The following is a 53,226-nucleotide window of genomic DNA, read 5'->3' as shown; positions in this document are numbered from 1 at the left end:
CGGGGTATAGCCGCGCGCGCCGCCGCCGCCGGGGATGTGGTAGCGCCGCTTTTCATCCTCCGGCAGGGCAAAGAACGCCTCCGTCGCGGCCCAGGCGCGGGCGACCAGCGCGGCATCGACGCCGTGATCGCTGACCATCGCAAAGCCGAACCGGGCGAACGATCCGCCAAGCGCCGCGGCAAATTCGTCGGGATCGGCGTCGGCGCTGGCCAGCGACAGCAGGGGGATTTCGGCAAGGGGGGTATCGAGCATCGTCATTCGTTCCGACCGGGTGATGGCTGTTGATGGGGCCAAGATAGGATGAACCATCCGCCCCGAACAGGGTTGAAACGCGGGCCCGGCGGGTGCAGAGGCATCGCGACCGGCGGTTGCACCATGCGACCGGTCCGTGTTCAGTTATCCGGCCGCGTTCGCGGTCTCCCGTCATGGAGCCAGCACAGTGGACAGCCCAGCGCGAGCATCGCTCGACCGGTCGCCCTTGCCCTTTGCCGAATTCGTCGCGCTGATCGCGGCGATCATGGCGCTGACGGCGCTGGGCATCGATTCGATGCTGCCCGCACTGCCTGCCATCGGCGAGGCGCTGGGCGTGACGGAGGATAATCGGCGGCAGTTCGTCATCACCGCCTTTCTGCTCGGCTTTTCGCTGGCGCAGCTGGTCCATGGCCCGCTGGCCGACCGGTTCGGGCGCAAGCCGGTGCTGGTCATCGCCATCGCGCTGTATGTCGTGACCAACATCGTCGCGGCCTTTTCCGCCAGTTTCACGCTGTTGCTGATCGCGCGGTTCGTGTCCGGCATGGCGGTGGCGGCGGGGCGGGTGGTGACCATCGCGCTGGTCCGCGACTGCTTTTCTGGACGGGCCATGGCGCGGGTAATGAGCATGGCGTTCATCGTGTTCATGGCCGCGCCGGTCATCGCGCCGGCATTTGGCCAGTTCGTGCTGCTGTTCGCGCCGTGGCGCTGGATTTTCGGCGGCATTGCGATCGTCGCATCGCTGGTCCTGACCTGGTTCGTGGTGCGGATGCCGGAGACGCTGGCACCGGCCGACCGGATCCCGCTGTCCATCGGCCGGCTGGCGGGCAGCGCGCGCATCGTCCTGTCGGATCGCTGTTCCGTCGGATACACGCTGACCGCGGCGTGCGTGTCGGGTGCGCTGTTCGGGTTTGTCGGATCGGTGCAGCAGATCGTGTTCGACACGTTCGGCCGGCCGGAATTGCTGGTGATCGTGTTCGCCAGCGTCGCCGGGCTGATGGCGGCTTCATCGTTTCTGAACAGCCGTATCGTCATGCGGTTCGGAATGCGCGTGATCAGCCATGGCGCGTTGCTGGCCATGATCGGCTTTGCCCTGATCCATCTGGGCATCGAGGCGATGGGATGGGAAACCCTGGGCAGCTTTATCGTGATGCAGGCGCTGACCATGGGCTGTTTCGGGCTGGCCAACACCAATTTCTCGGCCATGGCGATGGACCGTATGGGGCAGGTTGCGGGCGTGGCGTCCAGCATGCAGGGCTTTGTGTCCAGCCTGGGCGGCGCGGTGCTGGGCGCGGTGATCGGCCAGTCGTTCGACGGCACCACCGTGCCGCTGACGCTGGGCTTTGTCCTGTGCGGCGGGGTTGGCCTGGGCATCGTGCTGGTGACCGAGCGCGGACGATTGTTTCGTCCCCAACAGGCTTAATTTTCACCGCCCCGGAACGCGCCACACACGCCTTCGTTCGCAGTTCATGCAAGACCGCCACACCGACGGTCGGCATAAACGGAGGGTGATGCAATGATGTTCGACCTTGGACCGAATGACGACGGTTATGACGAGGACGGCTATGATGAAAGCCAGCGCGCCGAAATCCTGGAAGTGGAAGGCGGCGGCCCCGGCGACGGCGTGATCCAGAACGACATGAATCCCGATCTGGGTCAGGACCCGGACGCGGTTCAGGACGAGGAGGAGGATGACCTCACGATCCTTGGCGAGGACGAGGATGAGGACGAGGACGAAGACGAGGACGAGCTGGACGGGATCGTGCCGTTGGATGGCGAGCGCGATGATCTGGACCTGGACGACGAGGACGACGACCAGCTGTAAGCGTGTTCAGTCACGCGGGGCGGTCAGCCGCTCCGCGTGCCACGCCACATGATCGGCCATGAAGGTCGAGATGAAATAGTAGCTGTGGTCATAGCCCGGTTGCAGCCGTAGGGTCAGATCGATCCCGGCGCGTGAACAGGCCTGTTCCAGCAATTCGGGTTTCAGCTGTTCGGCCAGGAACGGATCGGCCGCCCCCTGATCCACCAGCAGATCGGGCAGAACCGCGCCGTCATCGATCAGTGCGCAGGCGTCATAGGCCCGCCAGGCGGCGCGATCCGCACCCAGATAGCCGGTCAGCGCCTTTTCCCCCCAGGGACAGGCAAGCGGCGAACTGATCGGGGCAAAGGCGGATACCGAACGGAACCGGTCCGCATGGCGCAGCGCGATGGTCAGCGCGCCATGCCCGCCCATCGAATGGCCGGTAATGCCCTGCCGCGTCAGATCGGCCATCGGAAATTCGCGCGCGATCAGCGCCGGCAACTCATCCTCGATATAACTGCGCATCCGGAAATGCGTGGCCCAGGGCGCTTCGGTCGCATCGACGTAAAAGCCCGCGCCCTTGCCAAAATCATAGGCATCGTCATCGGGCACTTCGTCGCCGCGCGGGCTGGTATCCGGCGCGACAAAGATGACGCCATGATCGGCGCAGGCGCGGCGATACTCGCCCTTTTCCGTGACATTGGCGTGGGTGCAGGTCAGGCCGGACAGATACCACAGTACGGGCATCCGGTCGCCGGACCGGTGCGGCGGCAGATAGACCGAAAAGGTCATCGGCGTGCCTGTCGCCGAGGACGCATGGCGATACACACCCTGCGTCCCCCCGAATGCCCGCGCGGTCGAAACCGTTTCCATGGTCAGGGCCGCCAGATCGCGCACAGCTTGTGGCCATCGGGATCGCGCACATAGGACAGGTGCATCGGCCCCAGGCTGCCGTCACGCAGGCCCGGCGGATCTTCGCACGACGTGCCCCCGGCCGCGACGGCGACATCGTGGAACGTCTTGACCTGTTCCGCCGAGTGGCACTTGAACGCGATCGTCCCGCCATTGGCGACCGTCGCCGGTTCGCTGTTGATTGGCTGTGTCACGATGAACATTGTGCCGTCGTGCATGTAGATGAGGCGGGTGTGCCCGCTTGGCGCAATATTGCTCAGCGGCTCGCCCGCACCCAGCACTGCCAGCACCTTGTCATAAAATGCCTTTGACCGGTCCAGGTCGCTTGATCCGACCATCACGTGATTCAACATTGCCGTTACTCCGTCACTCGGGGGGAGGGCGCGAATTGTGCGCCCAGTGCTGTCTTTCGCTTAATAGACCACGACGCTGCGGATGCTCTTGCCCGCGTGCATCAGGTCGAACGCGGTGTTGATCTCCTCAAGCCCCATGACATGGGTGATCATCGGATCGATCTCGATCTTGCCCTGCATGTACATGTCCACGATCTTGGGAACGTCGGTCCGCCCCTTTGCCCCGCCGAACGCGGTGCCGCGCCAGTTGCGGCCCGTCACCAGCTGGAACGGGCGGGTGGCGATTTCCTTGCCCGCCTCTGCCACGCCGATGATGATGCTGGTACCCCAGCCGCGATGGCACGCCTCAAGCGCGGTACGCATCACATCGGTGTTGCCGGTGGCGTCAAAGGTATAGTCCGCGCCGCCGTCCGTCATCTCGACGATCCGGGCCACCACGTCCTCGCGGCTCATCCCCTTGCTGTTCAGGAACGCGGTCATGCCGAAGCGGCGGCCCCATTCCTCGCGTTCCGGGTTGATGTCGACGCCGATGATCCGGTCCGCACCCGCCAGCCGGGCGCCCTGAATGACGTTGAGGCCAATGCCGCCCAGACCGAAGACGACGACATTGTCGCCCACCTGCACCTTGGCGGTGTTGATGACCGCGCCCACACCGGTCGTCACGCCGCAACCGATATAGCAGCTCGACTGGAACGGCGCGTCCTCGCGGATTTTCGCCACCGCGATTTCGGGCAGGACGGTGAAGTTCGAAAAGGTCGAACAGCCCATGTAATGAAAGACCGGCTGCCCCTTGTAGCTGAACCGGGTCGTCCCGTCGGGCATCAGTCCCTTGCCCTGGGTCGCGCGGATCGCGGTGCACAGGTTGGTCTTGCCGCTGAGGCACGACTTACACTGGCGACATTCGGGGGTATAGAGCGGGATGACGTGATCGCCGGGCTTTACCGAAGTGACGCCGGGGCCGACCTCGCGCACGATGCCCGCGCCTTCATGCCCCAGCACGCTGGGAAAAATCCCCTCGCTGTCGAACCCGTCCAGCGTATAGGCATCGGTGTGGCAGATGCCAGTCGCCATGATTTCGACCAGCACCTCGCCGGCCTTTGGCCCTTCCAGATCAAGCTCGACGATTTCGAGCGGCTGTTTCGCGGCAAAGGCGACGGCGGCACGGGTTTTCATTGGGGTGCTCCACGATGGTATTTCACGGTAGCGGTTAGCGGGCGAATAGCTATGCGCAAAGAGGCGATACCGATAACAATGCGTTGCGCAAAATGCGGTTGCGGTGCAGCATAATTGCATGGCCACGCTTCCCACCATCGCAAATCACCCCGATCTGAAACTGCTTGGCGGCATGCTGGGCGACGTCATCCGCGCCTATGGCGGAGAAGCGCTGTTCAACCGGATCGAGGCGATTCGCTCTGCATCGGTGCGGCGCCATATCGAAACGCCCGGCGGCGAGGCGAGCGATGCCGAATTGTCCGGCCTTGACCTGGACGAGGCACTGGAGTTTGCGCGCGGGTTCATGCTGTTTTCGATGCTGGCCAATCTGGCGGAGGACCGGCAGGGCGTCTCCGTCGATCCCGGCACCGGCGTCGACGATGCGCTGGCGAAGCTGAAGGAGCATGGCATCGATGCCGCCGCGGTCCGCGACCTGCTGGCCGACGGGCTGATCGCGCCGGTGCTGACCGCGCACCCCACGGAGGTGCGGCGCAAGAGCCTGATCGACCATCGCAATCGCATCGCCGAATTGATGGCGATGCGCGACCGGGGTGAGGGGACGACGCCCGATGGCGATGCGGTGGACGAGGCGCTGCTGCGCCAGATCGCGCTCCTTTGGCAGACGCGGGTGCTGCGCCCCGACAAGCTGAAGGTGGCGGACGAGGTGGAAACCGCCCTGTCCTATCTGCGTGAGGTGTTCCTGCCCGCGCTGCCGCTGCTCTATGCCCGCTGGGACCGGCTGCTGGGCGAACGGGTGCCCGCATTTCTGCGGCCGGGCAGCTGGATCGGCGGCGACCGCGACGGCAATCCGTTCGTCACCGCCGATGCGATGGCCCATGCGTTCCGCCGGGCGGCAGAGGCGGTCATCGGCCATTATCTGGATGCGATCCACAAGCTGGGCGCAGAGCTGTCCATTTCCACCCGCCATGTCGCTGTGACCGATGCCGTGCTGGCACTGGCCGAGGCGAGCGGCGATGGCGCGACCAGCCGGGCGGACGAGCCGTATCGCCGGGCGCTGTCGGGCATTTATGCCCGGCTGGCCGAAACCCATCGCCAGCTGGCGGGCAGCGAACCGCCCCGGCCGGGGTTCCTGAGCGGGGATGCCTATGCCGGGCCGGGCGAGTTTCGCCGCGACCTGGTGGCGATCGCGCACGGCCTTGCCTCCAGCGGGGGCGGCACGCTGGCCACGGGCGGCGCGCTGGGCCGGCTGATCCGGGCAGTCGAGGTGTTCGGATTTCACCTGGCCACGCTCGACATGCGCCAGAACAGTGCCGTGCATGAGCGGGTGGTGGCCGAACTGCTCAAGGTTGCGGGCGTCGAGGCGGACTATGCCGCGCTGGATGAGGAGGCGCGGATCGCGCTGCTGTCGCGCGAATTGGCCAGCCCGCGTCCGCTGTCGGTGCCGCATGGCGATTATTCCGAGGAAACGGCGGGCGAGCTGGCCATCCTGCGAACCGCAGCCAGCGTGCATGAACGGTTCGGTGCAGCCGCGATCCGGCAATATATCGTGTCGATGACCCAGTCGGTTTCCGACCTGATGGAGGTCAATCTGCTGTTGCGCGAGGTGGGCCTGTATCGCCCCGGCGAGCCGCCCGAGGCAGCGATCATGGCCGTGCCGCTGTTCGAGACGGTCGCCGATCTGGAGGCGGGCGCGGCGATCATGGAGCGGTTCCTGGCCCAGCCCGCAGTGGCCAGCATCGCCCGTGCGCGCGGGTACCAGGAGGTGATGATCGGATATTCGGACAGCAACAAGGATGGCGGCTATCTGACCTCCACCTGGCAACTGTCCAAGGGATCGACGGCGCTGAAACCGGTGTTCGATGCAGCGGGCGTGCGGTTGCAGCTGTTCCATGGCCGCGGCGGGGCGGTCGGCCGGGGCGGGGGTTCCGCCTTTGCCGCGATCCGCGCCCAGCCCGCCGGGACGGTGGGCGGCCGCATCCGCATTACCGAACAGGGCGAGGTGATCGCCGCCAAATATGGCTCGGTCGAACAGGCGGCGGCCAATCTGGAAACCATGGTGTCCGCCACCCTGCTGGCCAGCATGGAGCCGGCGCGGCTGCCCCATGCCGATCAGGCGCGGTTCGAGGCGGCGATGGACGCCCTGTCGGCGACCGCCTTTTCCACCTATCGCGGGCTGGTGTACGAAACGCCGGGGTTCCGGCAGTTTTTCCGGCAGATGACGCCGATCAACGAGATTGCCGGCCTGAAGATCGGATCGCGCCCGGCCAGCCGCAAGAAATCCGACGCGATCGAGGATCTGCGCGCGATCCCCTGGGTGTTCAGCTGGGCACAGGCGCGGGTGATGCTGCCCGGATGGTTCGGCGTGGGTCAGGCGATCGCCGCATTCCCCGACAAGGGGCTGCTGAGCGCGATGCATCAGCAATGGCCGCTGTTCGCCGCCACCCTGTCCAACATGGAAATGGTGCTGGCGAAATCGGACATGGGCCTGGCGGCGCGATATGCCGCGCTGGTCGAGGACCGGGACGCCGCCGATGCGATTTTCGGGCAGATCCGCGATGGCTGGTCGCTGACGTGCGAGGGGCTGCTGACGGTGACGGGTCAGTCGCGCCTGCTGGAACATCAGCCGGTGACCGAAACGTCCGTGCGCCTGCGACTGCCCTATATCGAGCCGCTGAACCTGTTGCAGGTCGAACTGCTGAAGCGGCACCGGGCGGGCGAGGCTGATCCGCGGATCGAGGAGGGCATCCTGCTGACGATCAACGCCATCGCCACGGCGCTGCGCAACAGCGGTTAGCGGCGGACCGGTCAGTCCTGGCCCGTGCCGTCGTCGACCAGAAACGGCGCTGCGATTTCCGGGGTCAGGCGGCTGATCCGGCCGGTGGCGATATCGACCAGCGCCCAGGTGGTCTTTGCCTCCACCTTCACCCGGCCATCGGGGCCGGTGAAGCGGACGAAGCGGTCGAACCGGGCGCCGCCATGATCGCCGACCCAGGTGTCGGCGCGCACCGTCTGACCGACGGTCACATTGCCGCGATAATCGATTTCGTGCCGGACCACGACCCAGACATAGGTTTCCTGATGCTCAGGCCGGGCGACGGCGTGCCAGTGCGCGGCGGCTACATCCTGAATCCAGCGCACCCAGACGGCATTGTTGACATGACCCAGCTGGTCGATGTCGTCCGGCATGGCGGTGATCGAGATGGAATGGCGGCTGCTCATGCCGCCATGCGCTAGCGCGTTTGCGGGAATGCGCCAACCACCGGATCAATCCGCGGGCTGCGCGTCCTGGTCCTGATCGGCCAGTGCCAGATGCACCTCGCCATGGCCGCGCGCGACCAGGCCGATTTCATTGGCGGCGGCGCGGGACAGGTCGATCACGCGGCCACGGGCAAAGGGGCCGCGATCGTTGATGCGGACGATGACCGATTTGCCGGTGTCGGGATTGGTCACCCGGACGCGGGTGCCGAAGGGCAGGGTGCGGTGCGCCGCGGTCAGGCTGCCCGGATCGCAGCGTTCGCCGCTGGCGGTACGACGACCGGCCATTTCAGCGGCGAAAAAGCTGGCCATGCCGGTCTGAAACACCACCGGAGCGGCGATGACATCCGCCTCGCCGCCATGGGATGCACAGGCTGGTGCTGCCACCGCCAGCAATGCCGCAAGATATCGAAGCCCCCTTCGCATGGGATTGCCATGCGGAGACTCCGCTCACCTGACCAGCAGGTTGCGGCGAACAGTGGGAGTCCGGCGACGGATGACCCCAATTCGATGGAACCGGCCGCCCGCCGCCGGTTGCCGCGCGGGCGACCGGCAGGAGCGACTCGGAATTGATCAGACGTCGAGATTGGCGACGTTCAGGGCGTTTTCCTGAATAAACTCGCGGCGCGGCTCGACGACATCGCCCATCAGCTTGGTGAACACCTCATCCGCCACGTCCGCCTGTTCGATGGTGACGCGCAGCATCGAACGGTGGGTGGGATCGAGCGTGGTTTCCCACAGCTGTTCGGCGTTCATTTCGCCCAGCCCCTTGTACCGCTGGATCGACAGCCCCTTGCGCCCGGCGGCAAGCACCGCGTCGAGCAGCTGGCTGGGCCGTGCGATCAGCGTTTCGCCCTTGGCCGCCATGGCCGGGGCGACGGCTTCCTCGGCGCCCTCTTCTGCCGGGGCGTCGTCGGTCGCCTGTGCCGCGCTGCGGGCGGAGGTCAGCCGCGACAGCCCGGCATAGGCTTCGGCCTGTTCGTTCGCCAGGCCGTGCAGCTTGCGCGCCTCGGCCGATCCAAGGAACGCGGCCTCGACAATGTGGTGATCGGTGACGCCGCGCCACGCGCGCTGGAAATGATAGCCGCCTTCGCCGGTGAGCGAGACGCTCCACCGCGCCTCGTCATCGGTGCGCTGCAGCCGGTCGGCCACCGCCGACAGCCGCGATTCGCGATCCTCGCGGCTGGCACCCGGATCAAGCGCCCCGCCCAGCGCCAGCGCCTCGATCAGCGAGGGGTCGTAGCGGCGCGGCACATAGCGCATCAGCACCCGCATCCGCCGGGCATGATCGACCAGCAGCGCCAGATCGGCCCCGGTCCGTGCGCCGCCCGGCCCCTCCAGCACCGCCTGTCCGACGCCATGTTCGATCAGATACTGATCTAGCGCGGCATCGTCCTTCAGATACACTTCGGACCGGTTGCGCGCTGCCTTGTACAGTGGCGGCTGAGCGATGAAGAGGTGCCCCTTTTCAATGATTTCGGGCATCTGGCGATAGAAGAAGGTGAGCAGCAGCGTGCGGATATGCGCGCCGTCGACATCGGCGTCGGTCATGATCACGATCTTGTGATAACGCAGCTTCTCGATGTTGAAATCGTCGCGGCCGATGCCGGTGCCCATCGCCTGGATCAGCGTGCCGATTTCGCGGCTGGACAGCATCCGGTCGAACCGGGCGCGTTCGACGTTCAGGATCTTTCCGCGCAGGGGCAGGATCGCCTGGAAATGCCGGTCGCGGCCCTGCTTGGCCGATCCGCCTGCCGAATCGCCCTCGACCAGGAACAGTTCGGACTTGGCTGGATCGCGTTCCTGACAATCGGCGAGTTTGCCGGGCAGGCTGGCGATATCCATCACACCCTTGCGCCGGGTCAGTTCGCGGGCGCGCTTGGCCGCCTCGCGCGCGGCGGCGGCGTCGATCACCTTCTGGATCACCTGCCGTGCGGACTGGGGATTTTCCTCCAACCATTCGGCCAGCTTGTCGGCCATCAGGCTTTCCAGCGGCTGGCGCACCTCGGATGAAACCAGCTTGTCCTTGGTCTGCGACGAAAATTTGGGATCGGGCAGCTTGACCGACACGATGGCGGTCAGCCCTTCGCGCATATCGTCGCCGGTCAGCGTCACCTTTTCCTTTTTCAGCATCCCCGACTTGTCGGCATAGCTGTTGATGGTGCGCGTCAGCGCGGCGCGGAACGCCGCCAGGTGGGTGCCGCCATCCCGTTGCGGGATGTTGTTGGTGAAACACAGCACATTTTCATAATAGCTGTCGTTCCATTCCAGCGCGACGTCGATGCCGACATCGTCGCGGTTGCCGACAATCGCGATCGGTTCGGGGATCAGCGCCTGCTTGTTGCGATCGAGCCATTTGACGAACGCGGCAATGCCGCCTTCGTAGAACAATTCCACTTCCTTCGGCTCTTCGTGCCGATGGTCGCGCAGCTTCAGCCGGACGCCGGAATTGAGGAAGGCCAGCTCGCGATAGCGATGTTCCAGCTTGTCGAAATCATATTCGGTGATCTTGAACGTCGCGGGGCTGGCCAGGAAGGTGACGCGCGTCCCCTTCTTGCCGTCGGACGGGCCGACCACCTTGAGCGGCGCTTCTGCATCGCCGTGGCGAAAGCGCATGTAATGTTCCTGGCCATCGCGCCAGATGTTGAGGTCGAGCCATTCGGACAGTGCGTTGACCACCGAAACGCCCACGCCGTGCAGGCCGCCGGACACCTTGTAGGCGTTGCCTTCCGACGTGTTCTCGAACTTTCCGCCGGCGTGCAGCTGGGTCATGATGACTTCGGCAGCCGACACGCCTTCTTCGGCATGGATGCCAGTGGGGATGCCGCGGCCGTTATCCTCGACGCTGACCGATCCGTCGGCGTTGAGCGTGATCAGGATGAGGTCGCAATGCCCGGCCAGCGCCTCGTCGATCGCATTGTCCGACACCTCGAACACCATGTGATGCAGGCCGGAACCGTCATCGGTGTCGCCGATATACATGCCGGGGCGTTTGCGGACGGCGTCCAGTCCCTTCAGGACCTTGATTGAATCGGCGCCATAGTCACTGGAATTGGGTGCGTTTTCGGGTGTCGTTGCCATGCCGAGCATATAGGCATGGCAGGCCCCAAGGGGAAGCAAAAACCGGGGGATGCAGCGGCGGGCCGGTGCAGGCTCGCTGCGGATCAGGCCGCGCGCTTCAGCTCCATCCGGCCCCAGATTTCGACCAGCGCCTCGGTCAGATCGCGCATCATCCCTTCGTCATGCGACGGGCCGGGCGTGAAGCGCAGCCGTTCGGTGCCGCGCGGCACGGTGGGATAATTGATCGGCTGAACATAGACGCCGTATTCGGCGAGCAGGATGTCGCTGATCCGCTTTGCCTTGACAGGATCGCCGACCATCAGCGGCACGATATGCGTCGTCGATGCCATCACCGGCAGGCCGGCATCGGCGAACATCGTCTTTAGCATCGCCGCTGCGGCCTGTTGCCCGTCGCGCTCGACGCTGGATGCCTTCAGGTGGCGAACGCTGGCCAGCGCGCCGGCGACCAGCACCGGGGACAGCGACGTGGTAAAGATGAACCCGGGCGCATAGCTGCGGATCACGTCGATGATGTTGCGGTCGGCCGCGATATAGCCGCCCATGACGCCGAACGCCTTGCCCAGCGTCCCTTCGATGATGGTCAGCCGCGATGCCGCATCGTCCCGTTCGGAAATCCCGCCGCCACGCGCGCCGTACATGCCGACGGCGTGCACTTCATCCAGATAGGTGAGGGCGTTGTACTTGTCGGCCAGGTCGCAAATGGCGTGGATGGGGGCAATGTCGCCGTCCATCGAATAGACGCTTTCGAACGCGATCAGCTTTGGCGCCGACGGGTCGTCTGCAGCCAGCAGTTCTTCCAGATGCGCCAGGTCATTGTGGCGGAACACGCGCTTTTCGCAGCCCGAATTGCGGATGCCCGCGATCATCGATGCGTGGTTCAGCTCGTCCGAATAGATGATGCAGCCGGGCAGGATCCGGGCCAGGGTGGAAAGCGTCGCTTCGTTCGACACATAGCCGGAGGTAAACAGCAGCGCCGCTTCCTTGTCGTGCAGGTCGGCCAGCTCGGCCTCCAGATCGACATGGTAATGCGTGTTGCCGCCGATGTTGCGCGTGCCGCCCGATCCCGCGCCGACATCGTGCAGCGCGGCTTCCATCGCCGCGATGACGTCCGGATGCTGGCCCATCGTCAGATAATCGTTGGAACACCAGACGGTGATCGGTTTCGGGCCGTTATGCCCCGCGAAGCAGCGGGCATTGGGAAACATCCCCTTGTTCCGCAGGATGTCGATAAAGACGCGATAGCGCCCTTCGGCATGAAGCCGATCAATTGCTGCCGAAAAGGCGCGGCCGTAATCGACCATGGGCGCATGCTGGGCGTCGATGCTCATCACGGGGCCATTAGCGGCAATCGAACAGCATTTCCAGCATCTTGGGGCGGGCATCCGCGGCCATCAACCCTGCCGTGTCCACCAAGAAACTGAAACAATTCAGCTTTTTACAACGCTTTGTCGCAATTCGCCCCCGTCCGGCGATCAATGTGATAGGGTTTATTCATTACGACCCCCTGAGTCGTATCTCCTGTGGCCACGCCTTGATTGCGGGCCGAAAGGGCAATCCGATGATCGCTGATGATCGGGCCTATTATCAACGGCGCGCCGCGCAGTGCCGCCAGCTTGCCGAACAGTCCAACGACACGTCCGTCCGCATGGCGCATCGGGCGATGGAGCGACGCTATCGATCGCTGATCGGCGGGGTGACCCCTGAACTGACGAACGGCTGACCGGAGCAGATCCGCCGGACGGGGCGTCAGAGCGGCCCGATTTCGGTGATGCCGAACCGGTTGAGCGCCGGGGCCAATCGGCGGGAATGATCGTCCATGCGGGTAAAGACCGCCTGCCCCGGCGGCGGGGTGTCCGGCCATGCCTGACCATCGGTCAGATGGGCGATGCGCCGTGCGATCCCGGGTCCGCCATCGACAAAGCGGACGGGATGCGCCGTGGCGGCGGCCAGCTGCGCCTCGACCAGCGGGAAATGCGTGCAGGCATTGACGATCACGTCGATGCGGTCGCCATCGGGCTGTGTGAACAGGCCGTCCAGAACAGCGCGATATTCCGCCGGTTCGGTCGGTTCGCCCGCCAGGTGCCGTTCGGCCAGGTCGACCAGCGCCGCCGATCCGTGCCGGATGACGGTACAGTCGGGGGCAAAGCGTGCCGCAAGATCGTCGACATAGGGCTGGCGCACCGTTGCCTCTGTGCCCAGCACGCCGATGACGCGTGTCCGGCTGAGTTCGGCGGCGGGCTTGATCGCGGGGACCGTCCCGACGATCGGCAGATCAAGCGCCGATCGCACCGCCGACAGCGCGATGGTGGATGCGGTGTTGCACGCAATCACGATCAGTCGGGGATCGAACCGTTCCGCCAGCCTGCCCAAAAGGGCGGGCACGCGCGCCGCAATTTCCGCCTCGCTTCGAGTGCCATAGGGATAGCCCGCCGAATCGGCGACATAGACCAGCGGCATCTGCGGCAGCACCGCACGGGACGGGCCAAGCACGGACAGGCCGCCGATCCCGGAATCAAAGAACAGGACGGGGCGCAGGTCGGCGGGCATCGCATCCATCCTGTGCGGCGGTTGCATGGCAAGAATCAACCCACTAACCGATTGGCGACAGCCGACTGATGGCCCGAACACCGGTGTCCCCACGGCGGAGACGAGGGCAATGGAAACGCAAATCCTGTGGCAGGCACCGGCGCTGGCGCTGCTGACCGGTTATCTGCTGGGGTCGATCCCGTTCGGTGTGCTGCTGACGCGTGCGGCGGGGGCGGGCGATCTGCGCAGCATCGGATCGGGCAATATCGGTGCCACCAATGTGCTGCGCACGGGACGCAAGGGGCTGGCGGCCGCCACGCTGCTGCTGGACATGGCAAAGGGACTGGTCGCGGTGGCGATTGCCGGGGCGCTGTTCCCCGGCGAACAGATCCTTGCCGGTGCCGCCGCGTTCATCGGCCATTGCTATCCGGTCTGGCTGCGGTTTCGCGGGGGCAAGGGGGTTGCGACGCTGATGGGCGTGGTGCTGGCATTCCACTGGCCGATCGGGCTGGTTTATGCGCTGGTCTGGCTGGGCCTGCTGGCGGTGCTGCGCATCTCGTCCGTGGCGGGGATGAGCGCGGCGGTGAGCGCGCCGGTGGCCGCAGTTGCGCTGGGCCGGGCCGATCTGTTGCCCGTCCTGCTGGCGCTGGCGCTGATCGTGCTGTGGAAGCATCGGGAGAATATCGCGCGGCTGATGCGGGGGCAGGAACCGCGCATCGGCGGATCGAAGCGCGCCGCCGGATGAGCGATCCCGTCCTTGACCGACTGCGGCTGATCCGCACGCCGGGCATCGGCCCGGTCACCTATGTTCAGTTGATCGCCCGGTTCGGAACCCCGGCGGCGGCATTGGCCGCGCTGCCCGATCTGGCGCTGCGGGGCGGGGGCCGGCCGCCGGTGATCGCCGATCTGCGCAGCGCCGAGCGCGAGCGTGCGGCGGTGGAGCGGCTGGGCGGGCAATACTGGTTCCGGGACGAGGGGGACTATCCCGCGCTGCTGGCCGAACTGGATAGTGCGCCTGCGGTCATGGTGACGCGCGGGGACCGGGGGCTGGTGTCGCGGCCGGTGGTGGCGATGGTGGGCGCGCGCAATGCCTCGGCCGCGGCATGCCGCTTTGCCCGCCAGCTCGCCCATGGGCTTGGCGAGGCCGGGGTGACGGTCGTGTCGGGCCTGGCGCGGGGCATTGATACCGCTGCGCATCACGGATCGATCGGCACCGGCACCATCGGTGTGATCGCCAGCGGCATCGACATCGCCTTTCCGCCGGAAAATCGCGAGCTTCAGGAGCAGGTGGCGAGCCAGGGGCTGCTGATCGCGGAACAGCCGCCGGGCACGGAGCCGCTGGCCCGGTTCTTTCCGGCGCGCAACCGGATCATCGCCGGGCTGGCGCTTGGCACCGTGGTCGTGGAGGCCGCGCCGCGTTCGGGATCGCTGATCACCGCGCGGCTGGCGGGCGAGGCTGGGCGAGAGGTGATGGCCGTGCCCGGCAGCCCGATCGATCCGCGAGCACAGGGCTGCAACCTCTTGATCCGCGAAGGCGCGACGCTGGTCCAGAATGCCGCCGATGTGCTGGAGATGATCCGGCCGATCGACGCGCGCAGCGTCCGTGCGCCGGCCAGCCGGTTCGATGCAGGGCCGGACGCCGACCCGGGCGAGGCGGAGCGCCGAGCGGTCACTGACCTGCTGGGCCCGGTTCCGGTCGCCGTGGACGAACTGATCCGTCAGTCCGGCGTCAGCCCGGCCATGGTGGCGATGGTGCTGCTGGAACTGGAACTGGCCGGTCGGCTGGAACGGCATGCCGGCGGACGGGTCAGCGCCAATGGATGATCGGGTGACCACCGTGCGGTTCGGCGCGCTGGTCAGCGCGGCGCTCGATCCGTTGCCCGCGATCCTGCCGACCTATGCCATGATCCTGGCCGGGCACTGGGCGGCCGGGATGGCGGCCGACGCGATGTTGAACGCCAATCCATCGGTGGCCGTCGGGATCAATCTGGTCGTTTCGGTCGTCACGATTGCCCTGGTCCAGTGGCAGATTCGGGCGGCGTTGACCGCTGCCGGATCGTCCATCGCGCCGGGCAATGGCCGGATTGTCGCACTGTATCTGCTCAACCTGGTGGCAACGCTGGGCATCGCGCTTGGAGTGCTGATGCTGGTCCTGCCGGGCATCTATGTCGCCAGCCGCTGGGCAGTTGCGGGCGCGATCCTGATTGCGGAGGGCAGGACGATCGGGGATGCTTTGGGCGAAAGCTGGCGCAGGACGCAGGCGTCGGTTACGCCGATTTCGGCGCTGCTCATCCTGGCCGTGGTGCCGCTGGGCGCGGCGCTGGCGGCCGAAATATGGGTTATGGACGTCGCGCTGGACGCCCTGCCGCTCTGGTTTTCCATCCTGACCAACGGACTGCTGGCCATCAGCATGATGGCGACGACCCAGGTGGGGGTCGCCGCCTATCGCGTGCTGGAACCGGAAGACCCGGAAACGGAGGCGGATATCTTTGCCTGACCGTTGCCGGGCCGTGGGTCAGGCGAGGGTGATGTTCACCGGGATGTTGCCCCGCGTCGCGTGCGAATAGGGGCAGACCGTGTGCGCGGTATCCAGCAGCGCCTTTGCCTCTGCGGCATCCAGGCCGGGGATGGTGGCGACCAGATCGACGGTCAGGCCAAAGCCGACATCTTCGCGCGGGCCGATGCCGACGGTTGCGGCGATGCTGGTTTCGGCAGGCAGCTTTGTGCCGGCCTGTGACGCGGAAAACTTCAGCGCGCTGAGGAAGCAGGCGGCATAGCCCGCCGCAAACAGCTGTTCCGGATTGTTCCCCTTGCCATTGCCGCCAAGTTCGACCGGCATGGCCAGCGCGACATCAAGCGCGCCGTCGGTGGTGGCCGCGCGCCCGTCGCGGCCGCCGGTTGCGGTTGCCGTGGTGCGATACAGAATCTTGGTCGCCATCATCAATCTCCATCGTTTGCGGTTAAATCGTGTACGATATATGTGTATCCTGCTTCTGACCGTCAAGGCTTGCGATTAAATCGCCTGCGATTAAATCTGTTGCATGACCGAGACGCCGCCCGCCAACCCGCTCGACCAGCTGTTCTGCTTTTCCGTCCATTCGACGGCGATGGCCGTGACGCGCGCGTACAAGCCGCTGCTCGACTCGCTGGGGGTGACGTACCCCCAATATCTCGCCCTGCTGTTACTGGGCGCGCGCGACGGACAGAGCGTGGGAGAGCTGGGGGATCAGCTGTTCCTTGAATCCAACACGCTGACGCCGATGATCAAGAGGATGGAAGCGAGCGGTCTGGTCGCGCGGCGGCGGGACGATCGGGACGAGCGCGTGGTGCGCGTGACGCTGACCGATGCCGGCCGCACCCTGCTGGCCGAGGCGCAGCGGATCGCGTCCGCCATGCTGGCGGCGTGCGGCGGGGACTTGTCCACGCTGCTTCGGTCGCGGGACGATCTGCTGGCGGTCAGGCGCCGGCTGATGGCGGGTCAGCCGGGCTGAACCCGTGGATCGTCAGGCCGCCTGGTCGCGCAGCGGCAGGTTCGCGGTACTGAGCGCCATCGGGTAGAGCAGTTCGTTTTCCTGGGCGATGCGGGCATCCAGCCGGGCGAGAATGGCCAGCGTCGCAGCATCGAACCCGGGCCGGTTCTGGCTGATCGCCGATGGCGTCCAGAATGCGACATGGGCGATCCAGTCCGACGCCAGCGTCTTGAACCGTTCGACCGCCACCCTTGCGGCATGAGCCGCCCCGGCGTCGCGGCTGATCATCAGCTGGGGATAGATTTCCGAATCCTCGGCATGAAGATGTGCGATCAGGGTATCGGACAGGGTCGTCATCGCGCCATGAGCGGCAGCCGTATCCGCGCCGATCGAAAGGGCATGGCGAAGCTGTCCGCCAAGCTGCGAAATCAAGCGATGTTCGCGAATCAGCCGCTCAAAAGACAGCATCGTCGATCTCCAATCTCCGGAAAATGCACCGCAAGGATTAACATCGCTCCAGACATTACCTGCGGAAATCACGATGGCGACGCTTGACGGGGCGGGGATGCGATCCCCACCCTCGCGCGTACACACGTAAGAGGCCGTCAAACCATCATGCAACTGGTCATTGTCGAATCGCCCGCAAAGGCAAAGACGATCGAGAAATATCTGGGCAAGGAGTATCGCGTGCTGGCCAGTTACGGCCATGTCCGCGATCTTCCCGCCCGCGATGGCTCCGTCGACCCGGATCAGGGCTTTGCGATGGAATGGGAAGCCTATGGCGACAAGGCCAAGCAGCTGAAGGCGATTACCGACGCCGCAAAGGGGGCCGACCGGCTGATCCTGGCGACCGACCCGGATCGGGAGGGCGAGGCGATCAGCTGGCACGTGCAGGAGGTGCTGGCCAAGAAAAAGGCGCTGCCCAGGGCGGTGGAGCGCGTGACGTTCAACGCGATCACCAAACCCGCCGTGCTGCACGCCATGGCGCATCCGCGCGAGCTGGATACCGACCTGATCGATGCCTATCGCGCGCGCCGGGCGCTGGATTACCTGGTCGGCTTTACCCTGTCGCCGGTGCTGTGGCGCAAGCTGCCCGGCGCGAAATCGGCGGGCCGCGTCCAGTCGGTGGCGCTGCGGCTGATCGTCGAGCGGGAGCGGGAGATCGAGGGGTTCGTGCCCCAGGAATATTGGTCGGTCATTGCCGATCTGGAACAGGATGCAACCCGGTTCCAGGCGCGGCTGGTGCGGTTCGACGGGCAGAAGATCGACCGGCTGACCATCGGGGACGGCGCGACGGCCGAGCGGGCGAGGGCCGCTGTGGAGGCAGGCCGGTTCAGCGTCGCCAGCGTCGAGACAAAGCCCGCGACGCGCAACCCGCCGCCGCCCTTCACCACATCGACCCTGCAACAGGAAGCGGCGCGCAAGCTCGGCTTTTCGGCCAGCCATACGATGCGCGTGGCGCAGGGCCTGTATGAAGACGGCGCGATCACCTACATGCGGACCGACGGGGTCCAGATGGATGGCAGCGCCATCGATGCCGCGCGCAAGGCGATCGTCGAGCGGTACGATGCGGGCTATGTCCCCGACAAGCCGCGCCAGTATCAGGCCAAGGCCAAGAACGCCCAGGAAGCGCATGAGGCGATCCGCCCCACCGATTTCGCCCGCGACCGGCTGGGGGCTGGCGATCATGCCCGCCTGTACGACCTGATCTGGAAGCGCGCGATGGCCAGCCAGATGGCGTCGGCGCGGATGGAACGCACCACCGTCGAGCTGGAGGAAGGCACCGGCCGCCATGCGCTGCGCGCAACCGGACAGGTGGTGCTCTTTCCCGGCTATCTGGCGCTGTACGAAGAGGGCAAGGACGATGAGGGCGACGAGGAATCCCGCCGCCTGCCGGTGCTGCGCCAGGGCGATACCCCGGCAAAGCTGGGCGTGAATGCCGAACAGCATTTCACCCAGCCGCCGCCGCGCTTTTCCGAAGCATCGTTGGTCAAGCGGCTGGAGGAACTGGGGATCGGCCGCCCGTCCACCTATGCCTCGATCATTCAGGTGCTGAAGGACCGGGCGTATGTCCGCGTCGAAAAGAACCGGTTCTTTGCCGAAGAGAGCGGCCGGTTGCTGACCGCGTTCCTCGAACGGTTCTTCGAAAAATATGTCAGCTATGATTTCACGGCGGGGCTTGAGGAGGAGCTGGACGACGTGTCCGGCGGGCGCGCCGAATGGCAGGCCGTGCTGGATGCGTTCTGGCGCGATTTCAAGCCGCGCACGACTCAGGTCATGGAGTTCAAGCCATCCGAGGTGACGGCGGAGCTGGACCAGTTCCTCGAACCCTATCTGTTTCCCGACAAGGGCGATGGCACCGACCCGCGCCTGTGCCCGAATTGCGGGGTGGGGCGGCTGGCCCTGCGTGGCGGCCGGTTCGGGGCGTTCGTTGCCTGCTCCAACTATCCCGACTGCAAATATACCCGCCGTTTCGCTCAGCCGGGCGGGGCGGATGCGGGCGCGGATACCGAGCCGGAGGCGATCGGCACCGATCCCGAAACCGGCTTGGCGATCGAACGCAAGGCGGGCCGGTTCGGCCCTTATATCCAGCTGGGCGAAGGAGCGGATGCCAAGCGCGCGTCGATCCCCAAGGATCTGCCGGGCGAGCTGGACCTCGACTGGGCGCTGAAGCTGCTGTCCCTGCCGCGCGTCATCGGCAATCACCCCGAAACGGGCGAGCCGATCGAGGCAGCGATCGGACGCTATGGCCCGTATCTGAAGCACGCCGGCAAATATGCGCGGCTGGCCAATACGGCAGAGGTGTTCGAGACGGGCATGAACGCGGCCGTCGTCAAGCTGGCCGAGGCGGCGGCGGGCGGCCGTCCCGCACGCGGCGCGGCGCGTGAGCCGCTGAAGATACTGGGCAAGCACCCGCGCACGGAAGCGGAAATCAAGCTGATGGAGGGCCGCTATGGCCCCTATCTGACCGATGGCGAAACCAACGCCACGCTGCCCAAGTCGGTCGACAAGGACCAGCTCACCCTGGAGGAGGCCGCTCAGCTGATCGATGCCAAGGCAGCGGCGGCACCGGTCAAGAAAAAGCCCGCGAAAAAAGCTGCGACCAAAAAGGCGCCTGCGAAGAAGGTCCCGGCCAAGAAAGCGGCGGCGAAAAAGACGACGGCCTGATCATCCCCCTGCCCGTCTCCGCCAGTATGCGGGACGGGCAGGGGGCGGAGGGCAGGTTACTTCGCCTCGCTGATCATCTGGGCCGCGGCCTCGCTCGACCAGTCCATCGGGCCAACATAGCGCCAGACTTCGCGTCCTTCGGAATCATACAGGATGGTGGTCGGCAGGCTGGCGTTCAGGCCGACGGAAAAGCGCAGGTCCGGATCGAGATAGGGAACCAGGTTCAGCAGCTTTGCCTTTTCCAGGTACGGCAGCACCTTTTTCGCCCCGTCCATGTCCTGACTGATGGCCAGCACGGCCAGCTTGCCCGTCTCCCGCTTGGCCAGTGCGTCCAGCGTCGGCATCTCCGCGACACAGGGCGCGCACCATGTGGCCCACAGGTTGACCAGCACCGGCTTGCCCTTGAACGTTGCCAGCGTCAGCGATTTGCCATCGGCATCGGTAAAGGCATAATCCGGGGCAGGCGTGCCCACCTGGGTACGGTCCTGCGTCCCCTTTGTCTCTGCCACCGCGTTGCTGATCGGTGGCGTGCTGTTGTCTGCGCCTTGCCCAGCGTCGCCGGATTGCCTATCGCAACCGCCGATTGCCGCCGCCACGAACAGAACAGGCAGGACGCCCAACCGAATGACCAACGCTCATACTCCTGTTTCCGGTGGCGCCAACACCATGTGGGGCGGGCGGTTTGCCGAGGGACCGTCGGCCGTGATGCGGGAGATAAATGCCTCCATCCCGTTCGACAAGCGGCTGTGGCAACAGGATGTCGCCGGATCGAAAGCCCATGTCGAAATGCTGGGCGCGACGGGCATCCTGTCGGCAGACGATGCCGCGACGATCGCCGCCGGTCTGGATGCCGTGGCCGCCGACTATGCTGCCAATGGCGTGGCAGAGGATCTGGCGCTGGAAGACATCCATATGCAGACCGAGGCGCGGCTGGCCGAGAAGATCGGGCCGGTCGCTGGCCGCCTGCACACCGCGCGCAGCCGCAATGATCAGGTGGCGACCGATTTCCGCCTGTGGGTGCGCGATGCCATCGATGCGGTGGATGCCGGGCTGAAGGCGCTGCAACTGGCGCTGCTGGCGCGGGCAGAGGACCATGCCGACAGCGTGATGCCCGGCTTTACCCATCTGCAGAGCGCGCAGCCGGTGACGCTGGGCCATCACCTGATGGCGTATGTCGAGATGGTAGCGCGCGACCGCAGCCGGTTTGCCGATGCGCGGATGCGGATGAACCGCTGTCCGCTGGGCAGCGCGGCGCTGGCCGGAACCGGATTTCCCATCGATCGCCACCGCACTGCCGCCGCGCTTGGCTTTGACGGGCCGACCGACAATTCGCTGGATGCGGTTTCCGACCGCGACTTTGCGCTGGATTACCTGATGAGCGCGGCGCAGGCGTCGCTGCACCTGTCGCGGCTGGCGGAAGAGTTCATCATCTGGGCCAGCCAGCCCTTCGGCTTTGTCCGCCTGTCCGACCAATGGTCGACCGGCAGCTCGATCATGCCGCAAAAGCGCAATCCCGATGCGGCCGAGCTGGTGCGCGGTCATTCGGGGCGGATCATCGGGTGCCTGACCAGCCTGATGATCACCATGAAGGGCCTGCCGCTCGCCTATTCAAAGGACATGCAGGACGACAAGCCGCCGGTGTTCGAGGCGCATGACCTCTTGGCGCTGTCGATCGCGGCGATGACCGGCATGGTGGAAAGCGCGACGTTCCGCACCGACCGGATGCGCGCACTGGCCGAAAGCGGCTTTGCCACCGCAACCGATCTTGCCGACTGGCTGGTGCGCGAGGCGGGCGTGCCGTTCCGCGAGGCGCATCACATCACCGGCCGCGCCGTTGCGGCGGCGGAGGGCGCGGGTTGCCGGCTGGACCAGTTGCCGCTGGAGGTGCTGACCGGTGTGGACCCGCGCATTGACGCGCGCGTTTACGACGTGTTGAGCGTTGACGCATCGGTGGCCAGCCGGACCAGCCATGGCGGCACCGCCCCGGTGCGCGTGCGCGAGGCGATCGCGGCTGCGCGGGCAAGGGTCGAGGAGAAGTGACGATGCGCCGTGTTGCCGTGATCCTGACAGGCGCGCTGGCGCTGTCGCTGGCCGCTTGCGGTGCCAAGCGGGACCTGCGCCCCGCCGATGGGCGGTCGCTGCCCGTCGCGCCCTATGGCGCGGTGGAAACGCCGGGGCCGACGGACTTGACCACGCCGCCCATCGATGCCCGGCCAAAACGCGGGGATCAGACGCTGACCCAGTCGGAGGATCGCCCCGCCGATCCATTTGACCTGCCCCCCACCCGCTGAACCGAGAACCATGGACCATTTCACCTATCGCGACGGCGAGCTGTTTGCCGAAGACATCCCCCTGTCCCGCATCGCGGCAGAGGTCGGTACGCCCTGTTACGTCTATTCGCAGGCGACGTTCGAACGCCATGCACAGGTGTTCCGCGACGGGCTGAACGCCGTGGAAGCGCCGGTCCACATCGCGTTTGCGATCAAGTCCAACCCCAATCTGGGCGTGCTGCGCGTCCTGGCCAATCAGGGGTTCGGCGCTGACGTGGTGTCGGCGGGCGAAATGCACCGCGCCATCGCGGCGGGCATCGCCCCGTCGGAAATCGTGTTTTCCGGCGTCGGCAAGTCCGAGCGTGAGCTGATCGCCGCGCTGGATGCCGGCATCGGCCAGTTCAACCTGGAGCTGGAGGAAGAGGGCGTCGTCCTGTCGCGCCTGGCCGCAGAGCGTGGCATCCGCGCCCCCTGTGTCATTCGCGTCAATCCCGATGTCGATGCCCGCACCCATGCCAAGATTTCGACCGGCAAGGCGGAGAACAAGTTCGGCCTGCCGATCAGCGATGCGCGCGCGATTTTCGACCGGCTGGCCCCGCTGCCCGGCCTGACCCTGCGCGGGGTGGCGTGCCATATCGGCAGCCAGCTGGGCACGCTGGAGCCGCTGCGCGCCGCCTATATCAAGATCGGCGAGCTGGTTCAGGAACTGCGCGCCGCAGGGCACATGGTCACCCATGTCGATCTGGGCGGCGGGCTGGGCGTGCCCTATCGCCCGGCGGACAGTTTCCCCAGCCCCGCCGACTATGGCGCGATGGTGGCAGAGGTGACCCGCGGCTGGAACGTCACGCTGATGTTCGAACCGGGGCGGGTGATCGCGGGCAATGCCGGCGTGCTGCTGACCGAAGTGCTGTGGGTGAAGCCGGGGGTCGCCAATCCCTATGTCATCGTCGATGCGGCGATGAACGACCTGATGCGGCCGGCGCTGTACGATGCCTATCACGATTTCGTGGCCGTGCGGCCGGATGGCGAGCGGATGACCGCGAACATCGCCGGGCCGGTCTGCGAAAGCGGCGACACCTTTGCCATGGGCCGGGACATCGACCGGGTGGCGCGCGGCGATCTGGCCGTGCTGCGTACCGCCGGTGCCTATGGCGCGACCATGGCCAGCACCTATAACAGCCGCGACCTGGTGCCCGAGGTGCTGGTCAATGGCGACCGCTATGCCGTGGTTGCCGATCGCATCCCCGCCGGCACGGTGATGGCCGCCGAGCGCGTGCCGGAGTGGCTGAAGGCATGACGCTGAACGGCCTGCCCATGCTGATGAAGCTGGCAGGTCGCCCGGTCATCCTGGCGGGCGATGGCGAGGCGGCGGACGCCAAGCGTCGCCTGCTGGAACGGGCGGGGGCGATTGTCGCGCCCATCGACCACCCCTGTGCGCGGCTGGCCATCGTCGCGATGGAGGATGAGGCCGCGGCAATGGCGGCGATTGCCACGCTGCGGGCGCGCGGCGTGCTGATCAACGCGGTCGACCGGCCGGACCAGTGCGATTTCACGCTGCCCGCCATTGTCGACCGTTCGCCCGTGCTGATCGCGATTTCGACGGGCGGTGCATCGGCGGGCCTTGCCGCTGCCCTGCGTCAGCGGCTGGAGGCGATGATCCCGGCCGATCTGGGCCGACTGGCCGAGGCGCTGAATGCCGCGCGTGCGGTGCTCAAATCGCGGCTGCCCGATGGCGGCGAGCGGCGGCGGGCGCTGGCGTCGGCGCTGGCGGCGGGCGGGGCGATCGATCCGCTGGCAACGGGCAGCGCCGATCGCGCACCGGACTGGGCAGCGGGCGGCGCGGCGCGACCGGCGGCAGAGCTGGTGCGGCTGTCGCTGGCATCGCCCGATCCCGATGCGCTGACGCTGCGCCAGGCACGGCTGCTGGCCAGTGCCGACCGGGTGACGCATCGCCCGGACGTGCCGGCCGCCATCCTTGACCGGGCACGAGCCGATGCCGTGCGGGTGGCGACTGCCGAACCGCCCGCCGACCGTCCCGACGGGCTGTGGATTGATGTGGAGATGCGGGCATGACCCACGCGCTGGTCGTCGATGCGGGCGGGGCGGTTCACGCGATGGACCGCGATGCCGCGCTGGCGGCAACGGGATCGCTGATCTGGGTGCATCTGGACCGAGATCATGCCGATACCCTGACCTGGCTTCAGGGCAGGGCGCACCTGCCCGACGCCGCGATCGATGCCCTGACCGCGACCGAAACCCGACCGCGCTGCGAGGCCGTAGGGGACGGCGCGCTGGTCAACCTGCGCGGCCTGTCGCCGGATACGGCATCGATGTCAGATCCCTTTGCCTCGGTCCGAATCTATGCTCGCGGATGCCGCGTGATTTCCGTCGCCCGGCTGCCGATGAACTCGATCGACGCCGTATGCGCCGAGGTTCAGGCGGGCGAGATCAAGGATGCGGGCGACCTGATTGCGGCCTTTGCCGATGCGATCACCGCAGAGCTGGATCCCGTGGTCGTCGATCTGGGCGACGAGCTGGATGATTGCGAGGAGGGGATCGACCAGCACCGGCTGTTCGCGTTGCGCCGCGCGGTGGGCCGGGCGCGCGCCCGTGCCATTGGCTATCGCCGGTTCCTGGCGCCGCAGCGCGATGCGCTTGAGCGGCTGGCGGCGTTGCCTGCGGACTGGCTGGCCGAGGATGACCGGCTGCATCTGGCGGCGGCGGCCGACCGTGCAGCGCGGATGGCGGAGGAGCTTGAGGCGATCCGTGAACGTGCTGCGCTGCTCCATGAAACGCTGACCGATCTTCGCGCCGAACAGATCGACCAGCGCGCGCTGATCATTTCCATCGTCGCCATGGTGTTCCTGCCGCTCACCTTTCTGACCGGCCTGCTTGGCATGAATGTCGAGGGGATCCCCTATGCCCGCGAACCCTGGGCATTTTGGGGCGTGGTCGGCATCTGCGTCATCCTTGCGGTGGCGATCGCGGCCTATTTCGCGCGGCGGCACTGGTTGCGCGACTGATCCGGTCAACGGTCGGCCGAATCAAAAGGGTCCGCCGGATCAAAAGGGGGCCGGCATCGCTGCCAGCCCCCCATGTCGCCTGATCCTGTCGTCCCACCCTTTCGGGCGGAACTGCCGGATACCGGGCGGCATCGCCTGTCCCGCCTGACCCCCAGGGGGGTCCGCATTGGACCGGCGTTTCGGTCATCGCTGTTCCGGCGCGGGATCGGACGAGCCCGCGTCGGTTTTACCGATGGCCAGCGGACCTTCCGGCTTTCGCCATTCCGTCCGCTTCTGGCTGAGAGTGGAGCCGCCAGTGCCCTCGTCCGCCTCTTGCGTTGCCGCATCTTCGGCCGAGCGAACCACCTGCCCTTCATCAACCCGCCCCATGCACCCTTTCGGCTGCCTGTGGCTGAACCTTTCTTTCCGTTCCCTGGGCATCGGCCTGGCTTGCACCCGGCGATTGCGCGTCTGGAACCGTCCGTCCGGTTCGACTTGGCACCATCATGCGGTTTGCTTGCGCCACCAGCATTGGATATCAAGCCGTCAACTCGTTGATTTCGCTTCGATTTCTCGATGCTCCATCGCCGCTCTGACCCTTGGATGGTCTCACTCGATGCGAGTCGCACCAAGGGTGATTCGCGCCCGCGTGACTGTGAGTCCTGTGGATAACGGGGATAACTATCCCGCTGGCTGCCATCCGGGCGGGGCCAGGTCGAAACCGGCAAAATCGAACCCCGGCACGACGATGCAGCTCACTAGCGCGCCGTGCGGCCCGGCCTCTGCCGATTGCCACCAGCCGGCGGGCACGATGTGCTGCGGCTGGTAGCCATGCGCGGGATCATTGCCAAGGACGATGCGCTGCACCGGACCGTTTTCGTCGGGCGCGACGGCCAGCCGCAGCGGCGATCCGCCGTGCCACAACCATAGCTCATCGGCGTCGACGCGGTGCCAATGCGATTTGCCGCCGCCATCCAGGGCATAGAGAATCGCGGTCGCGGCGGCCCGTTCGTTCGGTTCGCCGCTCTTTCGCCACGTCTCACGGTACCATCCGCCCTCCGGATGCGGCTGTAACGAATGCTGACGAACCCATTCATCGACCATAAAAGCGCACCCCGCCATTGTCCCTTTCAACGGTTCGGAAAGAAAAACGGCTGAATTCCGCCATTTCTTTCATTCCGTTCATGCAACCTTCGTCCAGATCGGGCGTTTGTTGCCCGTAACGAGATTTAGAAGGGAGTAGACCCATGCGTAACCTTATTCTTGCCGCTGTCGCCGCCGCCGTTGCCCTGCCGACCGCCGCTGTGATCCCGACCCCCGATGCCCATGCCGAGGCACGCGACGGTCGCTACAAGTATCGCGAATGGCGCGGTCGTGATGGTCGCCGCTATTGCCGCAAGCCCGATGGCACGACCGGTCTGGTCGTCGGTGGTGTGGCAGGCGCGCTGGTCGGTCGCACGATCGACACCCGCGGCGACCGTACGGTTGGTACGCTGCTCGGCGCCGCTGCCGGTGCAGTCGCCGGCCGCGAGATCGAACGTTCCGGTTCGCGTTGCCGCTAATGGGCCGATAACGGCCTGATGCACGGGCGGGGAGCCAAATGGCTTCCCGCCCGTTTTGCATCCATCACCAAGGAGACATCGACATGAACAAGGTGCTGGCCGCGGCAATCGCGGTATCGGCGGCGTCGCTTGGCGCCTGCAATCAATATGGCGACGGCTATGGTTATGGTCCCGGATATGCCGGTGACCGGGGCGACTGGGATGCCGCCCGCTATTATCGCGACGATCCGCGCTATTCCGAGCGGCGGCTGGGCCGCAACGACGCGATCTATCGCGGGCGCGACGGGCGCTATTATTGCCGCCGCGACGATGGCACCAGCGGCCTGATCATCGGCGGCGTGGCCGGCGGTGTGCTGGGCAATATCATTGCACCGGGCGGGTCAAAGACGATCGGCACGATCCTGGGCGGGGCGGCGGGTGCCGTGCTGGGCCAGCAGGTCGACCGGGGCGATGTGCGCTGTCGCTGACCGGTCCGGTCAGCCAAGCCCGTCCCAGACAAGCTTGATGCCGACCGCGATCATCAGGACGTAGATCAGCTTTTCAAATGGTTCGTGCGGCACCCGTCGCACGAGCCATACGCCTGCCAGCGTCGATGCGACCGCGATCGGAATCAGGATTGCGGCGACAGGCAGCGCCGACCCGTCAAACTGCCCCAATGCCCAGTAACCAGGCAGTTTCAGCAGATTGACCAGGGCAAAGAAGATCGCCGTCGTGCCGACAAGGATATCGCGCGGCAACTTCATCGGCATCACCCACAGCTGAAAGGGCGGCGCCCCGGCATGGGCGACATGGCTGGTAAAGCCGGATGCGATGCCCAGCATCGTGCCGACCCAGCCCGGCGTTCGGCGCGCAGGGACCGTGCCGCGCCGATTCAGCCATAGCCGCCAGCCGCCGAACAGGATCGATATGCCGCCGACCATCGCCAGCACGGCGTCGGCGGACACGCGGGCCGAAAACGCCCAGCCCGCGCCGATGCCGATGATCGCGCCGGGCAGCGCCCAGCCGATGACCCGCCAATCCACGTTGCGGCGAAAGGCCCAGACGCCGACCGCGTCCTGAACGATCAGGATGGGCAGCAGGATCGCGGCGGCCAGCACCGGGTCGATCACCGTTGCCATCATCGGCAGGCTGAGCGAGCCGGCACCGGCAAAGCCGCCCTTGCTAAGGCCAAGCAGTACCACCGCCGGAATGGCGATCGCCCAGAACCACGGATCCTGAATCAAAGTCCGCGACCGTTCGCGATCCGGGCCAGCTGTGCCGTTATCTTGAGCAGGACGACGATGATGGCCGCGGCAAAGCCCGCCAGCGCCAGCACGGCCCAGGTCAGCGCCTCTGCCCAGCGGCGCATCTCGTCATCCGCCATCGCGGAAACGGTGCCATCGCTCACCGCTTGCCCCGTCGGTTGGGGATTGTTCGCATCGCGCGGCTCGCCGGGGGTGGGGGCGATCCGCGTCGGACCGATCGGCCGTTCCGGCGTGACCGGGCGCAGGGGCCGTTCGCTGGTGACCGGCCCGTCCGGGACGCCCGGTGTCGCCGACTGTCGGATATCGGCGCTAATCGACAGGATCGACAGCAGCATCGAGTAGGTCGCCAGCCCCGACAGGATCAGAAACAGCGTCCGGCCGATCCAGTCGGCGGCGCCCCTCACGCGCTCATTTCGTCCAGCTTGGCCCGGCGCTTGGCAGTGGCCTGCCGCACCCCGGCATTGCCGCCCGCGCGCAACTGCGCCTTCAGCACCTCTGGCTCAGGCGCAATCAGAAATCCGAAGCTGACCGTACCCTGCTTGGTTTCCACCGCATGATGCAGGCGATGGGCAGAGATGATCTTCTTCATGTAGCGCGACTTGGGAATATACCGGATCGGAATGCGCCGATGGACGATGAAGTCGTGGAAGCCGAGATAGATCATGCCATAGGCAGCGATGCCGGCACCGATCCATACCGTGATGCTGTCCCAGCCCCAATACAGGCCACCGACCATCAGCAGGATGGATGGCGTTGCAAAGATCACGAAATACAGGTCGTTCAGTTCCCAGTTGCCTTCACGCGGTTCGTGATGGCTTTTGTGCAGGAACCAGCCCGGCCCATGCATCACCCAGCGGTGCATGACATAGGCAAAGCCTTCCATCGCGGCGACCGTGGCCAGAAAGGCGAGAAATCCGATTGCGACGTTCATGCAGCCGGATATAGCCGCACGCCATGCGTTTTGCGAGCCTTGCCGCACTAGGTCTTTGGGCCATGCTGCTGACTGGTTGCGCCGTGCCGGAGGCGCGGTTGCGGGCCGGATTGATCGATGCCGGCCTGTCCCGGCCGCTGTCGGCGTGCATGGCGGAGCGGATGGTGGACCGGCTGAACCTGGCGCAGCTGCGCCGCATGGGCGACCTGCCCCGGGCGCGCGATGCGGTGACGATGGACCGCTTTCTGCGCCGCGTGCGGGCGCTGGGCGATCCGGAAATCTGGACGGTGACCAGCACGTCGGCCGCCATTTGCGCCGTTTCGGGATAATCTTTGCAACTGCATCGCAACTGCAAACGCCGGGGGTGGATTCGCGGCCACGCCTGTGCTTTAGCGAGCGCCGACCGATCCGACCCCTTGAACGCAGAAAGGGCCAGCGCATGAACATTCACGAATATCAGGCCAAGGAACTGCTCGCCAAGTTCGGCGTGCCCGTCCCCGCCGGCTTTGCCGCACTGACCGTCGAAGAAGCCGTCGCGGCGTCCAAGAAGCTGCCCGGGCCGCTCTATGTGGTGAAGGCCCAGATCCATGCCGGTGGCCGCGGCAAGGGCAAATTCAAGGAACTGCCGGCCGAGGCGAAGGGCGGTGTCCGCCTGGCCAAGACCGAGGACGAGGTGCGCCACGCCGCCACCGAAATGCTGGGCAACACGCTGGTGACGATCCAGACCGGCGATGCCGGCAAGCAGGTCAACCGCCTGTATGTGACCGACGGCGTCGACATTGCCAAGGAATTCTACCTTGCGCTGCTGGTCGATCGCGCGACCGGCCGGGTGGCGTTCGTCGTGTCGACCGAAGGCGGCATGGACATCGAAACCGTCGCTCATGATACGCCGGAAAAAATCCACACCTTTGCCGTCGATCCGGCGACCGGGTTCCAGCCGCATCATGGCCGCGCCGTTGCCAAGGCGCTGGGCCTTTCGGGCGACCTGGCCAAGCAGGCGCAGAGCCTCGCGTCGAAGGTGTATGACGCGTTCCTGGGCACCGATGCCAGCCAGATCGAAATCAACCCGCTGGCCGTCACCGACGACAACAAGCTCTTGGTGCTGGATGCCAAGGTCGGGTTCGATTCCAACGCGATGTTCCGCCACCCGGACCTGATGGAACTGCGCGACGAAACCGAAGAAGATCCGATGGAGCTGGAGGCGTCGAAGTACGACCTGGCCTACATCAAGCTCGACGGCGATATCGGCTGCATGGTCAACGGCGCTGGCCTGGCCATGGCGACGATGGACATCATCAAGCTGAACGGCATGTTCCCCGCCAACTTCCTGGACGTCGGCGGCGGCGCATCGAAGGAAAAGGTGACGGCCGCGTTTAAGATCATCCTGTCCGATCCGGCGGTGAAGGGCATTCTGGTCAACATCTTTGGCGGCATCATGCGCTGCGACATCATTGCCGAGGGCATTGTCGCCGCCGCCAAGGAAGTGAACCTCTCGGTGCCGCTGGTCGTGCGGCTTGAGGGCACGAACGTGCAGCAGGGCAAGGACATCCTGGCCAATTCCGGCCTGGCGATCGTCCCCGCCAACGATCTGGGCGATGCCGCCAAGAAGATCGTGGCAGAGGTGAAGAACGCCGCCTGATCCAGCCATTGCAGAACGGCTAATGGGGCCGGGACAGCGATGTCCCGGTCCCTTCGTGCATTGTGCGCCGGATGAGTCGCGGATATGGTCGGCGCAATCGTTCGCAAGGGCCAAGGATTCCGTACCGGACTTGCGAAACACACGGTCAAGCGCCATTTTCCCGGCAGGCAATGCCGATGAAAACAGGTGCGCAGGAAAGGACGCCGGATGAAGTTGCTGGTACCGGTCAAGCGAGTGCTTGATTACAATGTGAAGCCTCGTGTGAAGGCGGACGGGTCTGGCGTGGACCTGTCGAACGTCAAGATGAGCATGAACCCGTTCTGCGAGATTGCGGTCGAGGAGGCGGTTCGACTGAAGGAGAAGGGCGCTGCGACCGAGGTGGTTGTGGTGTCGATCGGCGAGGCGAAATGCGCCGAGACGCTGCGCACCGCGCTGGCGATGGGCGCGGACCGGGCGATCCATGTGCAGACGGATGTGCGGGTCGAGCCGCTGGGCGTTGCCAAGATCCTGGCCAAGATCGTCGAGGAAGAGCAGCCGGGCCTGGTGATCCTGGGCAAGCAGGCGATCGACGATGACAACAACCAGACGGGCCAGATGCTGGCCGCGCTGACCGGGCGCGGGCAGGGGACGTTTGCCAGCAAGGTCGAGGTGGACGGCGACGCTGTTGCCGTGACGCGCGAGGTCGATGGCGGGCTGGAGACGGTGCGGCTGGCGCTGCCGGCGATCGTGACCACGGACCTGCGCCTGAACGAGCCGCGCTATGCCAGCCTGCCCAACATCATGAAGGCCAAGTCCAAGCCGCTGGCGGCCAGGACGCCTGAGGACTACGGCGTCGACGTGTCGCCGCGCCTGACCACGCTGAAGGTGACAGAGCCGCCGAAGCGGACGGCGGGCATCAAGGTTGCCGATGTGGATGAACTGGTGGGCAAGCTGAAGGCGATGGGAGTTGCGGCATGAGCGTTCTGGTCTGGGTCGAACATGACGGTCAGTCGGTCAAGGACGCGACGCTGAGCGCGGTGACTGCTGCGGCCAAACTGGGCGAGGTGCATCTGCTGGTTGCCGGCGCTGGCGTGACCGGCGTGGCGCAGGCCGCAGCGCAGATCGCCGGCGTGGCCAAGGTGCACGTCGCCGACGATGCCGCCTATGGCCATGGCCTGGCCGAGAATGTCGCACCGCTGGTCGCCGGGCTGATGGCCGGGTTCGACGCCTTTGTCGCGCCCGCCACGACGACGGGCAAGAACATCGCGCCGCGCGTTGCCGCGCTGCTCGATGTCATGCAGATCAGCGACATCCTGTCGGTGGAGAGCGCGGATACGTTCACCCGGCCCATCTATGCCGGTAACGCCATCGCCACCGTGCAGTCGGCCGATGCCAAAAAGGTGATCACGGTGCGCGGCACCGCGTTCGACAAGGCGGCGGCGAGCGGCGGATCGGCCCCGGTCGAACCGGTGGCCGCCACCGGCGATGCGGGCCTGTCCAGCTTTGTCTCTGCCGAGATCGCCAAATCCGAGCGGCCCGAGCTGACCAGTGCGAAGATCATCGTGTCGGGCGGCCGCGCGCTGGGATCGGGCGAGCAGTTCCATGCGCTGATCGAGCCGCTGGCCGACAAGCTGGGCGCAGCGGTCGGCGCGAGCCGCGCGGCGGTGGATGCAGGCTATGTCCCCAACGATTATCAGGTCGGCCAGACGGGCAAGATCGTCGCGCCGCAGGTCTATCTGGCCATCGGCATCTCTGGCGCGATCCAGCACCTGGCGGGCATGAAGGACAGCAAGACGATCATCGCCATCAACAAGGATGAGGACGCCCCCATCTTCCAGGTCGCCGATATCGGCCTGGTCGGCGATCTGTTCAAAATCGTCCCGGAACTCACCGAAAAATTGTGAGCGAAAATGGCCCGGTCCGGCAGCTTCGAGCCTGCCGGACCGGGATTAACCAGATTTTCAGCCCTGGTGCGGTACCCACAGGGCATCATGCTGAACATGGTATGCCAGATCGGCGTCGTGCCGCCCCCAGCCGTGGATGGCCGTCGCCATCCGCGCCATGAGGTTGCGGTAGGCGCGGCGATGCGCACGGCGGGCCAGGGACGCTTCGGCGCCGTGCTTCAGGACCTGTCGGTTGCCGGATGCCGGATCGTCACATCCACCCCGATGCACGTCGGCGAGCGCGTGTTCGTGCGGCTGCCGGGATTTCAGGCATTTGTCGGCGAAATCGTGTGGATCGAGAACGGTCAGGCCGGTGTCCTGTTCGACGTTGCGCTGCATCCGGCGGTTGTCGACCATATCTGTCAGCCGACAACGCGTCGCTGACCCGCGGCGACCCGGACGATCAGCGTCTGGCAGCGAACGCCATCACCTGCTGCATCATCACATCGATCCCGCCCGCCGACTCGGCCAGCCAGTCGCTGTTGCCGACCGTGTTGATTGCAACACCCATTGGCGTCGGCCATCCGCGAAGGGCATGAACGACGGTCCGCAGCGCCTGCATGGTCGATACCGCCGCCTGCCAACCAGCCGCTGTGGCGATCACGCCGACCGGCAATCCGTCCAGATAGGGGCGGGCATCGCCCCGCGTCAGTTCGATATGATCGAGCGCGTTCTTGACCAGGCCGGACAAGGTGCCGTGATAGCCGGGCGATCCGATGACCAGTCCGTCCGCCGAGCGCACCGTGTTGATAAAGGCGCGGATCAGATCATTGTCCATCGCCGATTCCGGGTCGAAATTCGGGAAATCGATCGCCGGACCGGTCAGCAAGGTGGTGCGCGCGCCCGCCGCCTGAGCCGCATCCAGTGCGCGGGACAGGGCAGCGGCCGTGCCCGACAACGGGCGGAGCGTGCCACCGATGGCGACGATATGCGGCTGGGTCATGCGGTGGAGCGCTAGCCCATGGCTGCACTGCTTTCTAGCAGGATTTACGGCCGCCTGCGTCAGACGCGGACGGAGCGCCACGCCTCTGCAATCTCGGCAAGATCGGCGCCGACCCGGCGAAACGGTTCGGGATCGCCGCCAAGGCTTGCGTCGATCACCTGTTTCCGAAGGCCGGAATAGAGCGTGGCCAGCGTGCGGGACACATCGCCGCCGCGATCGAAATCCAGCCCCGCCTCCAGCGCGAACAGGATGGCAATGGCGCGGGTCACCCGGTCGCTCTTCATCTTGAAATTGCGGTTTTCCGTCGCCCATGCGGCCGTGGCGAGCGCGCGGATCAACTCTTCATAGAGCAGCGTGACCAGCGCATGCGGATCCGCGCCGCCCGTGCGCCCGGCCAGATCGACCGCGCGATAGACGCGTTCAGGGTTCGCCAGTCGGGATGGCTTGGTCATCGCGTTCAACGCTGGGCGTTCCACGCTTCGATCTGCTGGGTCAGGAAGTTCTGCGTCGATTTATAGGCGGCAACGCGCGCGTCCATGCTGGCAAACTGCCGGGTCATCCGGGTGCGCGCGGCCTCTGCCTGCTCGGTCGCCTTTGCCTGCTGATCGGTCAGGTCGCTTTGCTGGCGATTATATCGCTGTTCCGATGCGCCAAGGCCGGTGGACCGGCTGGTCGCGGCGGTCGAGATGGCGAACAGCGCGCCCGACAAACCACCGGTTCCGGCGGCGAACATCCGGCCGACCGCCTCGGGATAGCTGGTCAGCGCGCGGTTCAGCTGGGCGCTGTTGACGCTGAGCGATCCGTCGCGGGCCGTGGCGACACCAAGTTCGGCGAGGGTGCGCGGCGCATTGCCATCCGCCGGGATCAGCTGGCGCAGCGACAATTCGCGCATCGCCTGCATCATCGAACGGGCGCCGGGATCGGCGCGCAGCGGACCGGAAATCGGGTCCGTCGCCTCCCGCAGGGCGGTGTAAAGCTCGTTATAGGTGGTGACGACATCGTTCACTGCCTGGCGCAGATTGTCGGTCGGCTGCGACGCGCCGATCTTGATCGTCGTGCCCGTGCTGGCCGCCACCAGATCAAGGCGCACGCCGGGGATCAGATCGGAGATGCTGTTCGTCGTTCGGCGAACGGCAACGCCATCGACTGCCACAATCGCATCGGCAGCGGCGGTGCCGATCTTTGTGCCTGTCGATCCCACGCCGATGGCAAGCGCCGACAGGCCGGGGGCAGCCTCATCCTCCGTCGCGGTAAGCCGGAACGCCTGTGCCGCACCGCTCGTCCCCTTGAGCACCAGCCGCGCGCCGTCGCTGTCGGACACGATGGAGGCGGTGACCCCCGCTTTTGCCGCATTGATCGCGTCGCGGATCCCGGTCAGGCTGTTGTTGGTTTCGTCGATCGTAATGTCGATTGCGGCCGAAGCGCCGGCGGTAAAGCCGGTCATCGTCGTGCCAGACACGGTCGCCGTGCCGAATTGAAGGGACAGCACGCCCGTGCCGATCGCGGCGGCGGGATCCGTTACCGGATTGGCATAGGCAACCTGTGCGGCGGCAAGCTGGCGCACCTCCACATCCGCGTTCAACGACGTGATCTGCGCGCCGTTCAGGCTGGTGGCGCGGACGATGCTGGTGTTGCTGCTGGTCGCCTGGGTGGTCAGCGTGCCGCCACTAACCAGCTGGGACAGGGCAGTTGAAAAGCCGCTGATGCCGCTTTTCAACTGCGAGACAGTCGACAGCTGCGTCGTCAGCGTTTCCTGGCGCTGTTCAAGCTGGGCGTTCTTGGCCGCGAACTGCGCCTCGACCAGGCTGTTGACCAGCGCGGTCGTGTCAATCCCGGAGCCGGTGCCCAGCGTCTTGGTGATCGATTCAACCATGGTCCGTACCGCCTTGCGCTATTCCCAACCAGAAACGACCGAACGTCCGCCCGGCTTTAGGGTTTTCGGCTGAGTTGATTGCCATTTTCGTCGAACCAGGCGGTGCTCGGCACATCGATGTCGGGCAGTGCCGGGCGCGCGGCGGCGTTGATGTTGAAGATAAAGGCAAGAACGGTGGCGATCGCCATGTACAGGTCGTCGCGCACCTCCTGCCCCTCGCGGCTGGTGTAATAGACCGCGCGGGCGAGCGTCGGATATTCCAGCACGGGCTTGCCCATTTCGGCGGCCAGTTCGCGGATGGCCAGAGCGGTGTCGCCGCGCCCCTTTGCCACCACGACCGGCACCATGTCCTGACCCTGCACATAGCGAAGCGCGACGGCGAAGTGCGTCGGGTTGGTCAGCACGACGTGCGCCTCTGCCACTGCCTTGCGGAACCCGCCCTTCAGGATCTGGCGCTGACGCTGGCGCTGGGCGGCCTTGTTCTCCGGGTTGCCTTCGGCTTCCTTGTGCTCGTCCTTGATTTCCTGCTTCGACATTTTCAGCCGGTTCATGCGGCGGATGATCGCGATGGGGAGGTCGATGGCGGCGATGGCGGCAAGGCCCGCTGCCATGGCAAAGACGAGATAGATGAAGGTGTCGCCAAGCGCGCCCATCGCTCCGGGCACGTCGGACGCCATCAACCCCGTCATGTCGTGCGCCGCAGACCACAGGATCGACCCGCCGATGGCGCCGAGAAGAATCGCCTTCAGGATGGCCTTGCCAAGTTCGATCCAGCCCTGCGGTCCGAAAATCCGTTTGAGGCCCGCGCCGGGATTGATCCGGCTGGCCTTGGGCGCCCACAGCTTGCCATTGAAGCGCAGGCCACCGATCCCCGCCTGGGCGAACAGCGCCGCCGCTGCGGTCATCGCCAGCAGGCCGCCCAGCGACGGGGCGATTTTCCACCCGGCCTCCAGAATCGGCTGCCAGGGCTGAAAATCCTCGATCTCGCCGCGCCCAAAGGCAAAGCTGGCGCGCATCAGTTCCTTGCACGCGCCCAGCAGCGACGGTCCCAGCGTCGCCATCCACAGACAGCCGGCCAGAATGACGATGGCGGCGCTGAAATCCTGGGATTTAAGGACATCGCCGTCATCCAGCGCCTTTTGGCGGCGTTTCTGGGTTGGTGCTTCTGTCCGTTCGCCGGCGGTCTCTGCCATCAGCCGAACACCAGGTTCTGCGTGGCATCAAGCCCTTCGCGGACGATGACCTGCATGTAATCGCCCATGGCGGGCAGCGCGACGAACAGCGCGACGACGCCGACCAGCAGGCTGGCCGGCAGGCCGACGGCGAACAGATTGAGCGACGGGGCCGAGCGGGACAGCATCCCGACAACCACGTTCATGCACAGCAACAGGAACCCGACCGGCAGGGCGAGCAGCAGCCCAGCGGCAAAGGCATAGCCGCCGAACATAGCAATGTCTCGCAGACGCTCAGCCGCCAGCCATGAGGCACCGGGCGGCATCACCTGATAACTGCGCACGATCAGGTCGACGAGGATCAGGTGCCCGTCGACCGACAGGAACAACAGGGTCAGCAGGACCGACAGGAAATTGCCGAGCGCGGGGCTTTGCTGGCCGTTCTGCGGATCGACCGCGGCTGCAAAGCCGATGCCCATCGACATGCCGATGGTTTCAGCTGCGACCAGCGGGGCGGCAAATGCGATCTGCAGGACAAAGCCGAGTGCCAGGCCGATCAGCGCCTCTGCACCGATCGCCAGAAAGGTGGTCAACGAGAAAATCTCTGCCGGGGCCTGAACCGTCGTGACGTTGAGCGTCAGGATGCCGATGGCGGCCGACAGGATGACCCGCACCTGTACCGGGACGGCGACCGCACCGAATACCGGGGCGGCCAGAAACGCCGCGCCGATCCGCACCATGGTGAAGACCAGCGCCCAGAGCTGAGGTTCGATCGAGAGGCCGAAGCCGAGCATGTCAGTGCAGCGTCCGGCGATCCCCGGCGCCGGACGGCGCCGTCAGCGGTGGCAGGGTGATCGCGCGCGGCCGGGACGGCCAGCGCAGCGCGCCAGTCGGCGCGGGCGCGACGGCGGGACAGGGTGTCATCGAACCAGCTCCGGAATGCGTTCGAAGATGCTGATGGTGAAATCGCCGAGCAGCGACAGGATCATGCTGCCGAACACGACCAGTGAGACACCGACGATCGCCAGTTTCGGCACGAAGCTGAGCGTCTGTTCGTTAATCGACGTTGCCGCCTGGATCATGCCGAGGATCAGGCCCGACAACAGCGCCGGGATCAGGATGGGCGTGGCGGCCAGCGCCAGCACCCACAGCGCCTCGCGCGCGACAGAAAGGAAGTAATCGGCGTCCATGTCAGGTCATCCGGCAAAGGGGTGATAGGTCGTGTCGATCGAGCGCGCTCATGTGACGAAACTGTTGGCCAGGCTGCCCATCGTCAGCATCCAGCCATCGACCAGCACGAACAGCAGCAGCTTGAACGGCAGGGAAATGATGGTGGGCGACAGCATCATCATGCCCAGGCTCATCAGCACCGTCGCCACGACAAGGTCGATGATGATGAAGGGCAGAAAGATCAGGAAACCGATCTGGAACGCGGTTTTCAGCTCGCTGGTGATGAAGGCGGGCAGCAGGACCGAAAAGGGCACGTCGGCCGCGTTCTGGAACGGCCCCGTCTTGGCCATGTCGGCGAACAGCTTGATATCCTTCTGACGCGTTTGCGCCATCATGAACCCGTGCAGCGGCTTGCCCGCCAGCTCGATCATCTGGGTCGCGCCGATCTGTCCCGCGGCATAGGGCTGGATCGCGGTGGTGTTCATCCGTTCGATGGTGGGCGCCATCACGAAAAAGGACAGGAACAGCGACAGGCCGATCAGCACCTGATTGGGCGGCGTCTGCTGCAGGCCGAGCGCCTGGCGCAGGATCGACAGCACGATCAGGATGCGGGTGAAGCTGGTCATCATCAATAGGATGCTGGGCAGGATCGTCAGCAGGCCCATGATGATGAGGACCTGCAGCGACAGGCTCAGCGGCGCATCGCCGCCGCCAAGGTCGCCCAGTGCCCGGTCAATCGCATCGCCTGCACCCGGCGCTGCGGGAGCCGCTGGCGGGACAGGGGCGGGAACGGTGATGCCGGCCGCGTGCGACGGATCGGCGATCAGCAGCAGCGATGCCGTCAGCAGGAACGTCGCCAGGGTCACAACCCAGGCAGGCGTTTCGCGGAACCGGTGCAGCGCGGCCGCAATCACCGCTCGATCCGATCGATCAGGGTCACGCCGCTGCGTGCGACGGACAGAAGCAGGGTGCGGCCTTCAAACTCGACCACCGCAAGGCGGGTGCCGGGCGAGACCATCATGGTTTCCTTGACCTGGATACGGCGGTCCGCCTGCTGGCCGGGCAGCCGCGCCTCCAGCTTGCGCCACAGCCACAGGCTGCCGACCAGCAGGCCGCAGACCAGCGGCAGCAGCACCACCAGCTTCAGGATATATTCCCACATCATCAGCGGGCAGCCCGCTTTTCAGGCGACACCAGTTCGGTCATGCGCACGCCGAACCGGTCGCCGACCGTCACCACCTCGCCCCGGCCGATCAGCGTGCCGTTGACGAACACGTCGAGCAGCTCATTGGCCTGACGATCCAGTTCGATGACGCTCGATTCGCCGAGCGCAAGCAGTTCGCGCAGCGTCAGATGCGTCGATCCGATCTCCACCGTCAGCCGGACGTCGACGTCCTGCAACAGCCGGAAATTGGCTGCGACGGCGCCGTCCACGGGCATATCCCCGGTGATCGCGTTCATTGGAAATCCTCTTCAGGCAAAGGTTCGATTGAGGTGAGGCGGATGGCGGCATGGCCGTTGGCCGTGCCGACCGTGCCGGTGCCCAGGCGGCGATTGCCGACCATGACGGGTACGTTGGGGCCGAAGCTGATCGGGATGATGTCCCCTTCCTTCAGCTCCAGCAGCTTGCCCAGCGACAGGGTGGGTTCGGCCAGCACGGAGCGGACCGGGAAATGCACGCTCATCGCGGCGCGGGTCAGCCCGGCCAGCCAGCGGGGATCCGGTTCCGACGACTTGCCGTGCACCTTGGCCGTCAGCGACGGGCCGTGCGGCTTCAGCGCGGCGACCGGATACAGAATGTCGATCATCGCCGGATGGCTGCCATCGGCGGCAATGCCGAACCGGGTGACGATCACGGGATCATCGCCGTCGATGACGGAAAGCATCGCGGCGTTGGTTTCGATGTTGCCGGGCGCAAAGCCGATACGGGCGACCGGTTCCCAGGCATTGGCAAGCGGGCCGCTCATCGACTGGGCCATGCGGCGGATCACGGCTTCGGCCGCCGGGGAAAACTCCGTGGGCAGACTGTGCGGCGCTTCGCCGAAGCCGCCAAAGAACAGATCGAGCAGTTCGAGCGCGAAGCGGCCGGGGACGACCATGATTGCCTGGCCGCCGTCCGGGCTCATCGCCACGGGCAGCCATGCAGTCAGCCCCGGTTCGCGCTGCGCGCGATACTGGGCAAACCGTTCGACCTCGACCGGTTCGGCCCAGCTGCGCACCGCGCGCCGCAGCATCGGTTCAAACACCCCGCGCAGCGAACGCGCAAACCGCGCCGACAGATGCTGCAGCGTATGCAGATCGCCGAACGGATTGACGTTGGACACGCCGATCGCAAGCGCATGTTCCGCCTTGCCGCGGGGCTGCGCGCGCCGTTCCGTGTCCGGAGTGTTTGAAGCCGTGTTAACCATCGGCGTTCACTGAACGATAAAATTGGTAAAATAGACGTTACTAATTCCGCCAAAGCCCTCTTTTTGCTTCAGCGTGTCGTTCACCGCCTTGGTCAGCCGGCGCTGCAGTTTCGCTTTGCCGTCGGCGGTGAACACCTCTTCCTCCTCGGTCTCGCTCAGCGCGAGCAGGATGGCCGAACGCACCGCAATCTCGTGCGTTTTCAGATTGTTGATGACCGTGTCGTCATAGGGCGTGGAAACGGCGACGCCGACCTGGATGAAGTGGACGCTTTCGCGCAGGTTCGACGTGAACTCTTTTTCCAGTGCATAATAGTTGCTGGCATATTCATCGCCGCCTTCGCCCTTTGGCGTCGGCTTGCCGGCCGATTCGGAGCCGCCTTCGCTGCCCTCGCCTTCGCCGCCGCCTTCCTTGCCGGCCTCGGCCCGCTTCTGTTCGGAATGAGGGACCAACTTGGGGCCGGATGCTTCGGCATGGCCATCAGCCTTGCCGCCGATCACGCCGCCGAAATACAGGCCGGCGCCCGCGCCCCCACCGCCCAGGACGAGGACGCCCAGGCCGATCAGGATCCATTTCATCTTGCCGCCCTTTTTCTTGGGCGCTGCTTCGTCGGGTTTTGCGTCGCTCATTGGTCAGGTTCCTTGCAAGTCACGCGATGCGGTCATCGGGCCGCGCCTTGGGCTCGGCGGTGGTTGAAACGGAGGAGGCAGGGCGCGGCCGCGACGGCGCGTCCTGTTCCGGATGGTAAGGGGATCGGCCCGGCGACTGCCGGTCGCTGCCATCGAACTGTGCGGTGAGGCGCAGCCCCCGGCTTTCAGCGAGCTCGCTCAGGCGGGGTGCCGCCTCGGCCAGCATCGCGCGGGCGCCGGCCTGTTCGGCGGTTACCTGGACATCGGCGACGCCGCTGCGTTCAGTGATGCGGATGTCGATGCTGCCCAGCGCATCGGGGGACAGGCGGATGCGAACATCCTGACGCCCATCGGCGCGGATCGTTTCGATCCGGTCGATCATCGTCGCCATCCATTCGCGCCGCTCCATGTCGAGCCGGCCCTGATCCGCCGCGGCAGGCGCAGCGACGGCGATGCCGGGCAGTTCGGCGCGCTGGCCGCCAGATGGGCCGGTCGCGGCAAGATCGACGGCCAGGTCGATCAGGCGCGCGCCGCTGCGCTGGGCACGGTCATCCAGCGCGGTCGCGATCTGACCAATGAACAATTGTGCCGCCGGCACCGGTTCGGCGCGGACGGGCGGGGCGGCGGCGGGCAACGGCTGCGGCGCGGGATCGGTGTCGGCGGAGACGCGCGGTGCGGCCTGACCCATGCCGATCGGCGAGGGCTGCGCGGCCGCCAAAGGCTTGCCGTCGGACATCGCACCCAGTCCAGGGGGCGGAAAGGCGATCGAGGACATCGGCGCTGCAACCGCGGGTGCAGCTGGCGCAGCGACCAGCACCGGGGCCGGGCCGGTCGGGGACTCGGCGGGCTGAAGGGCGGGCGGGACCGACATGGCCGCCGGGGTTGCGGGCGCGCCATCGGTGGCCACCGGCAGGGCCGCGGTCTGTGCCGGCTGCACGGGTGATGCGATGGTCTGCGTTGCCTGTCCCTGGTCGGGCAGGGGCGCCGGTGCGGGTGTGGGCAATGGCTGAACAACGGGGGACGGCATCGGCCAGAATGGTATTTCGGCAACCGATGCAGGCTGGGCGGCATCGGAGTCGGGCGACGTTTTGGGCTCTGCCGTATCCATTTCGATCGAATCGGACGGGGCGGTGAGCAGCGGCTCGACCGGCAGGGTTTTGCCGATGGCGGCACCGTTTTGCCGGTCAGCGATCGCCAGCGTTTCGGGCAGGGCTGCGATGACGGGTTTGACCGGCGCAGGGGCAAGCCCGGCCAGCATCGCGCCGAAACCGGCGGAAACGGCCAGCGGTCCGGGGGCGGAGACGCTTCCGGGCGCTGGGCTGCCCGGCAGGGCAGCGAAGGAAGGCAGCATGGTCGGCATCGGTTCAATTCCCATGCCGATCCATTTAGCAAGGATCGTGCCGTTTTGGCGGCTTGCCCGGTGGCAGGGATTCCATGGCGCGCCGGGCGCGGGCGGCGGCTTCCCCCGCTGCCCGCTGCATCAGCTTTTCCATCGCGGTTTCATCGCGCCGCGCCTCGACCGTGCGGGCGCGGGCCTGATCCAGCTGGCGGGTGGCACCGGCCACGCGCTGTTCGGCGGCCATCGCCGTCTGGTTCAGCCGGTCGCGATAATGGGCCGACGCGATCATGGTCAGCGCGGCATCGGGCGCAGGGGTCGGTACGGGCGCGACTTCGGCGGCAAGCTGGGCGATGCGGGTGCGCAGCGCCTGTTCCTCGTTCAACCGGCGCTGCGCCTGCGCCTCCTCTGCCTGAACCAGGCTGAGCTGCAGGCCGCGAACGCGGTGCAGCCGGGCAAGCCGCGCGCTTTTGCTATCCATCGCCGAACACGCCGATCAATTCGGCGGCGGCTTCCTCCAGCGGGATCACCGCGTGGGAATCCTGGCGGATATAATCCATGATCGCCGGGTGGCAGGCGATGGCAAGATCCAGCGCCGCATCCGTCCCCGTCCGATAGGCACCCATCAGCACGAGATCGCGGTTTTCCTCATAGGTGGCGAGGTGACGGCGCAGGATGCGGGCGGCCTGTTGATGCTGGGTCGGCGTGATGTCGGTCATCACGCGGCTGACCGAGGGGCCAAGGTCGATGGCGGGATAGACGCCGCGTTCGGCGAGCTGACGCGACAACACGATATGGCCGTCAAGGATCGATCGGGCCGAGTCGACCACGGGATCATTCCCGTCATCGCCATCCGCCAGCACGGTATAAATGGCGGTGATCGATCCGCCGCTGACCACATCCGTGCCCGCCCGTTCGATCAGGCCGGGCAGCATGGCGATTGCCGAGGGCGGATAGCCGCGCGCGCTGGCCGGTTCGCCCAGCGCCAGCCCGATCTCTCGCCCGGCATGGGCGACGCGGGTCAGCGAATCCATGATGAGCAGCACCTGCTTGCCCTCTGCCCGGAATGCCTCGGCAATGGCCGTGGCGCGCAGCGCACCCCGGATGCGCAGGACGGGTGAGTGGTTGGCCGGTACCGCAACGACGACCGACCGGGCGCGGGCATCGCCCGACACCTTGGTTTCCAGGAAATCGGCAACCTCGCGGCTGCGCTCGCCGATCAGGCCGACGACGATCACATCGGCTTTTGCCGCGCGGACCATCATGCCGAGCAGCACCGATTTGCCGACACCCGATCCGGCCATGATGCCCACGCGCTGGCCCTGACCAATGGTCAACAGGCCGTTGATCGCCCGGACGCCGACGTCCAGCGGCTTCAGCACACGGCCCCGGTCCAGCGGGTTCTGCAGCCTACCGGCCAGTGGCCAGCGGCCGGCGCCGCGGATCGGGCCCTGGCCGTCGATCGGATTGCCCGCGCCGTCGACGACGCGGCCAAGCAGGGCAGCGCCCACCTCCGCCTCACCCGGTGCACCGATCGGCCGAACCGGCGCATTGGGAAGCAGGGGGGCGGGACCACCCAGGTTCATCATCAAGGTGCGACCGCCGCGAAAACCGATGACTTCGGCCTGCACCAGCCCGGCACCCTCGCCGATGGCACAGACCGTGCCGACGGGCAGGGACAGGCCCACCGCCTCCATCAACAGGCCGTCATAGCTGGCCAGCCGTCCCGCGACGCGCGGTTGCGGGGTGAAATCCACCTGATCGATGGCGTCCAGATACTGGTCGGTAAAGCGGCCGAGCATCAGTTCGGCACCGCCGCACGGTTGATCGCGGCATCCAGCTGTTCCAGCCAGAGCGCCGGGCCGTCCTCGATCAGGGTGGATGCCGATTCAAGGACGAAGCCGCCCCGATCCACGGCCGAATCGCCTACGGCAAAGACGGATTTCGGCAACTGCCCCTCGATCAGCGGCATATCGTCGGGGTGCAGTCGAAGCAGCGCCGATTCGCTGCCATCGGCAAGCAGTTCGACCGCGGCGGCAATGCGTGCATTCATCCGATCGGCATCGATGCCGGTATCGCCCACGATCCGGTGGACCAGTTTCTGCACGGTCGCGCGCAGCCGTGCAGCCATGCGGTCGCGGTCGATCTGTGCGCCGCTGGCAAGCGCGGCCGCGATCCGGTCGCCCAGCGAATCGCCGCGTTCCCTTGCCTGGCCGATTTCGCTCAGCGCAGCAGCCATCCCCTCGGCATAGCCGGCGGCGCGCGCAGCATCGATTGCGTCCAGTGCGGATTCGGCCGGATAGGGCTCGACACTGGGGGACAGGGGATCCCAGCCCTCGGTCGGGTTGCGATCCGGGTCGGCCGGGCGGAAATGCCGCGGGCCGGGCGTTTCCGGGCTGAAGCTGCGCGGTTGGGCCGCCGCTGCCGTCGTCGGCGCGATCGGCCGCTCGGCAAATCCGGCGGGCGGCGCAAAGGCACGGGCGAGTGCGTCCGCCGCCATCTGATGCCGACTGACAAAGCCGGGCGCGAAATCAGACATTCTTGACGCTCCGCGCGGTTGCGGTGCCAGCCCGCTCCCCCGCCCGGCCACCCACAGAATTCTGACGCTGGGTGGCCGGGCGGGGGAGCGGGCCGGTGCCGCCAAAATAAGCCTCAAACATAGTCGTCCTCGCCGGCGCCCATCATGATCGTGCCGTCCTTGGCCAGCTGGCGGGCAAGCGTGATGACTGCCTTCTGCGCCTCCAGCACCTCGGACAGGCGCATTGGCCCGCGCGATTCCATTTCGTCGCGGATCTGGTCGGCGGCGCGGCTGGACATACAGCCCAGGAACCGCTTGCGGGCCGCCTCGTCCACGCCCTTGAGCGCGCGGACCAGCGTGTCGCTGTCGACATTGCGGATGAGCGTGCCCAGATTCTTGTCGTCCAGGTCGAGCAGATTGTCGAAGACGAACATCGCCTCCTCGATCGCGCGCGCGACATCGCGGTCGATCTTGGCCAGTTTCGGCATGACCCGGGTTTCCGTCGCCTTGCGGCCGGAGGACAGGATCTTTGCCGCATCGCGCGTGCCGCCGATCTGCAGGCCCGACCCGCCGCTCGCCTGACCGGCGCGCTTGGCCAGCATCTGCTTCAGCGTTTCGATCGCCTCCGGCGTGATCGGGCCGAGCTTGGCGATGCGGTGCAGCACCTGGGGCTGGATCGCCTCGGGCAGCATTTCCAGCACCTTGGCCGCTACGGCGGGGTCTAGGTTGGCGATCAGCACCGCCGCAATCTGGGGATGTTCATCCTCGATCAGCGCGGCGATCTCGCCGGGGTCCAGCCAGTCGAGCAGGTCGATGGCACAGGCGGCGGCAGGCGGCGTGATGCGGGCCAGCACGCTCTCGGCCTTTTCCGGGCCGAGCGCGCGGTTCATCATCCCCTCGATCCGGGGGCGCGGGTCAAAGCTGACCGAGGTGCGTTCGCGGGCGCGGTCGACAAAATCGTCCAGCACCGCCTCGACCTCGATCTCGCTGACGTCGGCGACGGAGAACATCGCCTTGCCAAGCTGACGGACCTCTTCGGGTTCCAGTTTCTGCAGGATGGCGGCGGCCTCTGCCTCGCCGACCAGCATCATCAGTACGGCGGCCCGTTCTACGCCCGAATAGCTGCGCGGTTCTTCCGTCATTGCTTGGCGTCCGCCTGGATCATGTCGCGCACCGCAAGCGCGGCGCGGGCCGGGTTGTCACGGGTAAAGCCCCGCACGAGTCCGACGCGCTCTTCATAGCTGTGCGCGGTTTCCAACATCTCAACGCTGACTGGTGGACGTTGCGGAGCATCGCCTGCGCCGACCGGGCTGTCGGGGTCGCCCAGCGCGTTGCCGGTACCCGCCGGACGCGGCGCAGCCGTGCTGGCGACCGCGTCCCGCTTGCGGGTCATGGCGCGGACCATCGGGCGGATGCCGACGAACAGGACCAGCAGGGCAATGATCAGGGCGGTGCCGTGGCGCATCGCCATCGGCACCCATTCGGCCTCATACCATTTCGGCTCGACCTTGGCCGTCACCTCGCTGGAAAACTTGCGGCTGATCACGGTCACCTGGTCGCCGCGTTCCTGATTATAGCCGACGGCCGCACGGACGAGCTGGGTGATCTGCTGGATTTCCACCGGGCTGCGCGGCTTGCCGCCATCGGGTTCGCGCAGCAGGACGGCAACGGACAGGCGGCGGATCTGGCCCGGCATCTGGCGGGTCACCGACACTTCGCGGTTCACGTCATAGCTGCGGGCGAAATTCTCGCTTGCCTTGACCAGCGGGGTAGCCGCCGTCGTCGTGGCTGCACCGGCCTCGGCCGTCTGGCCGGGCGGCGGCGTTGCGGGCTGGGGCTGCTGATTGGGCCGCTCGACCGCGGCCGGGGCGGGCACGGTGTTGGACAGCGCGCCGGGGATGCCGCCGGGCGTCGCACCTTCGCCCTGCGGCGTGGTGTAATTGCCCTGTTCGGCACGGACGACCGCATTTTCCTTGTCATAGGTTTCGCGGGTCGCCTGATTTTCATCCAGGTTCACATCGGCCTGGATTTCGGCCGAGAAATTGCCGGCACCCAGCAGCGGCGTCAGCAGCTTGGCCAGCTGTTCGCGGTACTTTTCCTCGACCCGGCCCTGAAATTCGATGCGGGCATCGCCGCCCGAACCCGTCGGGTCCTTGCCGCCCGGCTGGTTGAGCAGGGCACCCATCTGATCGACGATGGTCACCGATTCCGGCTTCATGCCCGGCACGGACGATGCGACCAGGTTGATGACGGATTTGACCTGCGCATCGCTCATCGTGCGGCCAGGCTGAAGTTTCACGATGACAGAGGCGGAGGGCGCCGCCTTGTCGCGCACGAACACGCTTGCCTCCGGCATGGCCAGATGCACGCGCGCCTCGGCAACGGTGTCGATGGTGGCGATAGAACGGGCCAGTTCCGTCTCGCGCGCCTGGCGAAGCCGCTCGCCCTCGACCGCGCGGCTGACGCCCATGGGCAGCTGGTCCAGCAGGGCATAGCCGCCCGGCGCTGCCTTTGGCAGGTCCTGAGCGGCCAGCAGCATCCGGGCGCGGTGATAGTCGTCCTCGCCAACGGTCACCGATCCGGTTCCGTCAAGCTGGCTTTCGATCCCCGCAGCGGTCAGCGCCTCGACCACCTGACCCTTGTCGCTGTCGGGCAGGTTCTGGAACAGCACGCGCTGCGGCGGGCTGGCCAGCACGGCCCAGGCCAGCGCGGCAGCGCCGATCAGGCCGAGCAGAAACAGAAACGGCAGCGCGCGTTTGACCGCGGGCTGATCCATCAAGCCGGAAATCTGCCGGAACGGGTCCGCAAGGCGATTGCCGGCCGGGACGGGCGCGGTATCGATGGTGGCGGGAGTGATCGCGTTTTCCATGGATTACACCGGCATACTCATGATGTCCTTGTAGGCGGACAGGAGTTTGTTGCGGACCTGCATCGTCGCCTCGAACGCGACGGATGCCTGCTGGCGGGCCATCATCACCTTGGCGATGTCGATGGTTTCGCCGCGCTCATACTGGGCGGACAGTTCCGATGCCTGGGTCTGGGTCGCGTTGACCTGCGCCAGCGCGGTCTGCATCGAATCGGCAAAGCTGGCGGGGCGCGGCGCCTGATCCACCGGCGTTGCTGCCGCCTGTTGATTGGCCCTGGCCAGCGCCTGGTTGCGCTCAAGGATCTGGGCGCGCAGCTGCATCACCCGGTCGATGCCCATGGCATCCCCGGCACCGCGGATCGCGCTCATGCCGACACCGCCTGGGCGCTGTCGTCACCCTGTTCGCGCAGCCGGGCCAGCCGGTAGCGCAGCGTCCGTTCGGAAATGCCAAGACGGCGGGCGGTTTCGATCCGGCTGCCGCCGCACGCCTTCAGCGTTTCGCGGATCGCCTGAAACTCGCTCATCTGGACGATGTTGCTCAGCGGCACCGCACCGTCCGTGGGGATGGCCGCGGGCACTGGGGCCGCGACCGGGGCAGGCGCGGCGACGCGCGCAGACTGCTGAACCATCGGGCGGTCGAAAATGATGTCGCCAGCCTCGATCCGGTCGAGCGTCGCCAGCAACAGGGCGCGCTGGATGACATTTTCCAGTTCGCGGGCATTGCCGGGCCAGTCGTGGCGGACGAGCAGGTCGAGTGCGTCCGCGCTGATCGCGGGCAGCATCTGGCGCGTGCTGGCATGGCGGACGACCATTGCGGCGGCCAGCGCGGCAATGTCGCCCGGCCGGTCGGCCAGTGCGCGGGTCGACAGCGGAAAGACGCTCAGGCGGTAATAAAGGTCGGCGCGGAACCGGCCCTCGGCCACTTCGGCCTGAAGGTCGCGGTTGGCGCAGGCGATGACGCGCACGTCGATGGGTTCGGCCGCAGTCGCGCCGATCGGCACGACTTCGCGTTCCTGAAGCGCGCGCAGCAGCTTTGCCTGAAGCCCGATCGGCATCTCGGCGATTTCGTCGAGCAGCAGCGTGCCGCCATTGGCAGCGCGGAAAAAGCCTTCGCCGCCCGACGATGCGCCGGTGAAGCTGCCCTTCACATGGCCGAACAGCATCGCTTCCAGCATGGTTTCGGGCAACGCGGCGCAGTTGATCGCGATGAACGGGCCATCGCGGCGGGCCGAGCGGTTGTGGATGGTGCGGGCCATCACTTCCTTGCCCGTGCCGGTCGGCCCGTTGATCAGGACGGTGATATCGGCGCCGGCGACACGTTCGGCCAGCGCGAACAGCGCCAGGCTTTCCGGATCGGCGGCAACCGGGGCCATTCCGCCCTTCAGCAGCGCCGCGGCATAACCCTGCGCCAGCGCGCCATCCTCTGCGGTAAAGCGTAGCAGCGCGCTTTGCCCGTCATGAAAGGGGCGGGCCTCCAGCGGGCCATCGCCCAGGATCAGCGTGCGTGCGGGAACCGCCGGGGTCTCGCCCTCCAGCACCAGGTGCATCGCCCCTGCACTGTTCCGGTCCCCGGCCTTGGCCAGGACAAAGCCCTGGGCGCGCAACTGCGAAACCAGCGTGAATTTCGACTGGAGAACGGCTGGCGTGGCGTGGATCACGGTCATTGGAAACCCCCTGTTCAGCAGGGTGATGCCGCCAATGTGGTAAACGAAGCGTAAACCATGCGGAAAATCGACCGCCCTGATCCCCGCGCCCGCGTGGGCACGGCCGGGCGGGGCGCGCACGTGCCGGTATTCCCCGCGGATTTCCGCGGTTCGGGACGCTGTCGGTGGGGCTGCCGAAAAAAATGCTTAATGTCGGGGACAGCCTGTCGTTCACCCTGACGGCTACTCACCGCTCCCACTGTTTGGGGGGACAGACCAGCCGGAAGTAGATGGAGATCGGACCATGACTGTAATCGGAACCAACATCAGCGCCCTGCGCGCCAGCAACGCGTCGTCGTCGGCCAACAGCGCCCTGTCGGCGTCGATGGAGCGCCTGTCGACCGGCAAGCGCATCAACTCGTCGAAGGACGACGCCGCCGGCCTCGCCATCGCCACGTCCATGACCTCGCAGATCCGCGGCATGAACCAGGCGGTCCGCAACGCCAATGACGGCATCTCGATGGCTCAGACCGCCGAAGGTGGCCTGAACGAAGTGACCAACATCCTGCAGCGCGTCCGTGAACTGGCCGTGCAGTCCTCTTCGGGCACCTATTCGGACGAAGACCGCACCAACCTGCAGGCCGAAGTCACCGAACTGCAGGGTCAGCTGACGGACATCCTGGCGAACACCGAGTTCAACGGCGTGAAGCTGTTCGACGGCACCGCCGGTTCGGGCGGCAGCGTTTCGATCCAGGTCGGCGCGAACGCCGGTGAGACCGTTGCGCTCGACCTGTCGGAAATCGATCTGACCGACGCGATCGCCGTCGACATTTCGGACGCGACGGACGCTTCGGACGCGCTCGACACCCTGGACACCGCGATTGAGTCGATCTCGACCAGCCGCGCCACGCTGGGTGCCAGCCAGAGCCGCCTGCAGTCGGTCGTCAACAACCTGACGCAGAACATGACCAACCTGACCGACGCGCGCAGCCGGATCGAGGACGCGGACTTCGCCGCCGAAACGACGGCGCTCGCCAAGGCGCAGATCCTGAGCCAGGCGTCGACCGCGATGCTGGCCCAGGCGAACCAGAGCCAGCAGGGCGTGCTGTCGCTGCTGCGTTAAGCTGACGCGTACCGGTCCCCCCGCCCCCCCAATAGCGGGTGGGGCCGGACCGCAGTCGCCTTCCCTAGCGGAGGGCAGGAAAACCCCGGTGGCCGCAACGCCGCCGGGGTTTTTGCCTTTCAGGCCTGTCGGTACATCAAGGGTCGCGCCGCGCCTCGTCCAGCAGCCGCTCGCGCCGCGCAGCTTCCGCCGCATCGCGCTCCCGCTCCGCCCGGGTCCGCCCGTGCAGCGCGCGATTGGCCGCTGCTGTCGCTTCGGCGGTGGCCCGCGCCCTTGCCTTGCGTGCCGCCCGAAGGTTGACGACATCGCCCATGGGGATCAGCCGCGGACCTGCCTGGCCACGGCATCGAGCAGGCCGTTGACGAAATTCTTTTCGCGCTTGTCGTAAAAGGCGTCGGCGACATCCAGATATTCGCTGATGACCGCGCCGGTCGGCACATCGGGCCGGGCCAGCAGCTCATAGGTGCCGCACCGCAGGATCTGCCGCATCGGCTTGTCCAGCCGGTCGAGCGACCAGCCGGACGAGAGTTTGGACGCAACCAGCGTGTCGATCTCTTCCCGCCGGGCATCCACGCCCTTCACCACATCATCAAAGAAATGCACATCGGCATCGGCATAATCCACGCCTTCGATGCTGGCACCCAATCGGTGCTGATGAAATTCCGACAACAGCTGGACCAGCGGCGTGCGCTCCATCTCCTGCTGATACAGGGCCTGGACGGCACCAAGACGGGCGGCGGCGCGGGCCTGGGTTCGGGATTTCGACGTTGGACTGGGCATGGATATCACTTGCATAGCAACCCGTTCGGTTCGGGCGAAGCCGAGAAACGGGGGGATGGATCAAGGCATCGCGACGGGTCGCGACACCAACGAATAGTGGTCAGCTCGACAGGCGCAGCGCAACCGATCGGGCATGGGCGGGCAGGCCCTCCGCCTCGGCCAGCGCGACGGCGGCCGGGCCGATCGCCGCAAGGCCGGCCGGGCCGAGCGAGAGGAAACTGGTCCGCTTCATGAAATCCAGCACGGAAAGGCCGCTGGAAAACCGCGCGCGCCGGCCGGTTGGCAGCACGTGATTCGGCCCGGCGACATAATCGCCCACCGCCTCTGGCGTATGGCGGCCAAGGAACACGGAACCGGCATGGCGGACCTGCGCAAACAGGGCGTCCGCATCGTCACAAGCCAGCTCCAGATGTTCCGGGGCCAGCCGGTCGACCAGCGGGATCGCATCGGCCAGCGACGGGACCAGGATGATCGCCCCGTTGGCGTCCCATGCGGCGCGCGCCACGCGGGCGGTCGACAGCGTGTCGATCTGACGATCCACAGCGGCGGCGACCTTATCGGCAAAGCCGGCGTCATCGGTGAACAGGATCGACTGGCTGGTCGGATCATGTTCCGACTGGCTGAGCAGATCGGCGGCGGTCCATTCGGGGTCGTTCCGGCCATCGGCAACGACGACGATCTCGCTGGGCCCGGCCACCATGTCGATGCCGACTACGCCGTATACCTGGCGCTTTGCCTCTGCGACCCAGGCATTGCCCGGGCCGGTGATGACATCGACCGGCCGGATGCGATCCGTGCCATAGGCAAGGGCGGCGACCGCCTGTGCCCCGCCGATCCGCCAGACCTCGTCCACGCCGCCCAGCGCAGCCGCGGCCAGCACCAGCGGGTTCGCTTCGCCGCCGGGCGTCGGCGTCACCATGACCAGCCGGTCGACGCCCGCGACCTTGGCCGGGACGGTGTTCATCAGGACGGAGGACGGATAGGCCGCCCGGCCGCCCGGTACATACACGCCAGCCGCCGAAACCGCGCTCCATCGCGCACCGGTGCGGATGCCGTTCGGCTCTTCCGTTACGCTGTCCTGCGGCCGCTGCTTTTCATGATAGGCGGCGATGCGATCGCGGGCGAGTTCCAGCGCCTGCCGAAGGCCCGGTTCCAGTCCGTTCAGCGCCTCGACACACGCCTCGCGCGGGATGCGCCAGCCGGTGCGATCCAGGTCGTGCCGGTCGAAATCGACGGTCAGTGTGCGGACCGCATCGTCCCCCTGCGCACGAACGCGGGCGATAATCGCAGCGACATCGCGCGACACGTCGCTATCCGCTTCGCGCCGGGCATTGACCAGGGCATCGAACGCATCGGCAAAGCCGGCATCGCTGGTATCCAGCCGGATCATGCCGCGCGGCTTTCGCTGACCACCCGGCGGAACGCATCGATCAGGGGAACGACGCGCGGGTTCGTCTTGAACGCGGCGCGATTGACGATCAGGCGGCTCGACACTTCGGCAATCACTTCAACCTCGACCAGTCCGTTCTCGCGCAAGGTGCGGCCCGATGACACCAGGTCGACGATGCGCGGTGCCAGACCCAGCTTGGGTGCCAGCTCCATCGCGCCATTCAGCTTCACACATTCGGCCTGAACGCCGCGCGCCTCGAAATGCCGGCGGGTCGCACCGGGATATTTGGTCGCCACGCGCACATGGCTCCACCCGCGCGGATCATCGGTCGCGGCCAGATCGGCTGGCTCTGCGATCGACAGGCGGCAATGGCCGATGCCAAGGTCGACGGGCGCGTACAGTTCCGAATAATCGAATTCCATCAGCACGTCCGAACCGACGATGCCCAGTTGCGCGGCCCCATGCGCGACAAAGGTGGCGACGTCGAACGCCCGCACCCGGATCAGGTCGATGGCAGGATCGCTGGTGGCAAAGCGCAATGCCCGGCTGCCATCGTCGCTGAACGCAGCTTCCGGTTCGATGCCGACCGCGCGCAGCACGGGCAGGGCCTCGTCCAGAATGCGCCCCTTGGGCACGGCGATGATCAATGGCTGGGTCATTGGCTGCGGCGCTTTATCTGGGGTATGGCTGGCGCGCAACAAGGGGCTTGGAAACGCTGGGATGACAAGCGGCGATGGTGGCGAATTCCAGCGGCAGGCCGCGATCTGCCGCACGATGCAATCGCCCTTTACCGCATCGGTGCTGGAGGCGGGCGCG

General features: G+C 66.4%; 64 protein-coding genes (2 of these 64 cut by a window edge). 23 read left to right on the top strand and 41 right to left on the bottom strand.

The genetic code is table 11. From position 1 onward, the window contains the following. A protein-coding gene (locus NYR55_RS06940) for a 2-oxoglutarate and iron-dependent oxygenase domain-containing protein (RefSeq protein WP_260021587.1) crosses the window boundary here: on the bottom strand, nt 1-252 show its 5' end (the start). The gene continues 702 nt to the left of window position 1, outside the view; only the first 252 of its 954 coding nucleotides appear in the window; its start codon is at nt 250-252; its stop codon lies beyond the left edge, outside the window. Nucleotides 253-439: 187 nt separating this feature from the next. Between NYR55_RS06940 and NYR55_RS06935 the strand changes: the two genes are divergently transcribed. Continuing rightward, complete coding sequence (locus NYR55_RS06935) at nt 440-1,672, top strand: multidrug effflux MFS transporter (RefSeq protein WP_260020470.1); 1,233 nt, start codon at nt 440-442, stop codon at nt 1,670-1,672. A gap of 93 nt (nt 1,673-1,765) precedes the next feature. Then, complete coding sequence (locus NYR55_RS06930) at nt 1,766-2,074, top strand: DNA primase (protein WP_260020469.1); 309 nt, start codon at nt 1,766-1,768, stop codon at nt 2,072-2,074. 6 nt (nt 2,075-2,080) lie between these two features. Here the strand turns inward: NYR55_RS06930 and fghA are convergent, their stop codons facing one another. The 3 genes from fghA to NYR55_RS06915 are packed head-to-tail and all read right to left on the bottom strand — an operon-like array spanning nt 2,081 to nt 4,491. After that, on the bottom strand, nt 2,081-2,932 hold the full coding sequence (fghA, locus tag NYR55_RS06925; RefSeq protein WP_279338789.1) for an S-formylglutathione hydrolase: 852 nt from the start codon (nt 2,930-2,932) through the stop codon (nt 2,081-2,083). Continuing rightward, a complete protein-coding gene (locus NYR55_RS06920) occupies nt 2,929-3,318 on the bottom strand; it encodes a VOC family protein (RefSeq protein WP_260020468.1) in 390 nt (129 codons plus the stop codon). The genes fghA and NYR55_RS06920 overlap by 4 nt, the downstream gene beginning before the upstream one ends. A 60-nt stretch (nt 3,319-3,378) precedes the next feature. Further along, nucleotides 3,379-4,491, bottom strand: a complete 1,113-nt coding sequence (locus NYR55_RS06915) for an S-(hydroxymethyl)glutathione dehydrogenase/class III alcohol dehydrogenase (RefSeq protein ID WP_260020467.1) — start codon at nt 4,489-4,491, stop codon at nt 3,379-3,381. Between the two features lie 118 nt (nt 4,492-4,609). On the opposite strand from NYR55_RS06915, the gene ppc reads away from it, so the two are divergent. Beyond that, nucleotides 4,610-7,285, top strand: coding sequence for a phosphoenolpyruvate carboxylase (gene ppc, locus NYR55_RS06910; protein WP_260020466.1), 2,676 nt, complete (start codon nt 4,610-4,612; stop codon nt 7,283-7,285). An 11-nt stretch (nt 7,286-7,296) separates the two neighbouring features. Here the strand turns inward: ppc and NYR55_RS06905 are convergent, their stop codons facing one another. The 4 genes from NYR55_RS06905 to hemA form a co-directional block, all read right to left on the bottom strand. Next, nucleotides 7,297-7,710 (bottom strand): acyl-CoA thioesterase, encoded by a 414-nt coding sequence (locus tag NYR55_RS06905; protein WP_260020465.1) that lies wholly within the window; start codon nt 7,708-7,710, stop codon nt 7,297-7,299. A gap of 45 nt (nt 7,711-7,755) precedes the next feature. Continuing rightward, entirely contained in the window at nt 7,756-8,172 is a 417-nt protein-coding gene (locus tag NYR55_RS06900; protein WP_260020464.1) for a septal ring lytic transglycosylase RlpA family protein, read from the bottom strand. A gap of 147 nt (nt 8,173-8,319) precedes the next feature. After that, entirely contained in the window at nt 8,320-10,827 is a 2,508-nt protein-coding gene (gene gyrB / locus NYR55_RS06895; RefSeq protein WP_260020463.1) for a DNA topoisomerase (ATP-hydrolyzing) subunit B, read from the bottom strand. Between the two features lie 83 nt (nt 10,828-10,910). Further along, complete coding sequence (gene hemA, locus NYR55_RS06890) at nt 10,911-12,155, bottom strand: 5-aminolevulinate synthase (protein ID WP_260020462.1); 1,245 nt, start codon at nt 12,153-12,155, stop codon at nt 10,911-10,913. 74 nt (nt 12,156-12,229) lie between these two features. Here hemA and NYR55_RS06885 point away from each other — a divergent pair, with 74 nt between their 5' ends. Beyond that, nucleotides 12,230-12,547: a hypothetical protein gene (locus NYR55_RS06885; RefSeq protein ID WP_260020461.1), complete on the top strand. Its 318-nt coding sequence runs from the start codon at nt 12,230-12,232 to the stop codon at nt 12,545-12,547. A gap of 26 nt (nt 12,548-12,573) precedes the next feature. On the opposite strand, the gene murI is transcribed toward NYR55_RS06885, so the two are convergent. Then, entirely contained in the window at nt 12,574-13,374 is an 801-nt protein-coding gene (murI, locus tag NYR55_RS06880; protein WP_260020460.1) for a glutamate racemase, read from the bottom strand. A 109-nt stretch (nt 13,375-13,483) separates the two neighbouring features. Here murI and plsY point away from each other — a divergent pair, with 109 nt between their 5' ends. The 3 genes from plsY to NYR55_RS06865 are packed head-to-tail and all read left to right on the top strand — an operon-like array spanning nt 13,484 to nt 15,850. Then, the gene (gene plsY / locus NYR55_RS06875; protein WP_260020459.1) at nt 13,484-14,098 is read left to right on the top strand and encodes a glycerol-3-phosphate 1-O-acyltransferase PlsY; all 615 of its coding nucleotides are present in this window, start codon (nt 13,484-13,486) and stop codon (nt 14,096-14,098) included. Then, nucleotides 14,095-15,177, top strand: coding sequence for a DNA-processing protein DprA (gene dprA, locus NYR55_RS06870; protein ID WP_260020458.1), 1,083 nt, complete (start codon nt 14,095-14,097; stop codon nt 15,175-15,177). The genes plsY and dprA overlap by 4 nt, the downstream gene beginning before the upstream one ends. Continuing rightward, nucleotides 15,170-15,850: a hypothetical protein gene (locus NYR55_RS06865; protein ID WP_260020457.1), complete on the top strand. Its 681-nt coding sequence runs from the start codon at nt 15,170-15,172 to the stop codon at nt 15,848-15,850. The genes dprA and NYR55_RS06865 overlap by 8 nt, the downstream gene beginning before the upstream one ends. Before the next feature lie 18 nt (nt 15,851-15,868). On the opposite strand, the gene NYR55_RS06860 is transcribed toward NYR55_RS06865, so the two are convergent. Then, the gene (locus tag NYR55_RS06860; protein ID WP_279338679.1) at nt 15,869-16,291 is read right to left on the bottom strand and encodes an organic hydroperoxide resistance protein; all 423 of its coding nucleotides are present in this window, start codon (nt 16,289-16,291) and stop codon (nt 15,869-15,871) included. A 103-nt stretch (nt 16,292-16,394) separates the two neighbouring features. On the opposite strand from NYR55_RS06860, the gene NYR55_RS06855 reads away from it, so the two are divergent. After that, a complete protein-coding gene (locus NYR55_RS06855; RefSeq protein ID WP_260020455.1) occupies nt 16,395-16,844 on the top strand; it encodes a MarR family transcriptional regulator in 450 nt (149 codons plus the stop codon). A 12-nt stretch (nt 16,845-16,856) separates the two neighbouring features. Here NYR55_RS06855 and NYR55_RS06850 read toward each other — a convergent pair whose 3' ends face one another. Further along, complete coding sequence (locus NYR55_RS06850) at nt 16,857-17,291, bottom strand: hemerythrin domain-containing protein (RefSeq protein WP_260020454.1); 435 nt, start codon at nt 17,289-17,291, stop codon at nt 16,857-16,859. A gap of 147 nt (nt 17,292-17,438) precedes the next feature. Here NYR55_RS06850 and topA point away from each other — a divergent pair, with 147 nt between their 5' ends. Further along, nucleotides 17,439-19,991 carry a type I DNA topoisomerase gene (gene topA / locus NYR55_RS06845; RefSeq protein ID WP_260020453.1) on the top strand — a complete coding sequence of 851 codons (2,553 nt, stop codon included), beginning with the start codon at nt 17,439-17,441 and terminating at the stop codon, nt 19,989-19,991. Between the two features lie 56 nt (nt 19,992-20,047). Here the strand turns inward: topA and NYR55_RS06840 are convergent, their stop codons facing one another. Then, nucleotides 20,048-20,500 carry a TlpA disulfide reductase family protein gene (locus tag NYR55_RS06840; protein ID WP_260020452.1) on the bottom strand — a complete coding sequence of 151 codons (453 nt, stop codon included), beginning with the start codon at nt 20,498-20,500 and terminating at the stop codon, nt 20,048-20,050. 157 nt (nt 20,501-20,657) lie between these two features. On the opposite strand from NYR55_RS06840, the gene argH reads away from it, so the two are divergent. From argH to NYR55_RS06815, 5 genes are read left to right on the top strand one after another with little or no spacing between them, the layout of a single operon-like run. Continuing rightward, nucleotides 20,658-22,031, top strand: a complete 1,374-nt coding sequence (argH, locus tag NYR55_RS06835) for an argininosuccinate lyase (protein ID WP_260021584.1) — start codon at nt 20,658-20,660, stop codon at nt 22,029-22,031. Nucleotides 22,032-22,033: 2 nt separating this feature from the next. After that, the gene (locus NYR55_RS06830; RefSeq protein WP_260020451.1) at nt 22,034-22,282 is read left to right on the top strand and encodes a hypothetical protein; all 249 of its coding nucleotides are present in this window, start codon (nt 22,034-22,036) and stop codon (nt 22,280-22,282) included. Between the two features lie 10 nt (nt 22,283-22,292). Beyond that, on the top strand, nt 22,293-23,558 hold the full coding sequence (lysA, locus tag NYR55_RS06825) for a diaminopimelate decarboxylase (protein ID WP_260020450.1): 1,266 nt from the start codon (nt 22,293-22,295) through the stop codon (nt 23,556-23,558). After that, nucleotides 23,555-24,334, top strand: a complete 780-nt coding sequence (locus NYR55_RS06820) for an NAD(P)-dependent oxidoreductase (RefSeq protein ID WP_260020449.1) — start codon at nt 23,555-23,557, stop codon at nt 24,332-24,334. Before lysA ends, NYR55_RS06820 begins: the two co-directional genes overlap by 4 nt. Further along, the gene (locus NYR55_RS06815; protein ID WP_260020448.1) at nt 24,331-25,284 is read left to right on the top strand and encodes a zinc transporter ZntB; all 954 of its coding nucleotides are present in this window, start codon (nt 24,331-24,333) and stop codon (nt 25,282-25,284) included. Before NYR55_RS06820 ends, NYR55_RS06815 begins: the two co-directional genes overlap by 4 nt. 183 nt (nt 25,285-25,467) lie before the next feature. Here NYR55_RS06815 and NYR55_RS06810 read toward each other — a convergent pair whose 3' ends face one another. Both NYR55_RS06810 and NYR55_RS06805 read right to left on the bottom strand, forming a co-directional pair. Further along, nucleotides 25,468-25,653 (bottom strand): hypothetical protein, encoded by a 186-nt coding sequence (locus NYR55_RS06810; protein WP_260020447.1) that lies wholly within the window; start codon nt 25,651-25,653, stop codon nt 25,468-25,470. A 291-nt stretch (nt 25,654-25,944) separates the two neighbouring features. Next, nucleotides 25,945-26,367: a cupin domain-containing protein gene (locus tag NYR55_RS06805; protein WP_260020446.1), complete on the bottom strand. Its 423-nt coding sequence runs from the start codon at nt 26,365-26,367 to the stop codon at nt 25,945-25,947. Nucleotides 26,368-26,510: 143 nt separating this feature from the next. Between NYR55_RS06805 and NYR55_RS06800 the strand changes: the two genes are divergently transcribed. Further along, on the top strand, nt 26,511-26,825 hold the full coding sequence (locus NYR55_RS06800) for a glycine zipper 2TM domain-containing protein (protein WP_260020445.1): 315 nt from the start codon (nt 26,511-26,513) through the stop codon (nt 26,823-26,825). A gap of 83 nt (nt 26,826-26,908) precedes the next feature. Beyond that, complete coding sequence (locus tag NYR55_RS06795) at nt 26,909-27,292, top strand: glycine zipper 2TM domain-containing protein (protein WP_260020444.1); 384 nt, start codon at nt 26,909-26,911, stop codon at nt 27,290-27,292. A gap of 9 nt (nt 27,293-27,301) precedes the next feature. Here the strand turns inward: NYR55_RS06795 and NYR55_RS06790 are convergent, their stop codons facing one another. The 3 genes from NYR55_RS06790 to NYR55_RS06780 are packed head-to-tail and all read right to left on the bottom strand — an operon-like array spanning nt 27,302 to nt 29,000. Next, nucleotides 27,302-28,048 carry a sulfite exporter TauE/SafE family protein gene (locus NYR55_RS06790; RefSeq protein ID WP_260020443.1) on the bottom strand — a complete coding sequence of 249 codons (747 nt, stop codon included), beginning with the start codon at nt 28,046-28,048 and terminating at the stop codon, nt 27,302-27,304. Then, entirely contained in the window at nt 28,045-28,473 is a 429-nt protein-coding gene (locus tag NYR55_RS06785) for a hypothetical protein (RefSeq protein WP_260020442.1), read from the bottom strand. Before NYR55_RS06785 ends, NYR55_RS06790 begins: the two co-directional genes overlap by 4 nt. Further along, nucleotides 28,470-29,000 carry a sterol desaturase family protein gene (locus tag NYR55_RS06780; protein ID WP_260020441.1) on the bottom strand — a complete coding sequence of 177 codons (531 nt, stop codon included), beginning with the start codon at nt 28,998-29,000 and terminating at the stop codon, nt 28,470-28,472. Before NYR55_RS06780 ends, NYR55_RS06785 begins: the two co-directional genes overlap by 4 nt. A 23-nt stretch (nt 29,001-29,023) precedes the next feature. On the opposite strand from NYR55_RS06780, the gene NYR55_RS06775 reads away from it, so the two are divergent. From NYR55_RS06775 to NYR55_RS06755, 5 genes are all read left to right on the top strand, one after another. Continuing rightward, complete coding sequence (locus NYR55_RS06775; protein ID WP_260020440.1) at nt 29,024-29,329, top strand: hypothetical protein; 306 nt, start codon at nt 29,024-29,026, stop codon at nt 29,327-29,329. 110 nt (nt 29,330-29,439) lie between these two features. Further along, nucleotides 29,440-30,639 carry an ADP-forming succinate--CoA ligase subunit beta gene (sucC, locus tag NYR55_RS06770; protein ID WP_260020439.1) on the top strand — a complete coding sequence of 400 codons (1,200 nt, stop codon included), beginning with the start codon at nt 29,440-29,442 and terminating at the stop codon, nt 30,637-30,639. A 207-nt stretch (nt 30,640-30,846) separates the two neighbouring features. Further along, a complete protein-coding gene (locus NYR55_RS06765) occupies nt 30,847-31,596 on the top strand; it encodes an electron transfer flavoprotein subunit beta/FixA family protein (protein ID WP_260020438.1) in 750 nt (249 codons plus the stop codon). Further along, nucleotides 31,593-32,522, top strand: a complete 930-nt coding sequence (locus NYR55_RS06760) for an electron transfer flavoprotein subunit alpha/FixB family protein (RefSeq protein ID WP_260020437.1) — start codon at nt 31,593-31,595, stop codon at nt 32,520-32,522. Before NYR55_RS06765 ends, NYR55_RS06760 begins: the two co-directional genes overlap by 4 nt. A 96-nt stretch (nt 32,523-32,618) precedes the next feature. Continuing rightward, nucleotides 32,619-32,945: a PilZ domain-containing protein gene (locus tag NYR55_RS06755; protein WP_260020436.1), complete on the top strand. Its 327-nt coding sequence runs from the start codon at nt 32,619-32,621 to the stop codon at nt 32,943-32,945. 19 nt (nt 32,946-32,964) lie between these two features. Here the strand turns inward: NYR55_RS06755 and NYR55_RS06750 are convergent, their stop codons facing one another. The 20 genes from NYR55_RS06750 to NYR55_RS06655 form a co-directional block, all read right to left on the bottom strand. Beyond that, entirely contained in the window at nt 32,965-33,504 is a 540-nt protein-coding gene (locus NYR55_RS06750) for an NADPH-dependent FMN reductase (protein WP_260020435.1), read from the bottom strand. 59 nt (nt 33,505-33,563) lie between these two features. Beyond that, complete coding sequence (gene fliS / locus NYR55_RS06745; RefSeq protein WP_260020434.1) at nt 33,564-33,956, bottom strand: flagellar export chaperone FliS; 393 nt, start codon at nt 33,954-33,956, stop codon at nt 33,564-33,566. A gap of 5 nt (nt 33,957-33,961) precedes the next feature. Next, the gene (fliD, locus tag NYR55_RS06740; protein ID WP_260020433.1) at nt 33,962-35,377 is read right to left on the bottom strand and encodes a flagellar filament capping protein FliD; all 1,416 of its coding nucleotides are present in this window, start codon (nt 35,375-35,377) and stop codon (nt 33,962-33,964) included. A gap of 56 nt (nt 35,378-35,433) precedes the next feature. Further along, nucleotides 35,434-36,570: a flagellar type III secretion system protein FlhB gene (locus NYR55_RS06735; protein WP_260020432.1), complete on the bottom strand. Its 1,137-nt coding sequence runs from the start codon at nt 36,568-36,570 to the stop codon at nt 35,434-35,436. Then, nucleotides 36,570-37,343 carry a flagellar biosynthetic protein FliR gene (gene fliR, locus NYR55_RS06730; RefSeq protein WP_260020431.1) on the bottom strand — a complete coding sequence of 258 codons (774 nt, stop codon included), beginning with the start codon at nt 37,341-37,343 and terminating at the stop codon, nt 36,570-36,572. Before fliR ends, NYR55_RS06735 begins: the two co-directional genes overlap by 1 nt. Before the next feature lies 1 nt (nt 37,344). After that, nucleotides 37,345-37,473: a hypothetical protein gene (locus tag NYR55_RS06725; protein WP_260020430.1), complete on the bottom strand. Its 129-nt coding sequence runs from the start codon at nt 37,471-37,473 to the stop codon at nt 37,345-37,347. Further along, nucleotides 37,470-37,739 (bottom strand): flagellar biosynthesis protein FliQ, encoded by a 270-nt coding sequence (fliQ, locus tag NYR55_RS06720; protein WP_260020429.1) that lies wholly within the window; start codon nt 37,737-37,739, stop codon nt 37,470-37,472. Before fliQ ends, NYR55_RS06725 begins: the two co-directional genes overlap by 4 nt. 48 nt (nt 37,740-37,787) lie before the next feature. Continuing rightward, complete coding sequence (gene fliP / locus NYR55_RS06715; protein WP_260021583.1) at nt 37,788-38,552, bottom strand: flagellar type III secretion system pore protein FliP; 765 nt, start codon at nt 38,550-38,552, stop codon at nt 37,788-37,790. Nucleotides 38,553-38,629: 77 nt separating this feature from the next. Next, nucleotides 38,630-38,884 carry a flagellar biosynthetic protein FliO gene (locus tag NYR55_RS06710; RefSeq protein ID WP_260020428.1) on the bottom strand — a complete coding sequence of 85 codons (255 nt, stop codon included), beginning with the start codon at nt 38,882-38,884 and terminating at the stop codon, nt 38,630-38,632. Next, nucleotides 38,884-39,180 carry a flagellar motor switch protein FliN gene (gene fliN, locus NYR55_RS06705; RefSeq protein ID WP_260020427.1) on the bottom strand — a complete coding sequence of 99 codons (297 nt, stop codon included), beginning with the start codon at nt 39,178-39,180 and terminating at the stop codon, nt 38,884-38,886. The genes NYR55_RS06710 and fliN overlap by 1 nt, the downstream gene beginning before the upstream one ends. Next, nucleotides 39,177-40,127, bottom strand: coding sequence for a FliM/FliN family flagellar motor switch protein (locus NYR55_RS06700; RefSeq protein ID WP_260020426.1), 951 nt, complete (start codon nt 40,125-40,127; stop codon nt 39,177-39,179). The genes fliN and NYR55_RS06700 overlap by 4 nt, the downstream gene beginning before the upstream one ends. A 6-nt stretch (nt 40,128-40,133) precedes the next feature. After that, nucleotides 40,134-40,754, bottom strand: a complete 621-nt coding sequence (locus NYR55_RS06695) for a flagellar basal body-associated FliL family protein (RefSeq protein WP_260020425.1) — start codon at nt 40,752-40,754, stop codon at nt 40,134-40,136. A 19-nt stretch (nt 40,755-40,773) separates the two neighbouring features. After that, nucleotides 40,774-42,129 carry a flagellar hook-length control protein FliK gene (locus NYR55_RS06690; RefSeq protein WP_260020424.1) on the bottom strand — a complete coding sequence of 452 codons (1,356 nt, stop codon included), beginning with the start codon at nt 42,127-42,129 and terminating at the stop codon, nt 40,774-40,776. 10 nt (nt 42,130-42,139) lie between these two features. Continuing rightward, a complete protein-coding gene (locus NYR55_RS06685; protein WP_260020423.1) occupies nt 42,140-42,571 on the bottom strand; it encodes a hypothetical protein in 432 nt (143 codons plus the stop codon). After that, nucleotides 42,564-43,892 (bottom strand): FliI/YscN family ATPase, encoded by a 1,329-nt coding sequence (locus NYR55_RS06680; RefSeq protein ID WP_260020422.1) that lies wholly within the window; start codon nt 43,890-43,892, stop codon nt 42,564-42,566. Before NYR55_RS06680 ends, NYR55_RS06685 begins: the two co-directional genes overlap by 8 nt. Beyond that, nucleotides 43,892-44,629, bottom strand: a complete 738-nt coding sequence (locus tag NYR55_RS06675; RefSeq protein ID WP_260020421.1) for a FliH/SctL family protein — start codon at nt 44,627-44,629, stop codon at nt 43,892-43,894. The genes NYR55_RS06680 and NYR55_RS06675 overlap by 1 nt, the downstream gene beginning before the upstream one ends. A 113-nt stretch (nt 44,630-44,742) precedes the next feature. Further along, the gene (fliG, locus tag NYR55_RS06670) at nt 44,743-45,750 is read right to left on the bottom strand and encodes a flagellar motor switch protein FliG (protein WP_260020420.1); all 1,008 of its coding nucleotides are present in this window, start codon (nt 45,748-45,750) and stop codon (nt 44,743-44,745) included. Further along, nucleotides 45,747-47,477 carry a flagellar basal-body MS-ring/collar protein FliF gene (gene fliF, locus NYR55_RS06665; RefSeq protein ID WP_260020419.1) on the bottom strand — a complete coding sequence of 577 codons (1,731 nt, stop codon included), beginning with the start codon at nt 47,475-47,477 and terminating at the stop codon, nt 45,747-45,749. The genes fliG and fliF overlap by 4 nt, the downstream gene beginning before the upstream one ends. 3 nt (nt 47,478-47,480) lie before the next feature. Beyond that, nucleotides 47,481-47,843 (bottom strand): flagellar hook-basal body complex protein FliE, encoded by a 363-nt coding sequence (gene fliE, locus NYR55_RS06660; protein WP_260020418.1) that lies wholly within the window; start codon nt 47,841-47,843, stop codon nt 47,481-47,483. Further along, complete coding sequence (locus NYR55_RS06655; RefSeq protein ID WP_260020417.1) at nt 47,840-49,138, bottom strand: sigma 54-interacting transcriptional regulator; 1,299 nt, start codon at nt 49,136-49,138, stop codon at nt 47,840-47,842. Before NYR55_RS06655 ends, fliE begins: the two co-directional genes overlap by 4 nt. Nucleotides 49,139-49,421: 283 nt before the next feature. Here NYR55_RS06655 and NYR55_RS06650 point away from each other — a divergent pair, with 283 nt between their 5' ends. After that, nucleotides 49,422-50,240: a flagellin gene (locus tag NYR55_RS06650; RefSeq protein ID WP_260020416.1), complete on the top strand. Its 819-nt coding sequence runs from the start codon at nt 49,422-49,424 to the stop codon at nt 50,238-50,240. 136 nt (nt 50,241-50,376) lie between these two features. Here NYR55_RS06650 and NYR55_RS06645 read toward each other — a convergent pair whose 3' ends face one another. The 4 genes from NYR55_RS06645 to hisG all read right to left on the bottom strand — a co-directional run bounded on the left by NYR55_RS06645 (nt 50,377) and on the right by hisG (nt 53,069). Further along, nucleotides 50,377-50,553 (bottom strand): DUF4169 family protein, encoded by a 177-nt coding sequence (locus NYR55_RS06645; RefSeq protein ID WP_260020415.1) that lies wholly within the window; start codon nt 50,551-50,553, stop codon nt 50,377-50,379. A 5-nt stretch (nt 50,554-50,558) separates the two neighbouring features. Beyond that, the gene (gene nusB, locus NYR55_RS06640) at nt 50,559-51,020 is read right to left on the bottom strand and encodes a transcription antitermination factor NusB (RefSeq protein WP_260020414.1); all 462 of its coding nucleotides are present in this window, start codon (nt 51,018-51,020) and stop codon (nt 50,559-50,561) included. A gap of 100 nt (nt 51,021-51,120) precedes the next feature. Beyond that, nucleotides 51,121-52,410 (bottom strand): histidinol dehydrogenase, encoded by a 1,290-nt coding sequence (gene hisD / locus NYR55_RS06635; protein ID WP_260020413.1) that lies wholly within the window; start codon nt 52,408-52,410, stop codon nt 51,121-51,123. Continuing rightward, complete coding sequence (hisG, locus tag NYR55_RS06630; RefSeq protein WP_260020412.1) at nt 52,407-53,069, bottom strand: ATP phosphoribosyltransferase; 663 nt, start codon at nt 53,067-53,069, stop codon at nt 52,407-52,409. The genes hisD and hisG overlap by 4 nt, the downstream gene beginning before the upstream one ends. A gap of 61 nt (nt 53,070-53,130) precedes the next feature. Between hisG and NYR55_RS06625 the strand changes: the two genes are divergently transcribed. Further along, on the top strand, nt 53,131-53,226 hold the 5' end (the start) of the coding sequence (locus NYR55_RS06625; protein ID WP_260020411.1) for a DUF2332 family protein. The gene runs 933 nt beyond the window's last position; the window shows 96 of its 1,029 coding nt (coding positions 1-96); it begins with the start codon at nt 53,131-53,133; its stop codon lies beyond the right edge, outside the window.

The sequence above is a fragment of the Sphingomonas sp. BGYR3 genome (assembly GCF_025153455.1).
Classification (GTDB): domain Bacteria; phylum Pseudomonadota; class Alphaproteobacteria; order Sphingomonadales; family Sphingomonadaceae; genus Sphingomonas.
The sequence above is the reverse complement of the archived record's forward strand: the minus strand, read 5'-3'. Positions and strand labels throughout refer to the sequence as shown.

What these genes read in the sequence shown, in the direction of transcription:
- NYR55_RS06930 (WP_260020469.1), top strand. Translation starts at nt 1,766, where the DNA reads ATGATGTTCGACCTTGGACCGAATGACGACGGTTATGACGAGGACGGC.
- NYR55_RS06920 (WP_260020468.1), bottom strand. Translation starts at nt 3,318, where the DNA reads ATGTTGAATCACGTGATGGTCGGATCAAGCGACCTGGACCGGTCAAAG.
- NYR55_RS06915 (WP_260020467.1), bottom strand. Translation starts at nt 4,491, where the DNA reads ATGAAAACCCGTGCCGCCGTCGCCTTTGCCGCGAAACAGCCGCTCGAA.
- ppc (WP_260020466.1), top strand. Translation starts at nt 4,610, where the DNA reads ATGGCCACGCTTCCCACCATCGCAAATCACCCCGATCTGAAACTGCTT.
- NYR55_RS06905 (WP_260020465.1), bottom strand. Translation starts at nt 7,710, where the DNA reads ATGAGCAGCCGCCATTCCATCTCGATCACCGCCATGCCGGACGACATC.
- NYR55_RS06900 (WP_260020464.1), bottom strand. Translation starts at nt 8,172, where the DNA reads ATGCGAAGGGGGCTTCGATATCTTGCGGCATTGCTGGCGGTGGCAGCA.
- gyrB (WP_260020463.1), bottom strand. Translation starts at nt 10,827, where the DNA reads ATGGCAACGACACCCGAAAACGCACCCAATTCCAGTGACTATGGCGCC.
- hemA (WP_260020462.1), bottom strand. Translation starts at nt 12,155, where the DNA reads ATGAGCATCGACGCCCAGCATGCGCCCATGGTCGATTACGGCCGCGCC.
- murI (WP_260020460.1), bottom strand. Translation starts at nt 13,374, where the DNA reads ATGCCCGCCGACCTGCGCCCCGTCCTGTTCTTTGATTCCGGGATCGGC.
- plsY (WP_260020459.1), top strand. Translation starts at nt 13,484, where the DNA reads ATGGAAACGCAAATCCTGTGGCAGGCACCGGCGCTGGCGCTGCTGACC.
- dprA (WP_260020458.1), top strand. Translation starts at nt 14,095, where the DNA reads ATGAGCGATCCCGTCCTTGACCGACTGCGGCTGATCCGCACGCCGGGC.
- NYR55_RS06865 (WP_260020457.1), top strand. Translation starts at nt 15,170, where the DNA reads ATGGATGATCGGGTGACCACCGTGCGGTTCGGCGCGCTGGTCAGCGCG.
- NYR55_RS06860 (WP_279338679.1), bottom strand. Translation starts at nt 16,291, where the DNA reads ATGGCGACCAAGATTCTGTATCGCACCACGGCAACCGCAACCGGCGGC.
- NYR55_RS06855 (WP_260020455.1), top strand. Translation starts at nt 16,395, where the DNA reads ATGACCGAGACGCCGCCCGCCAACCCGCTCGACCAGCTGTTCTGCTTT.
- NYR55_RS06850 (WP_260020454.1), bottom strand. Translation starts at nt 17,291, where the DNA reads ATGCTGTCTTTTGAGCGGCTGATTCGCGAACATCGCTTGATTTCGCAG.
- topA (WP_260020453.1), top strand. Translation starts at nt 17,439, where the DNA reads ATGCAACTGGTCATTGTCGAATCGCCCGCAAAGGCAAAGACGATCGAG.
- argH (WP_260021584.1), top strand. Translation starts at nt 20,658, where the DNA reads ATGTGGGGCGGGCGGTTTGCCGAGGGACCGTCGGCCGTGATGCGGGAG.
- NYR55_RS06830 (WP_260020451.1), top strand. Translation starts at nt 22,034, where the DNA reads ATGCGCCGTGTTGCCGTGATCCTGACAGGCGCGCTGGCGCTGTCGCTG.
- lysA (WP_260020450.1), top strand. Translation starts at nt 22,293, where the DNA reads ATGGACCATTTCACCTATCGCGACGGCGAGCTGTTTGCCGAAGACATC.
- NYR55_RS06820 (WP_260020449.1), top strand. Translation starts at nt 23,555, where the DNA reads ATGACGCTGAACGGCCTGCCCATGCTGATGAAGCTGGCAGGTCGCCCG.
- NYR55_RS06815 (WP_260020448.1), top strand. Translation starts at nt 24,331, where the DNA reads ATGACCCACGCGCTGGTCGTCGATGCGGGCGGGGCGGTTCACGCGATG.
- NYR55_RS06810 (WP_260020447.1), bottom strand. Translation starts at nt 25,653, where the DNA reads ATGGGGCGGGTTGATGAAGGGCAGGTGGTTCGCTCGGCCGAAGATGCG.
- NYR55_RS06805 (WP_260020446.1), bottom strand. Translation starts at nt 26,367, where the DNA reads ATGGTCGATGAATGGGTTCGTCAGCATTCGTTACAGCCGCATCCGGAG.
- NYR55_RS06800 (WP_260020445.1), top strand. Translation starts at nt 26,511, where the DNA reads ATGCGTAACCTTATTCTTGCCGCTGTCGCCGCCGCCGTTGCCCTGCCG.
- NYR55_RS06795 (WP_260020444.1), top strand. Translation starts at nt 26,909, where the DNA reads ATGAACAAGGTGCTGGCCGCGGCAATCGCGGTATCGGCGGCGTCGCTT.
- NYR55_RS06780 (WP_260020441.1), bottom strand. Translation starts at nt 29,000, where the DNA reads ATGAACGTCGCAATCGGATTTCTCGCCTTTCTGGCCACGGTCGCCGCG.
- NYR55_RS06775 (WP_260020440.1), top strand. Translation starts at nt 29,024, where the DNA reads ATGCGTTTTGCGAGCCTTGCCGCACTAGGTCTTTGGGCCATGCTGCTG.
- sucC (WP_260020439.1), top strand. Translation starts at nt 29,440, where the DNA reads ATGAACATTCACGAATATCAGGCCAAGGAACTGCTCGCCAAGTTCGGC.
- NYR55_RS06765 (WP_260020438.1), top strand. Translation starts at nt 30,847, where the DNA reads ATGAAGTTGCTGGTACCGGTCAAGCGAGTGCTTGATTACAATGTGAAG.
- NYR55_RS06760 (WP_260020437.1), top strand. Translation starts at nt 31,593, where the DNA reads ATGAGCGTTCTGGTCTGGGTCGAACATGACGGTCAGTCGGTCAAGGAC.
- NYR55_RS06755 (WP_260020436.1), top strand. Translation starts at nt 32,619, where the DNA reads ATGGTATGCCAGATCGGCGTCGTGCCGCCCCCAGCCGTGGATGGCCGT.
- NYR55_RS06750 (WP_260020435.1), bottom strand. Translation starts at nt 33,504, where the DNA reads ATGACCCAGCCGCATATCGTCGCCATCGGTGGCACGCTCCGCCCGTTG.
- fliS (WP_260020434.1), bottom strand. Translation starts at nt 33,956, where the DNA reads ATGACCAAGCCATCCCGACTGGCGAACCCTGAACGCGTCTATCGCGCG.
- fliD (WP_260020433.1), bottom strand. Translation starts at nt 35,377, where the DNA reads ATGGTTGAATCGATCACCAAGACGCTGGGCACCGGCTCCGGGATTGAC.
- NYR55_RS06735 (WP_260020432.1), bottom strand. Translation starts at nt 36,570, where the DNA reads ATGGCAGAGACCGCCGGCGAACGGACAGAAGCACCAACCCAGAAACGC.
- fliR (WP_260020431.1), bottom strand. Translation starts at nt 37,343, where the DNA reads ATGCTCGGCTTCGGCCTCTCGATCGAACCTCAGCTCTGGGCGCTGGTC.
- NYR55_RS06725 (WP_260020430.1), bottom strand. Translation starts at nt 37,473, where the DNA reads ATGACACCCTGTCCCGCCGTCGCGCCCGCGCCGACTGGCGCGCTGCGC.
- fliQ (WP_260020429.1), bottom strand. Translation starts at nt 37,739, where the DNA reads ATGGACGCCGATTACTTCCTTTCTGTCGCGCGCGAGGCGCTGTGGGTG.
- NYR55_RS06710 (WP_260020428.1), bottom strand. Translation starts at nt 38,884, where the DNA reads ATGATGTGGGAATATATCCTGAAGCTGGTGGTGCTGCTGCCGCTGGTC.
- fliN (WP_260020427.1), bottom strand. Translation starts at nt 39,180, where the DNA reads ATGAACGCGATCACCGGGGATATGCCCGTGGACGGCGCCGTCGCAGCC.
- NYR55_RS06700 (WP_260020426.1), bottom strand. Translation starts at nt 40,127, where the DNA reads ATGGTTAACACGGCTTCAAACACTCCGGACACGGAACGGCGCGCGCAG.
- NYR55_RS06695 (WP_260020425.1), bottom strand. Translation starts at nt 40,754, where the DNA reads ATGAGCGACGCAAAACCCGACGAAGCAGCGCCCAAGAAAAAGGGCGGC.
- NYR55_RS06690 (WP_260020424.1), bottom strand. Translation starts at nt 42,129, where the DNA reads ATGGGAATTGAACCGATGCCGACCATGCTGCCTTCCTTCGCTGCCCTG.
- NYR55_RS06685 (WP_260020423.1), bottom strand. Translation starts at nt 42,571, where the DNA reads ATGGATAGCAAAAGCGCGCGGCTTGCCCGGCTGCACCGCGTTCGCGGC.
- NYR55_RS06680 (WP_260020422.1), bottom strand. Translation starts at nt 43,892, where the DNA reads ATGCTCGGCCGCTTTACCGACCAGTATCTGGACGCCATCGATCAGGTG.
- NYR55_RS06675 (WP_260020421.1), bottom strand. Translation starts at nt 44,629, where the DNA reads ATGTCTGATTTCGCGCCCGGCTTTGTCAGTCGGCATCAGATGGCGGCG.
- fliG (WP_260020420.1), bottom strand. Translation starts at nt 45,750, where the DNA reads ATGACGGAAGAACCGCGCAGCTATTCGGGCGTAGAACGGGCCGCCGTA.
- fliF (WP_260020419.1), bottom strand. Translation starts at nt 47,477, where the DNA reads ATGGAAAACGCGATCACTCCCGCCACCATCGATACCGCGCCCGTCCCG.
- fliE (WP_260020418.1), bottom strand. Translation starts at nt 47,843, where the DNA reads ATGAGCGCGATCCGCGGTGCCGGGGATGCCATGGGCATCGACCGGGTG.
- NYR55_RS06655 (WP_260020417.1), bottom strand. Translation starts at nt 49,138, where the DNA reads ATGACCGTGATCCACGCCACGCCAGCCGTTCTCCAGTCGAAATTCACG.
- NYR55_RS06650 (WP_260020416.1), top strand. Translation starts at nt 49,422, where the DNA reads ATGACTGTAATCGGAACCAACATCAGCGCCCTGCGCGCCAGCAACGCG.
- NYR55_RS06645 (WP_260020415.1), bottom strand. Translation starts at nt 50,553, where the DNA reads ATGGGCGATGTCGTCAACCTTCGGGCGGCACGCAAGGCAAGGGCGCGG.
- nusB (WP_260020414.1), bottom strand. Translation starts at nt 51,020, where the DNA reads ATGCCCAGTCCAACGTCGAAATCCCGAACCCAGGCCCGCGCCGCCGCC.
- hisD (WP_260020413.1), bottom strand. Translation starts at nt 52,410, where the DNA reads ATGATCCGGCTGGATACCAGCGATGCCGGCTTTGCCGATGCGTTCGAT.
- hisG (WP_260020412.1), bottom strand. Translation starts at nt 53,069, where the DNA reads ATGACCCAGCCATTGATCATCGCCGTGCCCAAGGGGCGCATTCTGGAC.